General features: G+C 70.6%; 49 protein-coding genes (2 of these 49 cut by a window edge). 31 read left to right on the plus strand and 18 right to left on the minus strand.

Features of this window, described 5'->3' with window-relative positions:
* On the minus strand, positions 1–403 hold the 5' portion of the coding sequence (locus AB0K21_RS24125; RefSeq protein ID WP_343967360.1) for a LacI family DNA-binding transcriptional regulator. 644 nt of this gene lie to the left of the window's left edge; the window shows 403 of its 1,047 coding nt (coding positions 1–403); its start codon is at positions 401–403; the stop codon falls past the left edge of the window.
* A gap of 207 nt (positions 404–610) precedes the next feature.
* Here AB0K21_RS24125 and AB0K21_RS24130 point away from each other — a divergent pair, with 207 nt between their 5' ends.
* Genes AB0K21_RS24130 through AB0K21_RS24155 form a run of 6 tightly spaced genes read left to right on the plus strand, consistent with a single transcriptional unit; the run spans position 611 to position 6,135 of the window.
* Entirely contained in the window at positions 611–1,594 is a 984-nt protein-coding gene (locus AB0K21_RS24130; RefSeq protein WP_343967358.1) for a substrate-binding domain-containing protein, read from the plus strand.
* Between the two features lie 17 nt (positions 1,595–1,611).
* Complete coding sequence (locus AB0K21_RS24135; RefSeq protein WP_343967355.1) at positions 1,612–2,385, plus strand: ATP-binding cassette domain-containing protein; 774 nt, start codon at positions 1,612–1,614, stop codon at positions 2,383–2,385.
* A complete protein-coding gene (locus AB0K21_RS24140; RefSeq protein WP_343967352.1) occupies positions 2,382–3,383 on the plus strand; it encodes an ABC transporter permease in 1,002 nt (333 codons plus the stop codon). The genes AB0K21_RS24135 and AB0K21_RS24140 overlap by 4 nt, the downstream gene beginning before the upstream one ends.
* Entirely contained in the window at positions 3,380–4,435 is a 1,056-nt protein-coding gene (locus AB0K21_RS24145) for a phosphotriesterase-related protein (RefSeq protein WP_343967349.1), read from the plus strand. Before AB0K21_RS24140 ends, AB0K21_RS24145 begins: the two co-directional genes overlap by 4 nt.
* A 10-nt stretch (positions 4,436–4,445) precedes the next feature.
* Complete coding sequence (locus AB0K21_RS24150) at positions 4,446–5,195, plus strand: glutamine amidotransferase (RefSeq protein ID WP_343967346.1); 750 nt, start codon at positions 4,446–4,448, stop codon at positions 5,193–5,195.
* A 1-nt stretch (position 5,196) separates the two neighbouring features.
* The gene (locus AB0K21_RS24155) at positions 5,197–6,135 is read left to right on the plus strand and encodes a nucleoside hydrolase (protein WP_364153314.1); all 939 of its coding nucleotides are present in this window, start codon (positions 5,197–5,199) and stop codon (positions 6,133–6,135) included.
* Positions 6,136–6,241: 106 nt separating this feature from the next.
* Here AB0K21_RS24155 and AB0K21_RS24160 read toward each other — a convergent pair whose 3' ends face one another.
* From AB0K21_RS24160 to AB0K21_RS24175, 4 genes are read right to left on the minus strand one after another with little or no spacing between them, the layout of a single operon-like run.
* Complete coding sequence (locus tag AB0K21_RS24160; RefSeq protein ID WP_364153317.1) at positions 6,242–8,038, minus strand: beta-L-arabinofuranosidase domain-containing protein; 1,797 nt, start codon at positions 8,036–8,038, stop codon at positions 6,242–6,244.
* Positions 8,031–8,816, minus strand: coding sequence for a carbohydrate ABC transporter permease (locus AB0K21_RS24165; protein WP_343967340.1), 786 nt, complete (start codon positions 8,814–8,816; stop codon positions 8,031–8,033). The genes AB0K21_RS24160 and AB0K21_RS24165 overlap by 8 nt, the downstream gene beginning before the upstream one ends.
* Positions 8,813–9,745 (minus strand): sugar ABC transporter permease, encoded by a 933-nt coding sequence (locus tag AB0K21_RS24170; RefSeq protein WP_343967338.1) that lies wholly within the window; start codon positions 9,743–9,745, stop codon positions 8,813–8,815. The genes AB0K21_RS24165 and AB0K21_RS24170 overlap by 4 nt, the downstream gene beginning before the upstream one ends.
* Positions 9,742–11,004: a sugar ABC transporter substrate-binding protein gene (locus AB0K21_RS24175; protein WP_343967337.1), complete on the minus strand. Its 1,263-nt coding sequence runs from the start codon at positions 11,002–11,004 to the stop codon at positions 9,742–9,744. The genes AB0K21_RS24170 and AB0K21_RS24175 overlap by 4 nt, the downstream gene beginning before the upstream one ends.
* Before the next feature lie 207 nt (positions 11,005–11,211).
* On the opposite strand from AB0K21_RS24175, the gene AB0K21_RS24180 reads away from it, so the two are divergent.
* On the plus strand, positions 11,212–12,234 hold the full coding sequence (locus AB0K21_RS24180) for a LacI family DNA-binding transcriptional regulator (RefSeq protein ID WP_343967335.1): 1,023 nt from the start codon (positions 11,212–11,214) through the stop codon (positions 12,232–12,234).
* Positions 12,235–12,351: 117 nt separating this feature from the next.
* Here AB0K21_RS24180 and AB0K21_RS24185 read toward each other — a convergent pair whose 3' ends face one another.
* A complete protein-coding gene (locus AB0K21_RS24185; protein ID WP_343967333.1) occupies positions 12,352–13,335 on the minus strand; it encodes an MBL fold metallo-hydrolase in 984 nt (327 codons plus the stop codon).
* A 203-nt stretch (positions 13,336–13,538) separates the two neighbouring features.
* On the minus strand, positions 13,539–14,429 hold the full coding sequence (locus tag AB0K21_RS24190) for a serine hydrolase (RefSeq protein ID WP_364153323.1): 891 nt from the start codon (positions 14,427–14,429) through the stop codon (positions 13,539–13,541).
* Between the two features lie 118 nt (positions 14,430–14,547).
* Here AB0K21_RS24190 and AB0K21_RS24195 point away from each other — a divergent pair, with 118 nt between their 5' ends.
* The 3 genes from AB0K21_RS24195 (at position 14,548) to AB0K21_RS24205 (ending at position 17,229) form a co-directional block, all read left to right on the plus strand.
* The gene (locus tag AB0K21_RS24195; protein ID WP_364153326.1) at positions 14,548–15,588 is read left to right on the plus strand and encodes a LysR substrate-binding domain-containing protein; all 1,041 of its coding nucleotides are present in this window, start codon (positions 14,548–14,550) and stop codon (positions 15,586–15,588) included.
* A 415-nt stretch (positions 15,589–16,003) separates the two neighbouring features.
* Positions 16,004–16,216: a DUF5999 family protein gene (locus AB0K21_RS24200; RefSeq protein WP_343967327.1), complete on the plus strand. Its 213-nt coding sequence runs from the start codon at positions 16,004–16,006 to the stop codon at positions 16,214–16,216.
* A gap of 281 nt (positions 16,217–16,497) precedes the next feature.
* A complete protein-coding gene (locus AB0K21_RS24205; RefSeq protein WP_343967325.1) occupies positions 16,498–17,229 on the plus strand; it encodes a DsbA family oxidoreductase in 732 nt (243 codons plus the stop codon).
* 62 nt (positions 17,230–17,291) lie between these two features.
* Here AB0K21_RS24205 and AB0K21_RS24210 read toward each other — a convergent pair whose 3' ends face one another.
* Together AB0K21_RS24210 and AB0K21_RS24215 are read right to left on the minus strand one after the other, a co-directional pair.
* Positions 17,292–17,915: a thymidine kinase gene (locus AB0K21_RS24210; protein WP_343967323.1), complete on the minus strand. Its 624-nt coding sequence runs from the start codon at positions 17,913–17,915 to the stop codon at positions 17,292–17,294.
* A gap of 142 nt (positions 17,916–18,057) precedes the next feature.
* Positions 18,058–18,693, minus strand: coding sequence for an SRPBCC family protein (locus AB0K21_RS24215; protein ID WP_364153331.1), 636 nt, complete (start codon positions 18,691–18,693; stop codon positions 18,058–18,060).
* Positions 18,694–18,971: 278 nt separating this feature from the next.
* Between AB0K21_RS24215 and AB0K21_RS24220 the strand changes: the two genes are divergently transcribed.
* The 7 genes from AB0K21_RS24220 (at position 18,972) to AB0K21_RS24250 (ending at position 27,939) form a co-directional block, all read left to right on the plus strand.
* Positions 18,972–19,415, plus strand: a complete 444-nt coding sequence (locus tag AB0K21_RS24220) for a hypothetical protein (protein WP_343967319.1) — start codon at positions 18,972–18,974, stop codon at positions 19,413–19,415.
* A 213-nt stretch (positions 19,416–19,628) separates the two neighbouring features.
* Positions 19,629–21,710: a hydantoinase/oxoprolinase family protein gene (locus AB0K21_RS24225; protein ID WP_343967317.1), complete on the plus strand. Its 2,082-nt coding sequence runs from the start codon at positions 19,629–19,631 to the stop codon at positions 21,708–21,710.
* Positions 21,691–23,547 (plus strand): hydantoinase B/oxoprolinase family protein, encoded by a 1,857-nt coding sequence (locus AB0K21_RS24230; RefSeq protein ID WP_364153335.1) that lies wholly within the window; start codon positions 21,691–21,693, stop codon positions 23,545–23,547. Before AB0K21_RS24225 ends, AB0K21_RS24230 begins: the two co-directional genes overlap by 20 nt.
* Positions 23,548–23,958: 411 nt before the next feature.
* Complete coding sequence (locus AB0K21_RS24235; protein ID WP_343967313.1) at positions 23,959–24,162, plus strand: cold-shock protein; 204 nt, start codon at positions 23,959–23,961, stop codon at positions 24,160–24,162.
* Between the two features lie 251 nt (positions 24,163–24,413).
* Positions 24,414–25,073 (plus strand): histidine phosphatase family protein, encoded by a 660-nt coding sequence (locus AB0K21_RS24240; protein ID WP_343967310.1) that lies wholly within the window; start codon positions 24,414–24,416, stop codon positions 25,071–25,073.
* Between the two features lie 180 nt (positions 25,074–25,253).
* On the plus strand, positions 25,254–26,411 hold the full coding sequence (locus AB0K21_RS24245) for a CoA transferase (RefSeq protein WP_364153377.1): 1,158 nt from the start codon (positions 25,254–25,256) through the stop codon (positions 26,409–26,411).
* 31 nt (positions 26,412–26,442) lie between these two features.
* Positions 26,443–27,939: a carboxyl transferase domain-containing protein gene (locus tag AB0K21_RS24250; protein ID WP_343967306.1), complete on the plus strand. Its 1,497-nt coding sequence runs from the start codon at positions 26,443–26,445 to the stop codon at positions 27,937–27,939.
* Between the two features lie 73 nt (positions 27,940–28,012).
* Here the strand turns inward: AB0K21_RS24250 and AB0K21_RS24255 are convergent, their stop codons facing one another.
* The 5 genes from AB0K21_RS24255 to AB0K21_RS24275 form a co-directional block, all read right to left on the minus strand.
* The gene (locus AB0K21_RS24255) at positions 28,013–28,444 is read right to left on the minus strand and encodes a hypothetical protein (protein ID WP_343967304.1); all 432 of its coding nucleotides are present in this window, start codon (positions 28,442–28,444) and stop codon (positions 28,013–28,015) included.
* Positions 28,441–28,902, minus strand: coding sequence for a hypothetical protein (locus AB0K21_RS24260; RefSeq protein WP_245651881.1), 462 nt, complete (start codon positions 28,900–28,902; stop codon positions 28,441–28,443). The genes AB0K21_RS24255 and AB0K21_RS24260 overlap by 4 nt, the downstream gene beginning before the upstream one ends.
* A gap of 10 nt (positions 28,903–28,912) precedes the next feature.
* Complete coding sequence (locus AB0K21_RS24265) at positions 28,913–29,707, minus strand: carbon-nitrogen hydrolase family protein (RefSeq protein WP_364153342.1); 795 nt, start codon at positions 29,705–29,707, stop codon at positions 28,913–28,915.
* On the minus strand, positions 29,704–30,651 hold the full coding sequence (locus AB0K21_RS24270) for a DUF418 domain-containing protein (protein WP_343967298.1): 948 nt from the start codon (positions 30,649–30,651) through the stop codon (positions 29,704–29,706). The genes AB0K21_RS24265 and AB0K21_RS24270 overlap by 4 nt, the downstream gene beginning before the upstream one ends.
* Before the next feature lie 75 nt (positions 30,652–30,726).
* Complete coding sequence (locus tag AB0K21_RS24275; protein WP_364153345.1) at positions 30,727–31,740, minus strand: LacI family DNA-binding transcriptional regulator; 1,014 nt, start codon at positions 31,738–31,740, stop codon at positions 30,727–30,729.
* Between the two features lie 279 nt (positions 31,741–32,019).
* Here AB0K21_RS24275 and AB0K21_RS24280 point away from each other — a divergent pair, with 279 nt between their 5' ends.
* From AB0K21_RS24280 to AB0K21_RS24305, 6 genes are all read left to right on the plus strand, one after another.
* Positions 32,020–33,303, plus strand: coding sequence for an ABC transporter substrate-binding protein (locus tag AB0K21_RS24280; protein WP_343967294.1), 1,284 nt, complete (start codon positions 32,020–32,022; stop codon positions 33,301–33,303).
* A gap of 126 nt (positions 33,304–33,429) precedes the next feature.
* Positions 33,430–34,383, plus strand: coding sequence for a sugar ABC transporter permease (locus AB0K21_RS24285; protein WP_343967292.1), 954 nt, complete (start codon positions 33,430–33,432; stop codon positions 34,381–34,383).
* A 3-nt stretch (positions 34,384–34,386) separates the two neighbouring features.
* Positions 34,387–35,277 carry a carbohydrate ABC transporter permease gene (locus AB0K21_RS24290; protein WP_343967290.1) on the plus strand — a complete coding sequence of 297 codons (891 nt, stop codon included), beginning with the start codon at positions 34,387–34,389 and terminating at the stop codon, positions 35,275–35,277.
* Entirely contained in the window at positions 35,274–36,662 is a 1,389-nt protein-coding gene (locus AB0K21_RS24295; protein ID WP_343967288.1) for a GH1 family beta-glucosidase, read from the plus strand. Before AB0K21_RS24290 ends, AB0K21_RS24295 begins: the two co-directional genes overlap by 4 nt.
* A gap of 170 nt (positions 36,663–36,832) precedes the next feature.
* Positions 36,833–37,030, plus strand: a complete 198-nt coding sequence (locus tag AB0K21_RS24300; RefSeq protein WP_350952663.1) for a ribbon-helix-helix protein, CopG family — start codon at positions 36,833–36,835, stop codon at positions 37,028–37,030.
* A complete protein-coding gene (locus tag AB0K21_RS24305) occupies positions 37,027–37,407 on the plus strand; it encodes a type II toxin-antitoxin system death-on-curing family toxin (RefSeq protein ID WP_343967284.1) in 381 nt (126 codons plus the stop codon). The genes AB0K21_RS24300 and AB0K21_RS24305 overlap by 4 nt, the downstream gene beginning before the upstream one ends.
* Positions 37,408–37,540: 133 nt before the next feature.
* On the opposite strand, the gene AB0K21_RS24310 is transcribed toward AB0K21_RS24305, so the two are convergent.
* Both AB0K21_RS24310 and AB0K21_RS24315 read right to left on the minus strand, forming a co-directional pair.
* Positions 37,541–38,389, minus strand: coding sequence for an SWIM zinc finger family protein (locus AB0K21_RS24310; RefSeq protein ID WP_343967281.1), 849 nt, complete (start codon positions 38,387–38,389; stop codon positions 37,541–37,543).
* 43 nt (positions 38,390–38,432) lie between these two features.
* Complete coding sequence (locus AB0K21_RS24315; protein WP_364153380.1) at positions 38,433–41,561, minus strand: DEAD/DEAH box helicase; 3,129 nt, start codon at positions 41,559–41,561, stop codon at positions 38,433–38,435.
* A 209-nt stretch (positions 41,562–41,770) separates the two neighbouring features.
* Here AB0K21_RS24315 and AB0K21_RS24320 point away from each other — a divergent pair, with 209 nt between their 5' ends.
* From AB0K21_RS24320 to AB0K21_RS24330, 3 genes are all read left to right on the plus strand, one after another.
* Complete coding sequence (locus tag AB0K21_RS24320; protein WP_364153353.1) at positions 41,771–42,943, plus strand: pyridoxal phosphate-dependent aminotransferase; 1,173 nt, start codon at positions 41,771–41,773, stop codon at positions 42,941–42,943.
* Between the two features lie 141 nt (positions 42,944–43,084).
* Positions 43,085–43,999, plus strand: coding sequence for a tetrahydrofolate dehydrogenase/cyclohydrolase catalytic domain-containing protein (locus AB0K21_RS24325; RefSeq protein ID WP_364153383.1), 915 nt, complete (start codon positions 43,085–43,087; stop codon positions 43,997–43,999).
* 197 nt (positions 44,000–44,196) lie between these two features.
* A complete protein-coding gene (locus tag AB0K21_RS24330; RefSeq protein WP_343967273.1) occupies positions 44,197–44,700 on the plus strand; it encodes an RICIN domain-containing protein in 504 nt (167 codons plus the stop codon).
* Positions 44,701–44,805: 105 nt separating this feature from the next.
* Here AB0K21_RS24330 and AB0K21_RS24335 read toward each other — a convergent pair whose 3' ends face one another.
* On the minus strand, positions 44,806–46,392 hold the full coding sequence (locus tag AB0K21_RS24335) for an MDR family MFS transporter (RefSeq protein ID WP_364153357.1): 1,587 nt from the start codon (positions 46,390–46,392) through the stop codon (positions 44,806–44,808).
* A gap of 81 nt (positions 46,393–46,473) precedes the next feature.
* Here AB0K21_RS24335 and AB0K21_RS24340 point away from each other — a divergent pair, with 81 nt between their 5' ends.
* Complete coding sequence (locus AB0K21_RS24340; protein WP_343967269.1) at positions 46,474–47,034, plus strand: TetR family transcriptional regulator; 561 nt, start codon at positions 46,474–46,476, stop codon at positions 47,032–47,034.
* On the opposite strand, the gene AB0K21_RS24345 is transcribed toward AB0K21_RS24340, so the two are convergent.
* Positions 47,024–47,920 (minus strand): cation diffusion facilitator family transporter, encoded by an 897-nt coding sequence (locus AB0K21_RS24345; RefSeq protein ID WP_364153361.1) that lies wholly within the window; start codon positions 47,918–47,920, stop codon positions 47,024–47,026. The two genes, AB0K21_RS24340 and AB0K21_RS24345, sit on opposite strands and share 11 nt — an antisense overlap.
* A 251-nt stretch (positions 47,921–48,171) precedes the next feature.
* Between AB0K21_RS24345 and AB0K21_RS24350 the strand changes: the two genes are divergently transcribed.
* From AB0K21_RS24350 to AB0K21_RS24365, 4 genes are all read left to right on the plus strand, one after another.
* Positions 48,172–49,908, plus strand: coding sequence for a fatty acyl-AMP ligase (locus tag AB0K21_RS24350; RefSeq protein ID WP_343967265.1), 1,737 nt, complete (start codon positions 48,172–48,174; stop codon positions 49,906–49,908).
* A 2-nt stretch (positions 49,909–49,910) separates the two neighbouring features.
* The gene (locus AB0K21_RS24355) at positions 49,911–50,183 is read left to right on the plus strand and encodes an acyl carrier protein (protein ID WP_343967263.1); all 273 of its coding nucleotides are present in this window, start codon (positions 49,911–49,913) and stop codon (positions 50,181–50,183) included.
* Positions 50,180–52,558, plus strand: coding sequence for an MMPL family transporter (locus AB0K21_RS24360; protein WP_343967261.1), 2,379 nt, complete (start codon positions 50,180–50,182; stop codon positions 52,556–52,558). Before AB0K21_RS24355 ends, AB0K21_RS24360 begins: the two co-directional genes overlap by 4 nt.
* 182 nt (positions 52,559–52,740) lie before the next feature.
* The coding region annotated (locus AB0K21_RS24365) for an amino acid adenylation domain-containing protein (protein ID WP_364153366.1) crosses the window boundary (this coding region is incomplete at its 3' end): on the plus strand, positions 52,741–57,671 show 4,931 of its 7,243 nt. 2,312 nt of the annotated region lie beyond the right edge of the window.

Here is a 57,671-nt window from a genome sequence, read left to right on the forward strand (position 1 = left end):
GGACGGCCGGCGCACTGGCCTCGAAGTCGCACGGACTGATGATCAGGCCGTCCACCCGCCGGGCCAGCAACGTGTTCAGCCGCCGGGCCTCGATCTCGGGCGTGTACAGGGAGGCGCACAGCAGCAGGTCGCGCCCGGTCTCCTGGAGCTGATGCTCCACCGCTTCGACGATCGTGGTGAAGAACGGGTTGCCGATGCCGGGAACGATCATGCCGATCGTTCCGGTGGTCTGGTCGCGCAGTGCCTTGGCGACGGCGTTCGGCCGGTAGCCCAGCTCGGCGGCGGCCTGTTTCACCCGCTCGGCCACCTCGGGGGTGACCTTGCGGCGGCCGGACAGGGCACGCGAGGCCGAGGCCACGGAGACGCCGGCCGCTCTGGCCACGTCGTGGATTGTCACGCCCATGTTGTGTAATCGATTTCCCTGGTCGCGCTGAGGATAACCGGTCGCCTCCCCGCCACGTGAGGTCGCTCAGGTGCGGGTTGTTAGAACCATAGAGCGTCCACGGCCTTACGTCACCTTGACGAGGGTTTGCCCTGGTCGCTACCATCCCCGGACATTGGTAATCGATTACCAAGCCCCCCTGTATCAGCGTCTCGAAAGGCTGATTCGATGGCACGACCGACTCGCTTCACCCGCCTGACCGCCGTCACGGCGATCCTTGCAACCGGTCTGCTGGCCGCGGCATGTGGCGGCACGGATTCCGCCGACAGCGCGCCCTCGGCCGACGGCGGAGAAAAGCCGAAGATCGGCCTGGTGCAGATCAACCAGCAGGCGATCTTCTTCAACGAGATGAACGCCGGCGCCCAGCAGGCCGCGGAGGAGGCGGGCGTCGACCTCACGATCTTCAACGCCAACGACGACTCCGTGAAGCAGAACGAGGCCATTGACAACTTCGTTCAGCAGCAGTTCGACGGCGTCATCGTGGTGGCCATCGACGTCGAGGGCATCAAGCCCGCCGTCAAGATCGCCAAGGACGCGGGACTGAAGGTCGTGGCCGTCGACGCGATCGTGGACTCCCCGGCGGTCGACACCCAGGTGGGCGTGGACAACGCCGAGGCGGCCAAGCAGATGGGCACATTCGTCAACGAGTGGGCCAAGGAGCAGAACGTGGCCGTGCCGAACATCGGCGTGGTCGGCGCGCTCAACTCATTCATCCAGAACCTGCGCAAGGACGGTTTCAACTCGACCGTCGAGGCGGCCGGCGCCAAGATCGTCCAGACCGTGGACGGGCAGAACAAGCAGGAGGCCGCCCTGGCCGCCGCCGAGAACCTGCTCACCTCGCGCTCGGACCTCACCGCCGTGTACGCCACCGGAGAGCCCGCGCTGCTCGGCACGGTGGCCGCGGTGAAGTCGCAGAACGCGAACGACCGGGTCAAGGTCTTCGGCTGGGACCTCACCAAGGAGGCGATCGACGGCATCGACGCCGGCTTCGTCGCCGGAGTCGTGCAGCAGGACCCCAGGACCGAGGGCTACGAGGCGGTCAAGGAGATCAAGGCACTGGTCGGAGGCGCGCAGGCCAAGAAGACCATCGATGTGCCCGTCACGATCGTGACCAAGGAAAACGTCGACAAGTACCGCTCCACGTTCAAGTGAGCGGCGGAGAGACCCCTATGAGCGAATACGAGGCGACCGGCACGGACCGTGTGGTCATGCGCGACATCCGCAAACGCTACGGGATGGTCGACGCGCTGCGCGGGGCCAACCTGCGGGTCGGCGCGGGTGAGGTGGTGGGACTGGTCGGCGACAACGCCGCCGGCAAGTCCACCCTGATGAAGGTGCTCGCGGGCACCGTGGTGCCGGACTCCGGGCAGATCGTCTTCGACGGTCGCGAGGTGTCCTTCGCCACTCCCCGTGACGCCCGTGAGCTGGGGATCGAGATGGTCTACCAGGACCTCGCGCTCTGCGACGACATCGACGTGGCGGGCAACCTGTTCCTCGGCCGCGAACCGCGCCGGGCCGGTGGCCTGCTGCTGGACATCCAGCGGATGCACCGGGACGCGCGCCGTCAACTCGACGCGCTCAACATTCGGATCCCCCTCACCGACATCCCGGTGGGAGGGCTCTCCGGCGGCCAGCGGCAGGCGGTCGCCATCGCCCGCGCGGTCACCTTCGGCCCCAAACTGCTCATCCTCGACGAGCCCACGGCCGCGCTCGCCGTGGCCGAGGTCGAGACCGTGCTGGAACTGATCAAGACCGTCTCCTCCCAGGGGGTCTCGGTGATCCTGATCACCCATCGCCTCCAGGACCTGTTCCGAGTCTGCGACCGGCTCTGCGTGATGTACGAGGGGACGCTCCGCGCCGACCTCGACGCCCGCAGCACCAGCCTGGAGCGGCTCGTGTCGGAGATCGTCGCCCACGACCAGCCCGAGGGAGCGCGGTCATGACCGTCGTCAGTGAGAGGGTGGTCACCACCCGGTCGGCCCGCCTCACCGCTCACATCGGCAGCCACGCCCAGACCATCGCCATCGGGGCGGTGCTGGTCCTGCTGCTGATCTTCTTCTCGTTCTCCGCCGACCGCTTCGCCACCGTCGGCAACCTGCTCAACCTGATCCGGCAGATCTCCCCGACCCTGATCGTCGCGGTCGCGATGACCTTCGTGATCAGTACCTCCGGCATCGACCTGTCGGTCGGCTCGACGGTCGCGCTGTCCGGATCGTTGCTGGCCATCGTCCTGCAGCAGGGCTGGGACCCCAGCCTCGCGCTCATCGCGATCCTCGCGCTCGGCGCGGCGATCGGATTCGTCAACGGCTGGTTCTCCTCCTACCAGGGCGTCCCGGCCTTCATCGTCACCCTGGCCATGCTTTCGATCCTCCGGGGCACCGCCCTGCGCGCGACCGAGGGCTACTCGACCCCGATCGACGGCGAGTTGTGGATCGTCCAGCTCGGCCAGGGCCGCATCGCCGGAGTGCCGGTGCCGGCCATCATCGCCGTGGTGGTCGCACTGCTCGGCTGGCTGGTCCTCACCCGCACGCCGTTCGGCCGCTACGTGATCGGTCTCGGTTCCAACGGCGAGTCGCTGCGCCGTACCGGTGTGAACACCCGCAGGATCGGGCTCACCGTCTACGTGCTGGCCGGTCTGGCCGCCGCGCTCGCCGGAGTGCTGATCGCCACCCGGCTCAGCTCCGGGTCGTCGAACGCGGGCACCGGTTTCGAGCTGGAGGTCATCACGGCCGTCGTGCTCGGCGGGACCAGTCTGTTCGGTGGCAGGGCCAGCATGCTCGGCACCATCTTCGGCGCCCTCACCCTCGGCGTCATCGCCAATGGCCTGGTACTGCTGCACGTCTCGCCGTTCTACGTGCAGATCGTGCAGGGCGGCATCCTGCTGCTGGCCATCTTCGCGAACAACAAGGTGTGGGCGAAGTTCGGAGCGGTACGGAAATGACCGGTGTGCCCGAGGCGGTCACCGTCTCCACGGTGCTCGGTGAGGTGCCCGTCGCCGAACTCGGCATCACGCTCTGCCACGAGCACCTGCGTAACGACGGCGCCAGCGCCTGGCACCCCGCCCCCGAGGGCGACGCGGAAGGTGAGCTGATCGCCGGCTCGCCGGTGCGGATGGAGTTCCTCGGCCGGCTGCGGTCGGATCCCTACCTCTCCCGGGACAACGTGTCCCTCGACGACACCGGAGTGGCGATCGAGGAGGTGGCCCGGTTCGCGGCCCGTGGGGGCCGCACCGTGCTGGACGTCACCCCGGAGGGCATCGGCCGCGCGCCGGCGGAGCTGGCCCGCATCGCCCGCGCCACCGGTCTGAACATCGTGATGGGCTGCGGCTTCTACCTGGAACGCACCCACCCGGCCCGGGTTCGCGGCATGAGCGCCGCCGACGTCGCCGACGAGATCGAGCGAGATCTGGTCGACGGCACCGGGGGAGTGCGCGCCGGGGTGATCGGTGAGATCGGGATCTCCCCGGACTTCACCCCGGCCGAGGAGAAGGTGCTCCGCGGCGCCGCCCGGGCCCAGGCCCGCACCGGAGTGCCGCTTTCGGTGCACCTGCCAGGGTGGGTGCGGTACGGCCACCGGGTGCTCGACGTCGTCGCCGAGGAGGGCGGCCTCCTCGGCGCCACCGTGCTGTCACACATGAACCCCAGCCTGCACGAGCGCGACTACCAGGTGTCCCTCGCAGCCCGGGGGGCCTACCTCGGATACGACATGTGCGGCATGGACTACCTCTACCCCGGAGAGGGCCAGTCGCCGTGCGACGAGGAGAACGCGGCCGCCGTCGCCTGGCTGGTCCGGTCCGGCCTGGGCGGCAGGCTGCTGCTCTCCCAGGACGTGTTCCTCAAGACCATGCTGGTCAGGAACGGCGGAACCGGCTACGCGCACATCCTCACGCACTTCGTGCCGCGTCTGCACCGCCACGGGCTGACCTCCGAGGACACCACCCAGTTGCTCGTCGCCAACCCGTGCGAGCTCTTCACCACCGCGAAGAAACCCTGAAGGAGAAATCATGACCCGCGTGCTGGTCGCCGGTGAGACGTGGGTGAGCGAGTCGACCCACTACAAGGGTTTCGACTCGTTCACCACCACGACGTACCACACCGGCTTCGAGCCGCTGCGCGACGCACTGGTCGCGGACGGCATCGAGGTCGACCACCTGCCCGCGCACGACGTGCCCAAGCTGTTCCCCGGGACGCTCGACGAGCTGGCGGCCTACGACGTCGTCGTGCTCTCCGACATCGGCGCCAACAGCATCCTGCTGCACCCCGACACCTGGCTGCACAGCAGGAAGTCGGTGAACCGGCTCGACGTGCTGGAGAGCTGGGTGGAGCAGGGCGGCGGCCTGGCGATGGCCGGTGGCTACCTCAGTTTCCAGGGCATCGAGGCGAAGGCGGCCTTCCGCGGCACCCCCGTGGAGCGGGTGCTCCCCGCCCGGATCTCCCCCTACGACGACCGGGTGGAGGCCCCGCAGGGTCTTCCGGGCGTCGTCGTCGATCCGGCCCATCCCATCGTGGGCGGGCTGCCCGCCGACTGGCCCGACCTGCTCGGCTACAACCGCTTCGAGGTCCCTGAGGACGCCCGGCTGCTCGCCACCGTCGGGGCCGACCCGCTGCTCGCCGTACGGCAGGCGGGGGCGGGCCGCACCCTCGCCTGGGCCTCCGACATCGCCCCGCACTGGTGCCCCGAGGAGTTCGTCACCTGGGACGGTTACCGCACTCTCTTCACCCAGGCCGTGCGCTGGCTGGCGAAGGAGATCTGACATGCCGATCCCGGTGATCCTCGACTGCGATCCGGGTCACGACGACGCCCTGGCCATCCTGCTGGCGGTGGCCGACCCGGCGATCGACCTGCGCGCGGTCGCCACCGTCGCCGGCAACCAGACCGTGGCGAAGACCGCTCTCAACGCGCGGCGGATGCTCAGCCTGGCGGGGGCCGCCGGGGTGCCGGTCGCGGCCGGTTGCGACCGGCCGCTCGCCGGTCCGCTGGAGATCGGCGACTACGTGCACGGTGAGAGCGGGCTGGACGGCCCGGCCTTCGGCGAGCCCGACGTGCCCCTCGATCCGCGCCACGGTGTCGAGCTCATCCACGACACGCTCGCCGCCGCCGACGAGCCGGTGACGGTCGTGGCCATCGGGCCGTTGACCAACATCGCCACGCTGTTGCGCCGTCACCCCGGTGACCGCGATCGGATTCGCGAGATCGTGATCATGGGGGGCTCCACCGAACGCGGCAACCACACGCCCTACGCCGAGTTCAACATCTACGCCGACCCGGAGGCGGCGGCGGAGGTGCTCGGCAGCGGCGTCCCGACCACCTGGGTGGGTCTCAACGTCAGCCACCAGGCGCTCGTCACCGCGGACGTCCTCGACCGCATCGCCGCGCTCGACACCACGCTGGCCCGTGTCTGCGTGGAACTTCTCACCTTCTTCGGCTCCAGCTACCACCAGACCTGGGGATTCGAGGCGCCACCGCTGCACGATCCGATCACCCTCGCCTACCTGATCGACCCCGCGGTCCTCACGCGTGTCCGCGTGGGCCTGCGGGTCGAGCTGGACGGCGTGCACACCCGGGGCGCCACCGTGGCCGACCTGCACGGCCGGATGGACTGGGAGCCCAACGCGGACGTCGGAACCGTGCTCGACCGGGACCGCTTCTGGGACATCATGATCGGTGCGATCGACACCCTCGGCCGGAGCTGAGGCACCCGGTACGGAGTGCAGCTCACCGGCCGCCCGTCTCGAAGAGATCACGGCCGGGCCGGATGGCCACGACCCGCCCGCGCGTCCTGATGCGGAACGGCGCGGGTCAGGCCAGCGGCAACCACACGCGCATGCTGACCGGACCCCGGTTGCCCCAGCGGTGGTAGGGGATCAGCCGCAGCGGGATCTCCCGTCCGGTCGTCGCCCGCGGATCGCTCCGGTAAGGCCAGGCGTCGTCCTCCGGCGGCGTCAGCGCGGCCGGGACGTCCAGCTCGACGGCTCCGTCGACGTGCCGTTCGACCGGCGCGAGGGGTTCCGCCGTGACCCGCGCCAGCGGCGGCTCGTCGGCGGCGGACTCGGCGCAGTAGACGAGCGGACCGCGTTCGACGGCGGCGCACCCGCGAACCGCGTCCACCCGCCGGTCGGGGAAGGTCCAGCGGGGCCGCACCGGCAGGTCGAGCCGGATCCGGTCTCCCGGCCGCCAGTCGGCCTCGGCCGTGGCGTAGCCGGGTTCGGCCGGATGCGCCACGCCGCCGTAGGTCAGGGTCGCGCCCTCGGCCCAGGGCGGTACGCGCAGCGAGATCCGGCCGGCCCGGCCCTCGACGACGTGCGCGGTCACCGTGCCCGACCAGGGGTAGTCCGTCTCGATCCGGAGCGCGAGACCGTCGTGGCGGATCTCACCGGGCGTGTAGTGGTGGATGCGCAGGGCGTCGCCGTCCGCCGCGGCCAGGTAGGCGGGGAGCGAGGCGAGGGTGCGGGCGATGTTGTTGGGGCAGCACGACACGTCGAACCAGGGCGAGCGCAGGCCGCCCTCGGCGCCGTGGTTGATCCCCTCGCACGGCTCGGCCGGAACCCGTACCTGCAGCGGGTTGGCGTAGAAGAACGAGCGCCCGTCCAGCGCCACCGCCGTGGCGAGCACGTTGTACATGGTCCGCTCGGCCAGGTCGGCGTAGCGCGCGTCGCCGGTGGCCAGCAGCAGCCGGTGCGACAACATGATCGAGGCGATGCCCGCGCAGGTCTCGGAGTAGGCGCGGTCGGCCGGCAGCTCGAAGTCCTCGCCGAAGGCCTCGTCGGAGTGGTGTGAGCCCATCCCGCCGGTCAGGTGGACACGCCGGGCGACAGTGCGCTCCCACTGTGCCCGGACCGCCTGGAGCAGCTCCGTGTCACCGGTCTCGACGGCCACGTCCACCGCGCCGCAGGCGAGATAGAGGGCGCGCACGGCGTGCCCGCGGAACACCCGCGCCCGCCGTACGGGCAGATCGTCCTGGAAGTACGCGGGATGGAACTGGATCTCGCCGAGGGCGGGCCGGCCGCGCCGCTCGACGAACCGCCGGGCCATCTCCAGATAGCGCTCGGTCCCGGTGACGCGGTACAGCTCGACCAGTGCCGCCTCCACCACGGGATGACCGCAGGTCTCCTCGGTGTCCATGAAGCGGGCGCAGACGTGGTCGGCGGCCCGGCGGACCACCTCGGTCAGCGTGTCCTCGCCGTGCGCGCGGAGCCTGGCGACGCCCGCCTGGATCAGGTGGCCGTAGCAGTACAGCTCGTGGCCCCACTCGAAGTCGGTGTAGCGCCGCCCGCTCCAGCGGGTGTTGAGGTAGCCGTCCTCCTCCTGCGCCCGCGCCACGGTCGCGGCCAGCTCGTCCAGGGCGGGGTGGTCCGACCAGGCCATCGCCTCCAGCAGCTTGTAGATCTCCGAGTCGGAGAACTCCCGGCCCCGCCGGGGAGTCACGCCGCGGAAGTTGCCGATCCAGCCGACCCGTTCCATCCACTCCTGGCAGTGGGTGATGATGACCTCGCGGTTGAGCGCCACCCGGTCACCCCAGAAACCCGGGGAGAGCCGTACGGCCTCGAGACCGAGCGGGGACAGTACCCCCGCCGAGGGCATGACGGGACTAACCACGCAGGGCTCCTGACATGAATCCGCGCACGTAGTGGCGCTGGAGGAGGATGAAGAGGATCAGGCAGGGCACGGCCATGACCATGACGCCGGCCTGCAACATGCCGTAGTCGACGGCGCCGAACGTGCGCTGTGTCATGCTGACCACGGCCACCGGCAGGGTGAAGCTCGCACCGTCGTTGAGCAGGATGAGCGGGGCGAAGAAGTCGTTCCACGAGGCCAGGAAGGCGAACAGGCCGACCGTGACCAGGGCGGGCCGCACCGCGCGCAGCAGGATGCGGGCGAAGGCGCGGAACGTGCCGCAGCCGTCGACGAGGGCGGCCTCCTCCAGTTCGCGCGGGATCGCCTCGAAGGCGTTGCGCATCATGAACAGCGCGAACGGCAGCTGGAACATCACGAAGACGAGCGCGAGCCCGACCAGCGAGTTCTGCAGCCCGAGGTAGCCGAGCAGGACGTAGAGCGGGATCAGGATGGTCGCGTACGGCACCATCAGGATCGCCAGCGTGGCGAGGAAGAGCAGGTTCCTGCCGGGGAAGTCGAAACGGGCGAAGGCGTAGCCGCCCAGGGCGGAGACTCCCAGCGTGCCGGCGACGGTCATCGCCGAGACCAGCACGCTGTTGGTCAGGTAGGTGCCGACGCCCTCGCCGAAGCGGGCCATCTCCAGGTAGTTCCCGACCCCGCCGTCGAAGGAGGACCAGCCGCTCCACAGCAGGGGGAACAGGAAGAGCACCGCCAGGGCCGACATCGTGGTGTAGTAGGGCGTTCTCCCCGGTCTTCTCACTTCGACCTCCCGAGCACCCGCATCTGCAGGGCGTTGAGCGCGACCAGGGCGACCAGCAGCACGACGGACAGCGCCGCGGCGCCGCCCAGGTCGAAGCGGAAGAACGCGTCGCGGTAGACGACCATGACCATGGAGACCGTGCTGTTGTCCGGGCCGCCGTTGGTGAAGATGAAGAACTGGTCGAAGGCGAGCAGGGAGCCGGTGACGCTGAGGACGAGCATCAGCGCGAGCGTGGGACGGAGCAGCGGCAACGTGATCCTGGTGAAGATCTGCCGGCGGCTCGCGCCGTCGCTCCTGGCCGCCTCGTAGACCTCGACCGGGATCGACTGCAGCCCGGTGAGCAGGATGAGCATGTTGAATCCGGCGAACCGCCACAGCACCAGCGCGATCGTGGAGAACAGCGCCATGTTCGGGGTCCCGGTCCACTTCACCGGCTCGTCGGTGAGGCCCAGGGCCCGCAGGATCGGGTCGATCGGCCCGAAGTCGTTGTTGAGCATGCCGTAGAAGAGCAGCGCCGCCGCGGCGAAGCCGACCGCGCCCGGCAGGAAGAACGCGGTACGGAAGAAGCCGACACCGGGCCTGCGCTCCTGCACCAGCAGGGCCAGGCCGAGCGCCACGGCCGACAGCAGCACGGTCGTGATGGCCGTGTACTTCAGCGTGAAGCCCACCGCGTCGAGGAAGAGGGGATTGTCGGCGATCTTGAGGTAGTTGTCCGGCGCGTTGAACGTGGCCCGGCCGAGCAGCGGCCAGCGGTTCAGCGACATCCAGACGACCAGTGCCAGCGGTGCCAGGAACAGCACGCCGACGATCAGGGCGGTCGGGGCCGCGTAGACCCAGCCCTGCGCCCGCCGGGTCCGCCACCAGGGAGGCGGTGCCGGGACGGCCCCCCGCACCGCCTTCCCGTCGCGCCTGGTAAGTGTCACCGTCATTGCTGCAGCGACTTGGTGATCTCGGCGTTGAGCTGGGCGACCTTGCCCGCGTCACCGAACACGGCCTCCCTGGCCAGGCGCAGCCACGGCCCCTGCGGGTCGTTGAAGGTCTGCCCGAACCGCAGCGCGTACGGTGTCTGTCCCTTGGCGACCATGGAGTTCATCAGCACCACCCTCGGGTCCTGGGCGGAGTACTTGTTGTCGGCCAGGTCGGTGCGGGCTGGGATGTCCTTGTTCTTGGCCATGACCTCGACCTGTGCCTCGTCGGAGACCGTCCAGGACAGGAAGTCCCAGGCGGCGTCGGCGTTCTCGCTGGTCGAAGAGATGCCGACTGAGTCGCCGCCGACGAAGGTGGACTCCCCGCCGTCGGGGCCGGCGATGGGCGCCACGCCGATCCTCATCTCCTTCGGCATCGAGCCGAGCGTGGTCGAGGGCATCGGCATCACGCCGATCTCCCCCTTGGGGAAGAAACCGGTCCAGGTCGGTCCCTGCTCCTCCTTGGCGGTCGGGCCGGTGACGCCCTTGGCGTAGAGGTCGCGGTAGACCTTGAACACGTCCGTCATGGCGGCCTGGTCGTTGAGCGAGGTCGTGCCCTCGGCGTCCATGACCTGGGCGCCCGAGGCCCACACCGACGGCCAGAAGGTGAACACGTAGCAGCCGCCGCAGTTGCCGCCGAAGAAGGTGCCGTGCACCTTGCCGTCCTTGCCGAGCTTCTCGTCGACGGTCGTGGCCTGCTCGGCGAACTCCTTCAGGGTCGTGGGCCCCTTCTCGGGGTCCAGCCCGGCCTTCTCGTACAGGTCCTTGTTCCAGAACCAGACGGACAGGTCCAGGGTGTGCGGGAGCGTGTACGAGCGGCCGTCCAGCGTGCCCAGCCTGATGTGCGAGGGGGCGAGCTTGTCCTTGTAGGGCAGTGCGGCGATACGGTCGCTGATGTCCAGGTACAGGCCCTGCGAGGTGTAGTTGGGGACGAAGATCACATCCGCCGCGAACACGTCGGGCAGCTGCTTCGCCCCGGCCGCGGCCGCGATGCGCGGCTGGTAGTTGTCCGTCGGGATGACCGTCAGCTTCACCTGGTTCTTGTGGCTCGCGTTGTACGCCTTGACCAGTCGCTCGCTCTGCGCCTGCGTCGCGGCGCGCGTCCACATGGTGATCGTGGTGGCCTCATCGGCGGGAGCGGCGGTCCTCTCGCTCCCGCCGCAGGCCGCCACTGTTGTTAGCGCTAACAATGCGATGGCGGCCATCCCGGCGCGTGGCTGCATGCTCTTCTCCTCTTCCGGCATCCCCCGCGACGCGCGAAATAGAACTAAAAGGTTTTCGGAAACGTAAAAGAAACATCTGGCCCTGTCAATCCCCTGCTGATAGGAGGCTGACCTTGCCATTGGGTGAGACCGAGGGCTACCCTCTGGGTGGCCACCATCGTGATGGCCGATCCCACTGACAGGGCATAGAGAAAAGGATTTCGTCAGATGGCTGGCAGGCGGTCACGTGCGGTGACCATCAGTGACGTGGCCTCGCTGGCCGGCGTGTCGATCGCCACCGTGTCCAAGGCGCTCAACGGGAAGGACAACGTCAGGGCCGACACCCGGCAGCGCGTGCTCGAGGCGGCCGAACAGCTCGCCTTCCGGCCGAACGCGCTCGCCAAGAACCTGCTGACCGGGCAGAGCCGTACGGTCGGCCTGTTGACCAGCGACAGCGCCGGGAGATTCGGGATCCCCGTCCTCCTCGGCGCGGAGAACGCCTTCGGCGCGGGGGAGATGGCGGTGATGCTCTGCGACGCCCGTGGCGACGTCATCCGCGAGCAGCACCACGTCCGCATGCTCCTGTCCCGGCGGGTCGACGGCCTGATCGTGGTGGGGGAGAGCACCAACCCGCGCCCCTCCATCAGCCGTGACCTGCCGGTTCCCGTGGTGTACGCCTACGGTCCCTCCGACGACGCCGACGATGTCTCCTTCGTGCCCGACGACGTGGGCGGCGCGATGCTCGCCGTCCGGCACCTGCTGGCCACCGGACGGCGCAGGATCGCCCATGTCACCGGTCCCACGGACTACAAGGCCGCGATCGACAGGGCCGAGGGGGTGCGGCGGGGGCTCGCCGAGGCCGGTCTCGAACAGGCGGGCGAGACCCTCTTCGGTGCCTGGTCCCAGCGGTGGGGGCGGCAGGCGGCCGAGATGCTGCTGATGGCGCAGCCCGATCTCGACGCGGTGTTCTGCGGTAGTGACCAGATCGCCGCGGGCTTCATGGAAACGGCCAGGGAGCGCGGCCGGCGCCTGCCCGCGGACATCGCGGTGATCGGCTACGACAACTGGGAGGTGCTGTCGGCCGAGACCCGCCCGCTGCTCACCAGCGTCGACCCGAACCTGGAACGGCTGGGGCACACGGCCGCGCAACACCTGTTCGCCGCCATCGACGGGAAGGTCGCCCCCGGCATCCACACCATGCCCTGCCGGCTCGTGATCCGCGACTCCACCGCACCACCAGGCCCTTCCTGAGAGGAGCCGGGAGCCGGGGCCGCCCGGACCTCGGCTCGAACGGCGGGCAGAGGACCCTCCGGCGGCCCGCGCGGTGGCCCCCGTGGCTCCACGCGGTGTTCCGGCCCGGCGCGGACCTCAGCCGAACGTGTACGGCGTCAGGTACTCCGGGGTCACCACCCTTGTCCCGGGGCTGACCCTGCGCACCGTCGCGACGAACTCCGCGAGGCTCTTCTTCGACTTCTCGTCGGCCTGCGGCGGGTTCTTCAGCGCCACTTCGAAGTTGTCCCAGTGCACCGGGACGACCACGCGGGGGTTGCTCAGCGCCCGCAGCAGACGCGGCACGTAGTCGTAGGTGGAGGACGACGAGGTGATGGGAATCATCGCGACATCCGGGGCGAGACCGGCGAGGTTGCGCTCGACGAAGTCGCTGCCGCCCATGAAGAACACGGACGGGCCGCCCTTGACGGTCACCTGGAAGGCCAGGGTGTCACCCTCGGGCAACTCGGAGATGTTCTTCGGCCTCCTCTTCGGCCTGCTCGCCAGCTCTCCGGGGAAGAGCATGGAGTAGTTGGCGTTGCGGCTGTGCAGCGACTCCACCACCTCGACGACGTGGTCGCCGAAGTCCAGCACCTCCCCGCCCTTCACCGGGCTGAGCAGGCCGTCCTTCACGCCGAACGCCAGCGCCAGGTTGCAGGTCGTGGTGGTGCCGACCACCCGGGCCTCGGTCGATGTGGCGATGTACGGGACGTCGTTGAAGTGGTCCCAGTGCGAGTGCGTCACCAGGATCGTCTTCGGGGTGCCCACGTGCCTGCGGATCGTCTTGGTGTCGACGGTCAGCGGGGTGACGGGATTGAAGGCCCCCGAGGACAGACCGGTGTCGAACCGCGTCACGTACGGGTCGACGAGGAACGTCGAGGAGCCCACGTCCACCCGCCAGCCCGAGTTGCCGAGCCAGCGGAACGTCGCCGCGGCCTTCGCCCCGCCCTTCGCGCTGCCCGGCAAAGGCGTCGCGGGGGCGGCCTCGGCGCCGGCCGAGGACAGCAGGAGCCCGGCCATCGGTGCCAGCACCGCACCCGCCGTCGCGGTCCGCAGGAAATCTCTTCTGTCGAATCTGGACACGTCTCTCCCTGGGGTGTGAACCGGAGACCGCCGTCCGGGCGGTTCGATGGGACCCAACCATCGCCCGGCCGCCCGCGTCCAAGATTCAGGGGCGTCGCCTTCCATAGGTGAACACGTATCAGAGCAGTTCACCGGGGTCGGCGGCGCCGGAGAGACGTCGCGGACCGGAGGCCGCGGGGGCTCTCATGCCCAGGGAGCGGGACTCATCCGGGGCCGGCGCGCAGCGCGTCGACGGCGACCCGGGCGGCCTGGCCGATCGCCAGGTCGACATCGATGCGCCGGGTCGCGTGCAGTTGCTCGGTCCTGGCGAACACCGCCACCGCGTACCTCCCGCCACGGGGATACTCGGCGACCCCCGCCTCCATGTGCAGGCCGGGCAGCGTCCCTGTCTTGGCGGCCACCCGCACCTCCGGAGGGAACCCCGAGGCGATCCGCGTCCAGGAGATCTGCCGCGCCATGTAGTCACGCACCGCCGCGCACGCCTGCGGCGGTCCCGCCTCGTCACGCCAGATCAGCCCGAGCAGCCGGGTCATCTCACGTGCGGTGCTCGAGGTCGTGTGACCGGGGTCGAAGACCCGCAGCGCCCAGACCCGCTCGGCGGGCAGGGTCGGGAAGATCCGCGCGAACTCGGCGTCGTCCCGCGCGCCCACATCCGCGAGCATCGACTCCAGCACCTGCCTGGGCCCGCCGATCACCCGCGTGCGCCCCAGTCCCAGCTCCGCGGCCAGCATCTGGACGGTGTCCAGGCCCACCCGGCGCATCAGCACGTCGGCGGCGGTGTTGTCGCTGACGGACATGGCGAAGTAGGCCAGGTCGCGGAGTGACATCTCCACGTCGTCCGCGCATCCGGCGGTCCCCCAGCCGCCGAGCCTGTCCCCGGCCGTCACCAGCACGCGCTCGGCCGGGTCGAGCTGGCCGGCCGCGGCCTGGCGGGCGAACTCCAGGACCAGCAGCACCTTGAAGATCGAGGCGATCACCACCTGCTCGTCGGCGCGTATCCCGACCTCACGCCCCCCGGTGATGTCCAGCGCGTGCAGATGACCATCCAGGCCGGCCGCCGCGAAGATCTCCGCTATCCGTTCCTCTGTCGACACACCCGCAACGCTATCCAGACCTGACAGCGGCCCGTGACGTGCGGCGGCCGGACGCCTCACCGCCCCCGGAAGGTCTCGGGGGGTGAGGCGCGTGTGCAGGATCGCCTATCGTGGCGCCGTGGACCTTTCCCGGCATCTGCGACATTTCCTCGTCGTCGCCGAAGAGCTGCACTTCGGCCATGCCGCGGAGGTGCTCGGCATTGCCCAGCCGCCGCTCAGCCAGTCGATCCAGCGGCTGGAGCGCGAGCTCGGCGCCGAGTTGTTCGACCGTTCGCGCCGCCAGATCGAGCTCACGGCGGCAGGCCGGCTTCTCGTCGGCGAGGCCAGGCGGTTCCTCGCGGGCGAGGAGCGCCTGCGGACGATGATGCGCCAGGCCGGTGAGGGCGAGCTGGGAACCCTCCGAGTCGGGGTACCCCCGGAGATCCCGGCCGTGACGCTCCAGGCCCTGCTGCGGCGCGTCACCGAGGACACTCCGGGGCTACACCTGGAGCTCCATGAGCTCACGGTCCCGGAACAGCTCCGCCGCCTGGCCTCCGCCCAGCTCGACGCGGGCCTCGTGCACCACCCCGTCGACACCCCCGGTCTGCTGTACGGCCCGGTCGTGAGGATCCCGCTGGGCGTGGTGCTGCCACGTACCTCCCCCCTGGCCTCCCCCTCGGAGCCGGCACGGTCGGAACCACAACCGGAACCACAACCGGAGCCACGGCGGCGGCCAGGGGCGCGGCCGTGGGAGATCGAGCTGGCCGACCTCGCCGGGCACGACCTCGTCGTCTTCCCCCGCGAGACCTCCCCGGCCTGGTACGACCACCTGCTCGACGTCTGCCGTACGAAGGGTTTCTCCCCGGTGAGGCTCAGGCACGCGCGCAACCCGGAGTTCCTGCTGGGGCTGGTGCTGGCGGGCCACGGGGTGGCGTTCGAGCAGGAGGCGATGGCGCGCAGGGAGCCGCGGGTGATCTGGCGCCCCCTGGCCGGAGACCCTCTCCAGCGGGGCGTCTGCGTCGCCTGGCCGGAACGGTCGGCCCACCCGGCGGCCGCCCGCTTCGCCGTGCTGACCGCCGAGATCCTCGCCCAGCACGGCACCACCGGAACGCCGCCGCCGGCCCTCGGGGGGGCACCGTCGCCCGAGCCTCGCCCCTGGTCCGTCGTCTACGCCCCCTGACGTCCTCCCGGCGCCGGTCGCGTCCGGTCACCGCCTCGCGATCACGGTCACGGTCGGCCGGTTCCGCCTGCCGCCAGGGGAACCCGGCATCGCAAAGAATGCTCTACCAGGACAGGGCCTTGTCTCTATCGACGGCCGACGAGCCCGGGTGTAGACAAAGATTAATTAACACCAAAAAGATGACAAATTAACACCTTGTTTGCTCAGGGAACGCCGGTAGGAGATCCCGCGTCATGGGCGGGTCATCGGACAGATGGACGCGGCGACGCCGGTGGGGCCACCCACCGGAACCTGGTCGCGTTGGAACGCACGAAATTCCGTGAAGCCGGTGCGCGGCCGGCCGGGAAGGTCGTCCGCGCCGTCTCCCTCCGAGCGGGGAGTCCTTCCCTCAGCCAATCAAGATCGGAGCAAGATCGTGTGCCAGCACATACCCCCCTGTCCGTCCGCGGACGCTTTTGACCATGAGGCGGCGCGTCTCGTGGTCTCTCACCCGGAGCAGGGGTGGGGGCTGCTCTGCAACGGCGTGGTGGTCTTCGAGGACACCGGGGAGCTTATGCCCGACGGACGTAGCATTCCCGCCCATCGCGGCATTCCCGCCCACCACAGCCACTGCGTTGGGGCGGCATGAGAGCGTTCGCCGCTCCAGCCTCCCCCGTGGCCGCCGAGGAGTCCCCTCGCCGGGGGACGGCGCCCCGGCGGCTCTTTTCCGTCCCGGTCCCGGCGCCCATGGCGTGGCGGCCGACCGGCGACCGGCGGCCCGAGAAGGTCGGGTGACGACGCGCCGGATCCACCTCCGCAAGCGGTCGCGTTCCGCTGCTCGGCTCACCCTGGACCTGCGGACTCCGGCGGGCAGGCGGCTGCCGTACTGACCGGTTCCGCCTCACCGGGCGCCGCGGGCGACATCGCGGAATGAGCGGCCCTCCGCACCGGTTGCAGCGGTACGTGAAGGTTGAAATCTACTCAGACATCGTCTGTCCCTGGTGCTACATCGGCCATGCCCGCTTCGCCCGCGCCGTCGAGCGCTACCGGGCCAAGGGCGGGGAGGTGGAGGTCGAGTTCAGGCCGTTCCAGCTCATGCCGGACGCGAAGTCCAACGGCGAGCTCACGCTCACCTGGGCCGCGAAGAAGTTCGGCGGGGCCGAGCGGGCCGCGCAGATGTTCGGGAGAGTGGGCGGGGTCGCCGCGGAGGACGGGCTGGTGCTGGACTTCGACCACGCGATCCAGGCCAACACCTTCGACGCGCACCGCCTCATCCGGCTCGCCGGAGAGCAGGGCAAGGGAGAGGAGGCGCTGTACGCGCTCTTCCGGGCCCACTTCACCGACGGTCTCGACGTCGGCTCGCGCGAGGTGCTCGCCAGGCTGGCCGGCGAGCTCGGCGTACGGGCCGACCTCGACGGTGCGGACGGCGTGGCGGCGGTGCGGGAGGAACTGGCCCGGGCCCGTGCCATCGGCGTCAGTTCGGTGCCGCTCTTCCTGTTCGAGGGCCAGTTCGCCGTCTCCGGCGCCCAGCCCGAGGACACCCTGCTCGCCGCCCTGGAAGAGGTCGCCGAGCGCACCGGGCGGTCACCGGCCGCCAGGGCGGTCAAGGCCGCCCAGTCCGGCGGGGACGCCTGCGACGACGAGGGTTACTGCGCCGTCTGACCGCGCCGTCCGACGGTGCCGTCTGACGGTGCCGTCTGACGGTGCCGGGCCCGCGCGGGAGGTCAGCCGAGCTCGCCGGAGCGGTGGTGGCGGCGGCACAGGACCTGGTAGCGGATCGGAGCGGCGCCGGTGTCGCCGATGACCACCTGCTCGCCGGTACGGGTCATGTTGCCGCCGACCACCCGGGCGTTCAGGCGCCCGGGGCGCCCGCACCAGCACAGCACCTCGACCTGGAGGCGGTTGATCTCGTCGGCCAGCTCGAAGAGTCGCTGGGCGGCGGGGAACATCCGCGAGCGGAAGTCCGATGCCAGGCCGAAGGCGTAGACGTCGATGCCGTAGTCGTCGGTCAGGTCGGCGAGCTGCTCGATCTGGGCGACCGTGTAGAAGCACGCCTCGTCGCAGATGACGTAGTCGATGGGCTGGTGCGCGCGGACCAGGGCCACCAGATCCAGGTCGTCGTCGACCTCGACGGCCTCGCTGCCCAGGCCGATCCGGCTGGTGACCTGCGCGCTGCCCGAGCGGTCGTGTTTGGTGAGCACCAGGCCGCGCCTGCCCTGGCGGCCGTGGTTATAGTTCATCTGCAGGGCCAGTGTGGACTTGCCGCAGTCCATCGGGCCGAAGTAGAAGCGCAGCACTCCGTCCCGGGAGACGGTGGGAACGGCGGAGAGGGCAGACGTTTCGGTCACGGGGCGCCAGCCTAGTACTTCTGACGTGGTCGGCGATCTCCACCCCTGGTGACCGGTTTGTCGCTTTCGTTGGCCGTGCGACCCCCGCGGTACCGGGGGGCGACGGGGCTCGCCCGGCGGGAGAGCCCCGTCGGGCGGCGGGTCAGAGCAGGCCGCTCTCGATCGCCGCCTTCAGGCCCGCCTGCGTCGCCTGGTGGGAGGAGACGCCGTTGGTCACGGTGAAGTCGATGAGCAGGATGCTCGCCTCGAAGGTGAGGTGTTCGGTGACCCGCGTCCGCCCGTCGCCCAGGTCGGTGAAGACGATCTTCTGATGTGTGACGACGTTCGGCAGCGTCCAGGTGTCGGTCTCGTAGTAGAGGTCGTCGCGGTGGACGCGCTGCTGCGCGTGCGTGTCGCTGGTGACCGGCAGCCCGGCGACCGGGATCTCCTCGACCGCGGTGAAGTTGACGTAGCGCGTTCCTGGTTCGTGCCAATCCGCGTGCGTGACGACCCGCTTCAGGAACGAGTGCATGCCCAGATGGTTGTCGATATCGGAGTAGGCGTCGAACACGTGCTCCACCGGGGCGTTGATCTCGATGGAGACGTCACGCCTGACCTGCTTCCTTCCCGTTGTCGGCAGGGGGGCGGCCAGGCACTCGTAGAACCTGTGGGTGTCCCAGGCGATCTGCCACTGGGCGGCGAGCAGAGGGTCGGTGTCGGCGCGGGCAGGGGTCGAGAAGGCGGTGAGGAGGAGGGCGGCGAACAGCGGGGCCACGAGAAGCCGGAAGAGCTTTGTCACGGATACCTCGGGAGAGAGGGGGAGGTGATGAAAGTCTTCTACCGCATCCGATCATGGTTTCCGCGTTCCGAACGCAGATCGTGATTTTCATGTTTTGTAACGGTCCATCCTTGGGTGTCCGCCTGAGAGGTGGCGGTCTGCGAGCGAGGGGTTTGGAGGGAAGATGTGCTGGTAGAAGTGGGTGGTCCCTGGCTGACATAGCCTGACTGGGCTTGACTTGGCTTGACCGTGAAAAGCGTGGGAGATTCCCTTTGGCATATCGGAAAGTGGGAGAACCAGTGACGACCACCAACAAGACCGCTCCACCCCTCGGCAAGACCCCGGCCACCCTGACCTCCGGCCCCTCCGCGGAGACCGCGGAGATACCGGTGGCGCTCGCGGCGATGATGAGCGAGGACGAGGCCGTCGCCGCCCAGGCCGAGGCGGCTCGCTGGCGGTACGGGTTCTACGTCGTCATCGTGGGGCTCGTGGTCATCCTGATCGGCTTCGCGGTGATCACGCTTCGCGGGGGCGACACGACCGCGCCGTTCGCCGGGCTCGTCGGCGTCTCGGGCGCGATCATCGGCGCCTACTTCGGCGTGCAGATCGGCCAGTCCGGCAAGGACAGGGTCGAGGCAGAGCTGCGCCGTACGAACGAGATCGCCATCCGCCTCGCCGCCAAGGTCCACGCGCATGACGCCGACTCGGTGATCAACACCACCATGGGTCCCCGGCGCCGCTAGGACGGGCACCGCGGATCCGCGGCGGGCCGGCCTTCGGACACCCTCCGGCAGGGCCGGCCTTTCGCGTCTCCGCGGCCGGGTCCGGCCCCTGCGGCCACGGCCGTCCGCCGGTACCCGCCCCTCCGCTCCCGCCAACACTGCCCAAGGATCGGCCGTAGCTTCGGCAGGGTCCGCCGATTTGCGGATTCGCCGGGACTGGGTAGACACGGGGGCATGCGCAGCGTCCGTATCGGGGTCGACACCGGGGGCACGTTCACAGACGTGGTCGCGGTGGACGAGCAGACCGGTGAGATCACCACGACCAAGACTCCCTCCACCCCCGCCAACCCCGCCGACGGGTTCATGGAGGGGGTACGGAAGGTCCTCAGAAAGGCGGCCGGGGCCGAGGAGGTGACCCTGGAAGCCGTGTCGGCGGTGGTGCACGGCACCACGGTCGCCACCAACCAGCTCCTTGAGGACCGGATCGCCGACCTGGGTTTCGTCACCACCGAGGGCTTCGAGTTCATCCTGGAGATCGCCCGTCAGAGCGTGCCCGACGGCTACGGCAACTCCTACTTCTGGGTGAAGCCGCCCCGCATCGTCCCGGTGCACCGGGTCAGGACCGTCGGCGGGCGCCTGGACCACACCGGGGCCGAGGTGCGGCCGTTCGACGAGGAGCAGGCCGTCGAGGTGGCCCGGTGGTTCCGTGATCGCGGCATCACCGCGATCGGCGTCTGCTTCCTGCACTCGTACGCCAATCCCGCCCACGAGGTGCGCATGCGGGAGGTCCTGGAACGGGAGCACCCGGATGCCGTCGTCTCGATCTCGTGCGACGTGCTGCGCGAGTACCGCGAGTACGAGCGCTCGGTCACCACGCTGGTCGACGCCGCGGTCAAACCGACGATGCGCCGCTATATCGCCAACCTGGCCCAGCGTCTGGAGACGAGCGCCGCGGGTACGGGCGAGGGACTGCCGTTCTCCGTCATGAAGAGCAACGGCGGCGTACTCTCCGCGGCCGAGGTGGTGCACCAGCCGATCACCACGGTGCTCTCCGGACCGGCCGCGGGCGCGCTCGGCGCCGCACTGATCGCCGCCACCGCCGGGCACCCCTCGGTGATCACCCTGGACGGCGGCGGCACCTCGACCGACGTCGCGGTGGTCGTCGACGGGGAGCCGTCGCTGACCACCGAGGGCAGCATCGGCCGCTACCCCTGCAAGATCCCGATGATCGACATCGTGACCGTCGGCGCGGGCGGCGGCTCCGTCGCGTGGATCTCGCCGGAGGGCACGCTGAAGGTCGGGCCCAAGTCCGCGGGGGCCGACCCGGGACCGCTCTGCTACGGCCGGGGCGGCACCGAGGTCACCGTCACCGACGCGCACGTCTTCCTCGGCCGGGTTCCGGCACACCTGCTCGGCGGGGAGATCCCGCTCGACGCCGACGCCGCCCGGCAGGGGATCGAGGCGCTCGCGGGCAAGATCGGACTGACTCCCGAACGGACCGCGGCGGGCATCCTGGAGATCAGCGCCTTCAACCAGTCGAACGCCATCCGCCAGATCACCGTCAAGCGTGGCCTGGACGTGCGCGACTTCCCCATGGTCGCCTTCGGCGGCTCAGGACCGCTGCTGGTCTGCCGGCTCATCGACATCCTCGGCCTGCCCTCGGTGATCGTCCCGCCCGACCCGGGCAACGTCTCGGCGTTCGGGCTGCTCACCGTGGACGTCAAGAACGACTACGTGCGCACCTTCGTCACCCGCGACCTCTCGCTCGCGGCCGCCTCGGAGATCTTCGGTGAGCTGGAGGGACAGGCGGCCTCCGCCCTGGACCGCGAGGGCTTCGCGGCAGAGGCGCACGTCTACGCGCGCAGCGCCGACCTGCGCTACTTCGGCCAGGCCTACGAGGTCAGGGTGACGGCCCCGGCCGGACCGCTGGACGAGGCGTGGCAGGCCGAGGTGCTGGACCGCTTCCACACCGAGCACCACAAGCTCTACGGGTACGGCTACCGCGACGACCCCCGGCACGGCGTCGAGTGGGTCAACCTCCGGGTCTCCGGCATCGGCCCGATCACCCGCCCCGCCATCGGACGCCGGCCGCACGGTACGAGCCGGCCCGAGCCGGTCACCTTCCGCGAGGTCTGTTACGACGATTGGGGCAGTACCCCGATCCACCGCCGCGCCGACCTGGCGGCCGGAGCGGAGATCAGCGGTCCCGCGGTCATCGAGGAGTACGGCTCCACGTTGCCGGTCCACCCCGGCTTCACCGCGACCATGGACGAGTTCGGAAACCTGGAGGTGCGCCGTGCGGCGGACAACGGCTGAATCGACGAGCGCCGCCGACCCGGTGCTGGTGGAGATCGTCGAGGGGACGCTCGCGTCCGTGGAGATGGAGGTCGAGACGGCCATCGCGCGCACCGCCCGCTCGCCCATGATCCGCGACGCGCACGACTTCCGCGCGGGCATCCACGACGTACGGCTGCGCAAGCTGACCGGCAGGTCCTACTCGGCGCTGGTCCAGCCGATCGTCAGGGACTTCCCGATCGCCGAGATGAAGCCCGGCGACGTGTTCTTCCACAACGACGTCTACCTGTCCGAGGGGGGCATCGGGCACCTGCCCGACCTGTGCGTGACGGTCCCGGTCTTCCACGGCGGGGAGGTCGTCGCCTTCGTGCAGGCGTTCGGCCACCACGACGACATCGGCGGGGGCGTGCCCGGCTCGATGCCGAGCAACGCGCGCAGCGTGTTCGAGGAGGGGCTGATGGTCCCGCCGATCAAGCTCTGGGACGAGGGCGTGCCCAACCGGGCGGCACTCACCATCATGACCCGCAACTCGCGGATGCCCGACTCGCTGGCCGGAGACCTGGACGCCGAGTGCTCGGCCTGCCTGATGGGCGCGCGGCGGCTGGGCGAGCTGTTCGACCGGTACGGGCGCGAGGCGGTCGAGGCGTGCTTCGACGCGATCATCTCCAACACCACCGAGACGTTCCGCAGGGAACTGCTGGCCAAGATTCCCGAGGGCACCCATGTGTGGGAGGACTACGCCGAGCACGACGGTGTGGACTCCCCCCGCCTGCACACCCAGCGGATGACCCTCACCGTCGACCACTCCGCGCCGGTGCCGCTGGTGATCGACTTCACCGGCACCTCACCGCAGGCCAAGGGGCCGATCAACCACGCGGGCGACTACGCCGACGGGGTCTTCCTGAAGAAGTGGCTGGCGCCGATCCTGCGCAACCTGGCCGACACCCCCGAGCGGATGGCCGAACTGGACGTCAACGAGGGCGTCGTGCCCCTCATCGAGATGCGATTCCCCCAGAAGGGCACCCTGCTCACCCCCATCTTCCCGGCCCCCACCAACGCCCGTACCTTCGTGATCCTGCGTCTGCTGGGGGTGCTGGCCGGGGTGCTGGCCAAGGCGACCGGCGGCCGGATGCCCGCCGACCAGGAGACCATCCGCTACACCGGCGTCTACGGCGACGGCCTGGACGGCACCCCGTACCTGATGCGCGAGGTCCTCGGCGGCGGCTCGGGCGGCCGGTGGTACGCGGACGGGGAGGACACCATCCACGTGGTGCCCGACTCGCGCAACATCCCGGTCGAGTTCGCCGAGTCCCGCTGGCCCTTCCGGGTCGAGCGGCTCGGCCTGGCCCGCGACTCCGGTGGCCCCGGCCTCTACCGGGGCGGTCTCGGCTACGACAAGCACCTGCGGATGCTCCGCGACGCCTCGTTCATGTCCATCGCCGACCGCTCGATCCTGTCGTGCTGGGGGGTGAACGGCGGCCGGGCCGGGAAACCCTTCGTCGTGGAGATCGACGGGAGGGAGATGGAGGGCCTGGTGGACGACTCGCCGGTCCGCGCCGGCGAGATCATCCGGGTCCGCACCACCGGTGGTGGCGGCTGGGGTTCTCCGCTGGACCGCGACCCCGCCCTGGTGGCCGCCGACGTCCGCGACGGCAAGGTCTCGCCGGACGGCGCCCGCGACGACTACGGGGTCATCCTGTCCGGCTCGCAGGACGACCCTCAGGTGGACACCGAGGCCACCGGGATCCGCCGCGCGGAACTCCGCGCCCTGGTCGCCGACGCGCCCTTCTTCGACCGGGGCCCCGGCTTCCCGTCCCTGTCCGGTGGCCTGACGTACGCGGAGGTGGATCTCGTGTAGCCGAGCGGGTGTCCTCCTCGGGTACCGCCCGCATCGGGAGCCCCGGCAGAGGCGAGGCCGGGCTGTCACCTCCGGCGGTCACCCCTCGGCCTCGCCTCACGGTCCGTATCGGGTCGACCGGGAGCCGCTACGGCGGCCTGAGGATCATGGCCGGCCCGTACCGGTGATCGCCTTCCCCCTGCTCCGGCGGCCCGCCGGAGCAGAGGGGGTGAGGAGTGGGTGTGCCGGGCCGTGGAGGTGCTAATCTGGAAGCAGTTGCGGTTGTGGTACCCATGAAACTCTGTGTGCACCTGACGGATGACCTTCAGGTGCATTTTTGTTTTCCCGGTCATCTCCGGATGGGCTCATCGCGGCGACGCGGGATCCGCGCGGTGCGGATTCCGGCTCTGCCCCCTATCAAAGGAGAAAGTCATGGCTACGGGAACCGTGAAGTGGTTCAACTCGGAAAAGGGCTTCGGCTTCATCGAGCAGGACGGCGGCGGCGCCGACGTCTTCGCTCACTACTCCAACATCGCCACCCAGGGCTACCGTGAGCTGCAGGAGGGCCAGAAGGTCTCCTTCGACGTCACGCAGGGCCAGAAGGGCCCGCAGGCCGAGAACATCGTTCCGGTCTGACGTAGCACCAGCACGGCGAGGGCCGGGGCCCGCACCTTTCGGGGTGCGGGCCCCGGCTCGTCTCATGTCCGCTCGTTCGCCGCCGGGCATCGCGGGGTTCTTCGGAGCCGACCTTCGCCCGGGGACGGGGCGCGGTGGGTTCTCGAATGTTCCGGCTCCGGCGGGCCGTCGCCGCGGCCTGTGGGCCGGGCGGCCGGTTCGCCGGATCAGCCGGTCTTGCGCAGGGGAGGAGAAGGCGTTTTCCTGTAGGCATGACCTTGGTGATCACTGCGGTGCGGCATGGTCAGAGCGAGTCCAACGTGGCCTTCGAGGAGGCTCTCCGCACCGAGAGGGCGGTCGTCCTGGAAGGCCGGGACCGGGACGTCTCGTTGACCCCGCTGGGCAGGGAGCAGGCCACCGGGCTGGGGCGGCGTCTGGCGGTCGGGGATCCGCCCGACCTCGTCCTGTGCTCGCCGTACCGTAGGGCGGTGCAGACCTGGGAGCTGGCCGCGGCCGAGCTGGGCGCCGCCCCCGAGGTCCGGTTGGAGCCGAGACTCGGGGACTGTGACATGGGGCGTTGGTCGGGGATGAACCCGATCGCGCTCAGGGAGAGGTTTCCCGGTGAATCGGAGAACCTGGTGGCTCGTCTGTACGGCGGTTTCCGGCCGCCGGAGGGGGAAAGCTTCCAGGATGTCGCCGACCGGGTACGTGAGGTGCATGAGGAACTGCGTGCCGGGCATGCCGGGCGCCGGGTTCTCATCGTCGCGCACGACTCCGTCGTGCTGATGCTCAAGCACGTGATCGAGGGCATCCCGATCGCCTCCGTCGAGGCGTTCGCACCGGTCGGCAACGCCTCGGTCTCGGTGTGGCGCGGGTCCAGGTCCGAGATCTTCAACGAGGTGGGCCACCTGCGGGGGACGCGGACACGGTAGCGCTCCGTTCCGGCCCGGCGTTTTCCTCATAACCTCACCCCGATCGTCTCGCCGGACGGCGGTATGGGAGATCATGGGATTCCCTCGTCCGGGTATCGTGCCAGTCTCACGGCAAGCGGGCCGGGAACGGGGGAAGCGCTCCTCCGGCCGGGTCCGGCCGCCACGCATCGGAGGTTGATCTTGCAGGGAGCACTCGGCGACATCGTCGTTCTCGATCTCTCTCGTGCGCTCGCGGGTCCGCACGCCACGCAGATGCTCGGCGATCTGGGTGCCCGGGTGATCAAGGTGGAGCATCCCGGGGGAGGTGACGAGTCCCGGGGCTGGGGCCCGCCCTTCGTGGGTCCTGAAGGTGATATTTCAACGTATTTCCTGGCGGCCAACCGGAACAAGCAGTCGATCGCCCTCGATCTCAAGTCCGCCGAGGGCAAGGCGCTGATCGAGCGCCTGGTGCGGCAGAGCGACGTGCTGGTGGAGAACTTCCGCACCGGCGTGCTGGACCGGCTGGGCTTCCCCGTCGAGCGGCTGCACGAGCTCAACCCCCGCCTGGTCATCCTGTCGATCACCGGCTTCGGCCATGACGGCCCGGAGGGCGGCAGGCCGGGGTACGACCAGATCGCGCAGGGCGAGGCCGGGCTGATGAGCCTGACCGGCCCGTCGGCCGACGAGCCGTACCGGGTGGGCGCCTCGATCGCGGACCTGCTCGGCGGCATCCACGGCGCCTACGGCGTGCTGGCCGCGCTGTACGAGCGGGAGCGGACCGGGCGGGGCAAGGTCGTGCGGACCTCGCTGCTGGCCGCGGTGACCGGGGTGCACTCCTACCACGGCACGGCCTGGACCGTCGGCGGCCAGGTGCCCGTCGCCAACGGTAACCACCACGCCTCCATCGCCCCGTACGGGGCCTTCCACTGCGCCGACGGGATGATCCAGATCGCGGTGGCGAACGACGCGCAGTGGCACAAGGTCGCCGCCCTGCTGGAGATAGATCCAGATATCGCGAAATATGCCACGAACAGGGAAAGATTTGCGCATCGGGATGAGCTGATCGCGGACATGGAGCGGAGGCTCACCAAGCACGACAGGGCGCACTGGCTGACCGCGCTCGGCGAGGCCGGGGTGCCCGCCGGGGCGATCAGGTCCATCGACGAGGTCTACGCCTGGGAGCAGACCCGTTCCCAGGGGCTGGTCGTCGAGGTCGACCACCCCGTGCTCGGCACCATCGAGCTGCCGGGGCCGCCGCTCCGCTTCGACGGCGACCTTCCCATGCGCCATACCGCCCCGCCCGCCCTCGGCGAGCACAACGACGAGGTCCTCGCCTGGCTGAGGGAGCGTGAGCGTTGACAGGCAGGCGGATCCCTCACGGAGCGCGGATATGAGCCAGGCGCGACCCGACGCGCGGACCCTGATCGACACCTTCTTGGACCCCGGGACCTGGCTCTCGTGGGACGAGCCGCCCGCCGATCCCTCCCTGCCCGGCTCGGGGTACGCCGAGGAACTGGCCGCGATCCGGGCCAGGACGGGATACGACGAGGCGGTGGTCTCCGGGGAGGGCCTGCTCGACGGGCGCCGGGTGGCGATCGTCGCGTGCGAGTTCTCCTTCCTGGCCGGCTCGATCGGGGTGGCCGCCGCCGAACGGCTCACCGCCGCGATCGAGCGGGCCACCGCCGAGCGGCTCCCGCTGCTGGCGGCCCCCGCCTCGGGCGGCACCCGGATGCAGGAGGGCGCGGTGGCCTTCGTCCAGATGGTGAAGGTCACCGCCGCCGTGGCCGCGCACCGCGCCGCGGGCCTGCCGTACGTCGTCTACCTGCGCCATCCCACCACCGGTGGGGTCTTCGCCTCCTGGGGCTCGCTGGGGCACGTCACCGCGGCCGAGCCGGGCGCGCTGATCGGGTTTCTGGGGCCGAGGGTGTTCGAGGCGCTGCACGGCTACCCGTTTCCCGAGGGTGTCCAGGTCGCCGAGAACCTCTTCGCCCACGGTCTGGTCGACGCCGTGGTGTCGGCCGAGGACGCCCGGCGGGTCGCCACGCGGGTGCTCGCCGTGCTGTGCGCCCCCCGTGAGGGGTTGGATCCGGGCCCCGAGCCGGACGAGTGGATCCCGGTGGTCCAGGCGTGGGACGCGATCAGCCGCTCCCGCCGCGACGACCGCCCCGGTGTGCGGGCGCTGCTCAAACTCGGAGCCGCCGAGGCCACCCCGCTCAACGGCACCGGTGTGGGCGAGCACGACCCCGGGCTGATCCTCGCCCTGGCCAGGTTCGGCGAGGTCCCCGCGGTCGTGCTCGGCCAGGACCGGCGGGGCCAGCGGATCGACGCCCCGCTCGGCCCGGCCGGGCTCCGGGTCGCCAGGAGGGGGATGCGCCTGGCCTCCGAGCTGGGGTTGCCGCTGGTCACCGTGATCGACACCGCCGGGGCCGCGCTCTCCAGGGCGGCGGAGGAGGGCGGCCTGGCAGCCGAGATCGCCCACTCCGTGGCCGACCTGGTGATGCTCGACGCCCCGACCGTCTGCCTGCTGCTGGGGGAGGGCGCGGGCGGCGCCGCCCTCGCGCTGCTCCCCGCCGACCGGGTGCTCTGCGCCCAGCACGGCTGGCTGTCGCCGCTCTCCCCGGAGGGGGCATCGGCGCTGCTGTACCGGAGTGTCGACTTCGCCCCGGAGATCGCCGAGGCCCAGGGGGTGAGATCCACGGACCTGCGCCGGGACGGCCTCGTCGACCGGATCATCCCGGAGTTCCCCGACGCCGCCTACGAGCCGGAGGCGTTCTGCCGCCGGGTCTCGCGGGCACTGGAGTACGAGATCGCGACCCTGCTGGGGCAGCCTCCCGCGGACCGCCTCGCAGCCAGGCTCTCCCGCTACCGCCGGCTCGGCGTGGGCTGAGCGGGCGGCGGCGGGTCTCCGGGCCTGACAGTCACCTGGGAGCCCTCAGGCGGGCGTCAGGCACGCGGGGAGGTCACGGCTCCGAGATCGCCGGGGTGAGCGAGACCGGCAGGCGCTCGATCCGTACGGAGAAGACCTCGTCGCGGGGGACGACCACCTCGTACGCCCCGTGGTCGACCATCCAGTAGCCCAGGGCCTCGGCCTTCACCCCGCTGTGCCCGGTGTAGGCGATGTGCAGGCTCTCCTCGCCGTTCTCCTCGGAGACGTCGAGGACCAGGCAGGGCTCGCCGCCGAACGCCCCGACGGTGCGGACCAGTACCAGCCAGTCGAGGTCCTCGCGCGCGACGACCAGCCGCCAGTAGCCGGAGGCCGCCTCGAAGCCCTTCTGGGCCTGCTCGTTGAACAGCACCACCTCGGTGGCACCCGGGCCGAGGGCGGCGGCGTACGTCCGGCCGGAGTAGTGGGCGGCGAACCCCGAGGCGACCGGCTCGATCTCGGCGCTCATGAGGCGGGCCGCCAGCTCAGGCCGTCGTAGCGGCCGAAGAGGCGCTCCTCGCCGTCGGTCACGTGGATGATCTCGGCCCCGGCGGGGATCGGCATGGGCGTGGTGTGGAACTGCGGCACGACGTGATCCCGCGAGGTGGTGAAGCCGTTCCCGGCGAAGGGCGGTGAATCGTTCCAGTCACCACCCATGTGCGGGCCGTATGGCACGACGTAGGCGTCCATGTCGCGGGCGTACCAGCGCATCAGATAGATCTCCGGGACGGTGGCGGTCAGTTCCGAGCCGTCGAACCCCAGGTCGAGACCGGCGAAGAGCTGAGCGGGGGTGGTCAGCCGCGCGCAGTCCTGAACCCGGTACACGTACCCGGAGATCACGGTGCGTCTGCCGGCCAGATAGGGCACGAGCAGCCGAGGCGGTATGACCTTCTGCATCTGCGTTCTACGCCCAGGTGGATCACTCACGGTCGGCATTTTACGATCCACCGGCCCGGAGTCGCCGGTGTTCCAGGCACGGCAGGGCATTCCGGGTGGCAATCGTGATCTGGGAGTCGAATTCGCATATCTGTACGCCGGGTCCGGGGCCCATATCGGTACGTACCACCCCCATTGGATCGACCAGCATGCTCCGTCCGATCCCGAAGTCGTCGCGGGCCTCCGGATTCGGCGCCTGGCCCACGGCCGCGACCCAGGTGGTGTTCTCGATCGCCCGGGCCCTGACGAGGGTGGTCCAGTGCTCCTCCTTCATCGGCCCGGAACCCCACGCGGCGATCACCGCGAACACCTCGGCCCCGGCGTCCACCAGGGCCCGGGTCAGTTCGGGGAAACGGATGTCGTAGCAGGTGACCAGGCCCACCCGGAGCCCGGCCAGCTCCACCACGACCGGCGTGTCGCCCGGCGCGACCAGCTCGGACTCGCGGGCGCCGAAGGAGTCGAAGAGGTGGATCTTCCGGTAGGCCGCCTCGATCGAGCCGGTGGGGCCGATGGCGACCGCGGTGTTGTGGACCCGGTGATCACCGGGCTCGAACACCCCCGCGATCACCGAAAGACCGTGCTCCCGTGCGGCTTCGGCCAGCCCGGTGACGAACGGTCCGTCCAGCGGCTGGGCGAGGTCGGTGATTCTCCTGCCGTACCGGGTGAGCGTGGCCTCCGGAAGGATCGCCAGCTCGGCGCCGCCCGCGGCGGCCTCGCCGAGGGCCGTGCGGGCACGGTCGAGGTTGGCGGCGGGGTCTTCCGAGACCGGGATCTGGCAGAGGGCGATGCGCGTCACGGGTGTGACCCTATCCGTCGGTTCGGCACTCGTTCCATCCACGTGAGGCTCCGCCACGCCCATTCCAGCGGTCCGTACCTGAATCTGGCCAGCCACGCCCGGCTGAACAGCACCTGAAGCGTCAGGACGGCGACCGAGAGCGCCACACCGGCCAGCCGGGTCGCATCGGAGGTGAGCAGTGGCAGGAAGAGCAGGATGACCGGTGTGCTCATCAGGTAGTTGGTCAGCGCCATCCGGCCGAGCGGCGCCAGGGCCGCCAGCAGCGGGTCACGCAGCCGGGTCCGCAGCAGAAGCAGCAGCCCGGTGCAGTAGGCCGTGGCGGCGGCGAGCCCGGCGGCCGGGTAGACGGCCCGGTTGAAGAGGACGGGATCGCCCGCGATGCGTACCCAGAGCCAGGTGAGCGCCACGCCCAGCACCACGCTCGCCGCGAACGCGAACGGCAGCAGCCACTCGGGCGGCGGTCGCTCCATCATGGCCATGCCCAGTACGAACAGCCCGGGGATGAGGATCACCCCGCCGCCCTGGTGTACCGCCCAGGCGGTGAGGGCGACGCCCAGCAGCACCACCGCGGGCTGCGGGAAGAACGAGGCGGGCAGCAGGACCAGCGCCCCGAAGATCGCGTACGGCAGGAGCACCTCGCCGGGGTTGACGATCTGGTGGAGCGCGCCCAGGGCCGCGAGCACCGCCAGCCTGCGCAGCAGCACGGCCCGGGGGCTCTCGGTCCGCTCGGCCGCCGAGCGGAGGAAGAGGACGAAGCTCAGCCCGAACAGGAAGGAGAAGATCGGGTAGAACCTGCTCTGCAGCAGGTTGTCGATCACCCAGTCGACCGCGTTCTGGCCCGGGTTCCTCAGGTGGTCGCGGGTGTGCTGCCAGGTGTTGACCAGCATGATCCCGCACACCGCGAAGCCGCGGAGCGCGTCGAGCTCGTGGAATCGTCGGGTCACAGGAAATAGACGTATCACCCCATAATCAACTATGCATAGATGACCCCATTCGTAACCCCACCCGGGTGCCCGGAGTCACGGGCGCGGGGCCGTCGTGCCCCGGACGACCAGGGTGGTGGGCAGCACACTGGGGGCGGGCGATACGGCGGCGGGGGCGTTGATCATGGAGATCAGCGCGGTGGCGGCGGCCACGCCGAACCCGGCCTTGTCCTGGGCGACGGTGGTCAGACCGGGCTGGAGCAGCGCCGCTGGTTCGATGTCGTCGAAGCCGACCACCGCGATGTCCTCGGGGACTTTGAGCCCGGCCTCGGTGATGGCGCGGATGGCGCCGATCGCCATCTCGTCGCCGGCGGCGAAGACGGCGTCGGGGCGCTCGTCGAGCGCGAGCAGGCGCCGCATCGCCGAGTGCCCTCCCGTCAGGTAGAAGTCGCCCTCGACGACGTACTCCTCGCGCGCGGGCAGGCCGAGTGCGGCGAGCGCGTCACGGTATCCGGTGAGCCGCTCGGCGCCGGGCCGGGTGCGGCCGGGGCCGGTGATCGTCGCGATGGCCCGCCTGCCCTGCTCGTGCAGGTGGTTCACCGCGAGGCGCGCGCCCCCCGCGTTGTCGGAGATGACGTACGTCGTCCGGGGGCCGGCGGCCGGGCGGTCCAGTGAGATACAGGGCACGTCGGACTCCGCGAGCCGGATGAGGGCGGGGTCTCGGGTGCCGTTGTCGATGAACACCACGCCGTCGAGATTGTGTCTTCTCGCGGCACGGAGATGGCCGTCCTCCTCGTCGCTCGTGGCGAGCATCAGAAGGTGATATCCCCGCGCGCTCAGCGCGGTTTTCAGGCCGATGAGGATTTCCTGGAAAAAGGGATGGCGCCAGCCGGGGCGCCGGTGGTCGGTGTCCCAGATGAGGCCGACCATGTACGACTTCTTCGTGGCGAGGGTCCGCGCGGACTCGTTCGGCAGGTAGCCGATGCGCGCGGCGACGCGCAGCACGTTGTCACGGGTTTCCTGGGTCACCACCTCGGGGTTGTTGAACACGCGGGAGACTGTCGCCACCGACACGCCGCACTGGCGGGCCAGGTCTCTGATCGTTGCCACGATCGTACGGTATCGCACCTCTGTAACCGGTTTCATGTAACCGGTTACAGGGGAAGGTAGCCCTCGATCCCGATCTCGTCAACCCCTTCTCGGGGGTGTGATTCCCGGATCGTTTCCGATGTCCAGGTCGTCGCCGGAAATCATTTCGAGTTATGTTTCCGTGACTTGACATAGAGGTTCCACATTATGTGAAATCTGGTCACCGCTCGTTGCCCGCGGTCACGCACGCCTCGTATCTCTGGGACCTTCCCCCGCTTCTGTCAGGAAGAAGGATTCCCTGTGTTATCGGAAAAGTCGCGCGTCATCGCGGCGATCGCGGTCGCCGGAGTGCTCGCCGCCGGCTGCGCTTCCCAGCAAGGTGACCCCTCCACCGCCGCCTCGGGCGACGAGAAGATCACACTGACCCTCAACCTCTTCGGCAACATGGGCTTCAAGGAGCTCTACACCGAATACGAGGCCGCCCACCCGAACATCAAGATCGTTGAGCGTACCTCCGCCTACAACGACCACCATCGCAACCTCGCCGCGCACCTGGCCACCGGGCAGGGCGCCGCCGACGTCGAGGGGATCGACACCGGCTTCATCGCCCGGTTCCGCGGGCAACCCCAGCACTTCGTCGACCTCAACCGGCACGGCGCCGAGCAGCTCAAAGCCCGCTGGCTGCCCTGGAAGTGGGAGGCGTCCGTCGCCAAGACCGGTGCGCAGATCGGCTACGGCACCGACGTCGGCGGCCTGGCCATGTGCTATCGCCGCGATCTGTTCGAGAAGGCCGGCCTGCCCACCGACCGCGACGAGGTCTCCAGGCTCTGGCCCGACTGGGCCTCGTACTTCGAGGCGGGCAAGAAGTACACCGCGACCAAACCGGAGGGCGCCGCGTTCTTCGACGGGGCCGCGCAGGTCTTCAACGCGATCGTCGGCCAGGCCGCCGTCGGCTACTACGACACCTCCGACAACGTCGTGGTCGCGAGCAATCCCGAGGTGCGCAAAGCCTACGACCAGGTGCTGCGGGCCGTGGCCGACGGCGAGTCGGCCAAGCTGGTCGGCAGCTCCCCGGCGTGGAACACCGGATTCGCCAAGAGCCAGTTCGCCACGGTCGGCTGCCCCGCCTGGATGCTCGCCAAGATCCAGGACCAGGCCAAGGAGTTCGCCGGCAAGTGGGACGTGGCCGCGATTCCCGGCGGCGGCGGGAACTGGGGCGGCTCCTACCTGACCGTCCCGGCCCAGGGCAAGCACGTCAAGGAGGCCGTCGAGCTGATCGCCTGGCTCACCGCGCCCGAGCAGCAGATCAAGGTGTTCGGCAAGCACGGCATCCTGCCGTCCACGGTGGAGACCTACCAGAAGCCCGAGGTCACCGGGCTGAAGCACGAGTTCTTCAACGACGCCCCGATCGGCAAGATCTTCACTACCGCGGCGCTCAACCTCAAGCCGCAGTACCAGGGCCCGCGCGCCGGTGACATCCAGACCGCCATCCGGGACGCGATCAACCGCGTCGAGGAGGGCAAGCAGAACGGCGACCAGGCCTGGCAGCAGATGCTCACCGACGTCGAGCGCATCAGCAAATGAGCCGGGACGCCGGTGGGCGGTCAGGGCTCGCCGGCGTCCCCCTCCCGGGGTGCACGCCTTCCCCCACAGCGGCTCTCCCCGCCCGTGACGAGACCCCCGAGTCCCCGAGACTGGAACGAGACCCCGATGACCTCCGCCGCCCCGCGGCCACGACCTTCCCCCGTCGCCGGGCGGCCATGGCGCCGCTTCGCCCACACGCTCGATGTCAAGAGCTCGCCGTACCTCTACATCGCGCCGTTCTTCCTGCTGTTCGGCGTGTTCGGTGCCTTCCCGCTGCTCTACACCGCCTACGTCTCGATGACGGACTGGAACCTGCTGGAGTCGACCAGGCAGTGGGTGGGGGCGGAGAACTACGTCGCGCTGATCCAGGACGGGTATTTCTGGAACGCGCTGTTCAACACGGTCAGCATCTGGCTGCTGTCGACGATCCCGCAGTTGCTGGTGGCCCTGGTCGTCGCGCACATGCTCAACCGCAGCCTGCGCGCCAGGACGTTCTTCCGGATGGGCGTGCTGTTGCCCAACGTCACCTCGATCGTCGCGGTCACCATCATCTTCGCCCAGCTCTTCGGCCGTGACTTCGGCGCGGTCAACTGGGCGCTGGGCCTGTTCGGGTTCGGCCCCGTCGACTGGCAGGCCGGGACGCTCAGCTCGCACATCGCGATCTCGCTGATCGTCATCTGGCGATGGACCGGTTACAACGCCCTCATCTACCTGGCGGCCATGCAGGCGGTTCCCAGCCACCTCTACGAGGCCGCCACCATCGACGGGGCCGGCCAGTGGACCCAGTTCTGGCGGATCACCATCCCGATGCTCCGGCCGACGATCATCTTCACCGGCGTCGTCTCCACCATCGGCGGTTTCCAGATCATCGCTGAGCCGCTGCTCTTCCAGGCAGGGACCGGCAACCCGACGGGCGGTTCCGACCGGCAGTTCCAGACGGTCGGGCTCTACCTCTACGAGCAGGGCTTCGGCCTCTACGAGTTCGGCTACGCCTCGGCGGTCGCCTGGACGCTCTGCCTGATCATCGTGGTCATGGCGCTCGTCAACTTCTCCATCACCCGACGGATCAAGAGCGGCTGACCCATGGCGACCATCACCTCTCCCTCCCCGCCCCGGGCGGACGTCCCGCGCCCGCCCGGACCGCGCCGTGCCAGGCCGCCGCGCTCGGCGGGGTTCTGGACCTACGCGGCGCTCGTCGCGTTCCTGCTCGGCTCACTGTTCCCGGTCTACTGGTCGCTCGTCGTGGCCTCGCAGAGCAACGACGCGATCGCCAAGGTGCCCCCCGTGCTGGTGCCGGGTGGCCACCTGTTCGACAACATCGCCAGGGTCTTCGACACCACGGCCTTCGGGCAGGCCCTGTTCAACTCCTTCCTGGTGTCGGGCACCGTCACCGTCTCGGTGGTCCTCTTCTCCACTCTGGCGGGGTTCGCCTTCGCCAAGCTCCGCTTCCGGGGACGCGGCGGCCTACTGGTGGCGGCGATCGCCACCACGACGGTCCCGCACCAGCTCGGTATCATCCCGCTCTACATCCTCATGGGCGAGCTGGGCTGGACCGGGCGAATCGAGGCGGTGATCGTCCCCGGCCTGGTGACGGCGTTCGGCGTGTTCTTCATGACGCAGTACCTCTCCGGCGCGGTGCCCGACGAGCTGCTGGAGGCCGGTCGGATGGACGGCTGCACCACGATCCGGCTGTTCTGGCACGTGGTGCTGCCCGCCGCCCGGCCCGCCGCGGCGGTACTGGGGCTGTTCACCTTCATGCAGGCCTGGAACGACTTCTTCTGGCCACTGGTGGTGCTGACCCCGGAGAACCCGACGGTCCAGGTCGCGCTCTCCAGCCTGGCCAGCGGCTACACGACCGACTTCGCACTAGTGCTGACCGGTGCCGTGATCGCGACCATCCCCATGGTGGTCGTGTTCGCGCTCCTCGGCCGGCAGATCATCGGAGGCATCATGTCAGGGGCGATCAAGGGATGACGACGACCGAAGAGTGCGTCCCCGGAGCCGGGGCCTTCCCGGCCGGTTTCGTCTGGGGAGTGGCCACCTCCGCGTACCAGATCGAGGGGGCCGTCGACGCCGACGGCCGGGGCCCGTCGATCTGGGACGTCTTCTCCCGTGTCCCGGGGGCGGTGGCGGCGGGGGAGTCGGGCGACCCCGCCTGCGACCACTACCGTCGCTGGCCCGAGGACGTGGAGCTCCTCGCCGGCCTCGGCGTCGGCGCCTACCGGCTCTCGGTGGCCTGGCCGAGGGTGTTCCCCGACGGGGGCGGCCGCGTCGAGCGGCGCGGCCTCGACTTCTACCGCCGCCTGATCGACGGGCTTCGTGAGCGGGACATCATGCCGTTCGTCACGCTCTACCACTGGGACCTGCCCCAGGCGCTGGAGGATCGTGGCGGGTGGCGGGTGCGCGACACCGCCGAGCGTTTCGCCGACTACGCCGCCACGGTGCACGAGGCCCTGGACGGGGTGCCGTACTGGACCACGCTGAACGAGCCATACTGCTCCTCGATCACCGGGTACGCCGAGGGCCGCCACGCGCCCGGTGCCCGTGAGGGGCATGGAGCCCTGGCCTCGGCGCACCACCTGCTCGTCGGGCACGGCCTGGCATGCGCCCGACTGCGGGAGAACGCCAGGCAGGGCGAGCAGGTCGGCGTCACGCTCAACATGTCGCCCGGCGTGCCCGCGAGCCCGTCGGCCGAGGACGCCGCAGCGGCCCGCCGGATGGACCTGATGGTCAACCGGCAGTTCACCGAGCCGTTGCTGGGCGGCGCCTACCCGGCGGACATGGCCGAGGTCTACGGGGAGATCAGCGACTTCTCCTTCCGCCGTGACGGCGATCTGGAGCTCATCTCGGCGCCGCTGGACTTCCTCGGGGTGAACTACTACTACCCGATTCACGCGGCCGCGGCCCCGTACGTCCAGCCCGATCCAGCGCTCCGCTCCGCCTACGACATCGGCGTGCGCACGGTCATGCCGGACGGGCCGGGGACCAGCGGGCTCGGCTGGCGGATCGAGCCGCGTGGCCTGTGGGACACCCTCACCGGGCTCGCCGCCCGCTTCAGCGGACTGCCGCCGGTCTTCGTCACCGAGAACGGCTACGGCGACTACGGCGACCTCGACGACACCGGTCGCATCGCCTACCTGCGCGAGCACCTGGCCGCCACCGGGGCCGCCATCGCCGAGGGGGTGGAGGTGCGCGGCTACTTCTGCTGGTCGCTGCTCGACAACTTCGAATGGGCCAGGGGCTACGCCGCCCGCTTCGGCCTGGTGCACGTCGACTACGCCACCCAGGCCCGCACCCCCAAGGCCAGCTACCACTGGTACCGCGACGTCATCACGGGGTCCTCCGGCGGCTCGGCTTAACCCTGGTCAGGCGGTGATCACCCACCCCGCCGACCGGCCGGACCGGGGAGGTGAGGTCCTTGCCGGACGTCGTCCGGTAAAACGAATTGCCACTCTGGGTAATGACTCCTATCCTCTCGGTTATGGTATCGCCGTGATACCGGATTCGCCGTACGGTGGGAGGCATGGCTATGACATTGCGACTCTCCGACGAGCAGACCGAAGCCCTCCGGCGACGCGCGGAGCGAGAGGGGCGGAGCATGCAGCAGGTGGTGCTGGCGGCCGTGGAGGAATACCTGGTGCGCCATTCCGATGACGAGGAGGTTCATCGGCTCGGCGTGGAAGCGGTGCGCCGATGGAAACCCGTTCTTGATCGGCTCGCCGAATGACCCGCTGTCTCACGGTGGAGCAGGTTCTCGATCTCGCGGAGTTGGCCATCGGAGCCACGCCGGAACTGCGCGACCTGGGTCTGCTCGATTCCGCCGTGCACAGACCCCAGGCGTCCATGTTCGGGCAGAGGGCATATCCGGACCTGTTCGCCAAAGCCGCGGCCCTGCTTCATTCACTGGCCGCCAATCATCCGTTCGTGGATGGAAACAAGCGGGTGGCGTGGGTGGCGACGGTCGTCTTCCTGGCATGGAACGGGAGGGCGATCGACACCGGCGATGACGAGGCCTATGACCTCGTCATCGCCGTCGCCTCGGGCAAGCTCACCGAGGTCGATGAGATCGCCGACGTGCTCCGGAGCTTCGCGGTAACCGGTTGAGGCGGGTTCACCGCCGTCGCCGATCGGCGACGCCCCACCGGCCGGGCGCGCCCGGCCTCCGTCCCCGCCTCGGGAAAGTGCCGCAGGATCCTCCCACCCGTCAGCGGCGGGGCGACCGGTGACCGGCGCCGGGTCAGCTGTCGTCGCTGTCGGCGAAGGTCCGGTAGGCGGGGCGGAGGAGGTCCAGGATCGGGATGTGCCGGGCCTTGACCTGTGGCGGGTCGAGGGTGCGCAGCAGCAGGTCGGGCGGAGGAGCGGGGAGACCGGTACGGTCGCGGAGCCGGGCCGCGGAGACGCTCGGCTCGTAGAAGGAGGCCAGCCGGTCGGCGAACGGCGCGTCGTCCACGTCGAACAGCCCGGGGCCGCGCTCGCCGGAGCCGGAGCCGGTCGCGGTGCCGCCCGCCTCGCGGAGGGCGTCGAGCAGGGCGTCCCTGGCGATGCCCCGCCAGGCCAGCACCAGGAACGGGTCGTCGTCGAACCTCTCGGCCAGCACGTACAGCACGGCGGACAGGTGTTTGCAGGGGGAACCCCGGTCGGGACACGAGCAGGTCATGTCCAGGTCGCCGGTGCCGGGGAAGAGCGGCAGGCGGCAGGCGCGGAAGGCGTCCTCGATCTCCGGCGGCATCTCACCGGCGAGCAGCCTGGCCCGGTAGAGGGCCTGGGCGGCCAGCGCGTCGGTGAGCTCACGCCACTGGTCCGCCCGGTAGGAGGTGATCCGGATCTCGACCAGGTACGGGGTGCGCCGAGACCCCTGGACCCGGGCCGTGACCAGCCCCGGCCCGAGTTCCGTGTCGAGGACCTGGCCGGAGCGGGCGTACGAGCGGCCCCGGCCGAGCCTGCCCGGGTCGCAGACGCCTTCGAGGATGTCGATGAACCGGCGCGACCACCACCGCTCGCCGATCGAGCCCCGCTTGCTGCGGACCCGGATGCCGCCCTCGACCCGGATCGGCACGGACGGTTCGAACCAGCCGCTCCTGCTCATGACGCCTCCTTGCGGACCCGTACCGAAGACGCGCCGCGCCCACTCATGAGACGGCCTCCGGCCCGAGGCGGAACAGCTCGTGCAGCCGGTCGGTGGACAGGCCGGTGATCCAGTCCTCGCCGGTGCCGACGACGCTCTCGGCGAGCGCCTGCTTGCGCTCGATCATCTCGTCGATCCTCTCCTCCAGGGTGCCGACGCAGATGAACTTCCTGACCTGCACGTTCCTGGTCTGGCCGATTCGGAACGCCCGGTCGGTCGCCTGGTTCTCCACGGCGGGATTCCACCACCGGTCCACATGGATGACATGGTTGGCCGCGGTCAGGTTGAGCCCGGTGCCCGCCGCCTTGAGCGAGAGCAGGAAGAGCATCGGCTCGTCGTCGTCCTGGAACCGCTCCACCAGCGCGTCCCGCTGTCTCTTCGGCAGCCCGCCGTGCAGCCAGAGCACCGGGCGGTCCAGATGCGCCGAGAGGTACGGCTGGAGCAGCGTGCCGAACTCGGCGTACTGGGTGAAGACCAGAGCCTTGTCGCCCTCGCCGACGATCTCCTCCGCCAACTCCTCCAGCCGGGCCAGCTTCCCCGACCGGCCGGACAGCCGCGAGTTGTCCTTGAGCAGGTGCGCCGGGTGGTTGCAGACCTGCTTGAGCTTCAGCATGGTCGCGAGCACGTTGCCGCGCCGCTCGATGCCCTCGCTGCCGGCGATCCTGTCCATCATGTCGGTGACCACCGCCTGGTAGAGGGTGGCCTGCTCGGGGGTGAGGGTGCACCAGACCTTCATCTCCATCTTGTCCGGCAGGTCGGAGATGATGGTCTTGTCGGTCTTGAGGCGCCGGAGTACGAACGGCCCGGTGGCACGCCGGAGCGCGGCGGTCGCGGTGGCGTCGCCGTTCCGCTCGATCGGCTCCTGGTAGCGTTCCCGGAACGCCCTGGCCGAACCGAGCAGGCCGGGGTTGCAGAACTCCATCAGGGACCAGAGCTCGGCCAGATGGTTCTCGACCGGCGTGCCGGTCAGCGCGAACCTGCTCCTGGCCGGCAGCGCCCGTACGGCCTGTGCCTGCCTGGCGGCGCTGTTCTTGATGGCCTGCGCCTCGTCGCAGACGACCCTGGCCCAGGAGAGGCCGGCCAGCGTCTCACGGTCCCGCAGGGCGGTGCCGTACGTGGTGAGGACCAGGTCCGCCCGCTCCAGCCGCAGGGCGAGTTCCGCCCCGCGCAGCCGGGCGGTGCCGTGGTGCAGGTAGACCTCCAGCGAGGGGGCGAACCTGGCGGCCTCCTTCTGCCAGTTGCTGAGCAGGGACATCGGGCAGACCAGCAGGGTCGGCCCCGGCCGCACACCCGTCGCGCGCTCGTTGAGCAGCAGGGAGAGAGTCTGCGCGGTCTTTCCCAGGCCCATGTCGTCGGCGAGGATGCCGCCGAGCCCGATCTCGGACATGAAGCTGAGCCAGGACAGCCCGCGCTCCTGGTACGGCCTGAGCACCCCCTGGAAGTCGGCCGGAGTCGTGATCGGCACGAGGCGGCGGTCGGCCTCGCCGGACAGCAGGTCGCCGAGGAGGCCGTCGGCGTCCACCGTGACGACCGGCAACTCGTCGTCGCCGCCGTGGATGACCTCCTGGATCACCTCGCCGACGGTCATCTCACCCGACCGGCGCCGCTCGACGGCTCTGAGCGCGGCGGTGAGCTGCCGGTCGTCCAGCTCGACCCAGCGGCCCCGCACCCGGACCAGCGGCACCTTGAGCCTGGCCAGCTCGGCCAGCTCCTCCTCGCTGATCGTCTCGTCGCCGATCGCCAGGTCCATCCGGAAGTCCACCAGCTGCCGCAGCCCGAAACCCTGGTCGGCCGCCGCGCCGGGACCGGTCGGCTGCGAGCGGGCGGTGAGCTTGAGGCCGAGCCTCGTGGTGCCGGCCCAGGCGGGCAGTTGCACGCCGAACCCGGCGGCCTGCAGGAGCGGGGCGGCCTGGCGGAGGAACGCGAACGCGCCCGCCGTGTCGAGGACCAGCTCGGCGGGGCGGCGGTCGCGCAGCGCGTCTCCCACCCTGGGGTAAAGACGTGCCGCCCGGCCGAGCCCGGCGAGCAGCGCCTCGTCGGGGCGTCCCGGCAGGCCGGGGGCGGTCTCGCCGGCCCAGATGAGCGGTGCGGGGAGGTAGAGGCTCGGGTCGTCCGACGATTGGAGGGCGAACTCCAGCCGCCAGCGGGAGCCGTCGGGCGGCGGCGCCGGACGGCCGCCGTACTCCGCGACGAGGTCGCGGGCGGGCTCGGGCTCGGGACCGCTCTCGGGCTCGGTCAGCCGGAAGCACACCCTGACCGGGCCGTCGAGCCGGTGCGCGGAGTCGAACCATTCCCGGAGCGGCTCGGCCAGCTTCTCCGCCGAGGCCCGGGTCAGCCCGGGAAGCGCGGCGTCCGCACCGGTGAGGGCGACCATCCAGCGGTCCGGGAGAGGAGCGCGCGGTCCCGGCCGGTGCCCGCCGAGCAGGCGGTCGGGGAGCGCCCGCCGTACCGCGGCGTCGGTCAGGCAGGCCACGGCCTCGATCAGCACGTGGGTCGAGGGGCGCTCCTCGGCGACGGCACGGCAGACGGGCGGCATCGCGGCGGCCAGCTCACCGAAGCGGGTCGCGTAGGGGCCGGTCAGCACGGGACGCCACCGGGCCGCGTGGCCCGCGTCCTCGGCGACGAGCTGTGGCAGCACCCGGCCCCGGCGGATCAGGTCGCGGGCGTACGCCGCGACGACGGCGAGGTAGCGCAGGGACGCGCCCGGGATCGGCGCCCGGTCCTCTCCGTCGGGGAACTCGTCGGGTTCGTACGCTCCCGCCGGAAGACGGGTCATCTCGTCCACGGCGTCGAGCAGGCTCAGTGCCGCGCCGGGCTCGATCAGCAGGGCGGGCACCCGCCAGGAGCCGATCCTCGGCTGCCGCGCGCCGATCTCGATCCCGGACTCGGCGGAGGGCAGCGGGCTCCGTGCGGAGCCGGGCAGCAGCAGGACGAGCTCGTCGGCGACGGCCTTGCCCACGGACGCCGCCGGGATCTCTCCCCAGAGCGACACCCCGTCCGCCATGCCCTTCGCCGGGGCCGCGAACGGATGCGGCCGGACCTTCGCCCGAGAGGCGCTCCCAGCGGAACCGCCCGCATCCTCCCCCCACAGCGCCAGCCTGTCACCGACCCAGGCCCCATGGACGACCAGCACCGCCAAGCCCCCTCCTCACGCCACGAAAGACCGTAACAGCTGTGGCGCGGCGGATGGTCCTCGTCCGCGGAGCGCCAGGTGGCCGGTGCCGGTCTCGCGCACCGACGACTCCGGCGGTATGCGAGGTGGAGTGATCGGTTGATCCGCGCCGGCGCCGTACCCGCACGGTCGCGGACGAGTGATCCGGGGCGCCGATTACGCTGGGGCGCGTGGACGATCCTCTGGTGACACGGATGCGCGGGTTCGGCACGACCATCTTCGCCGAGATGTCGGCGCTGGCCCTGCGGACGGGTTCGATCAATCTGGGGCAGGGCTTTCCCGACACCGACGGGCCCGCGGCGATGCTGGAGCGTGCGGTGTCGGCGATCCGCGAGGGCGCCAACCAGTACCCGCCGGGGCCGGGTGTGCCCGAGCTGCGCCAGGCCGTCTGCGAGCACCGCAAGGACCACTACGGCCTCTCCTATGATCCCGACGGCGAGATCCTCGTCACCGTCGGCGCCACCGAGGCCGTCGCGGCGGCGATCCTGGCGCTCTGCGAGCCGGGGGACGAGGTGATCGCGTTCGAACCGTACTACGACTCCTACGCGGCCTCCGTCGCCCTCGCCGGAGCGGTGCTCCGCCCGGTCACCCTGCGCCCCGTCGAGGGCCGCTTCACCTTCGACCCCGCCGAGCTGCGCGCCGCGGCCGGACCGCGCACCCGCGTCATCCTGGTCAACTCCCCGCACAATCCCACCGGCACGGTCCTCACCCGGGCCGAGCTGGAGGAGATCGCCCTGCTCTGCCAGGAGCGCGATCTGGTCGCCGTCACCGACGAGGTCTACGAGCACCTGACCTTCGACGGCGTCGAGCACGTCCCGCTGGCCACCCTGCCCGGCATGCGCGAGCGGACCGTGATGATCTCCTCGGCGGGCAAGACCTTCTCGGTCACCGGCTGGAAGACCGGCTGGATCTGCGGGTCGGCCGAGCTGGTCAGGGCCGTGCAGACCGTCAAGCAGTTCCTCACCTTCACCGCCGCCGCGCCCTGGCAGCTCGCCGTCGCCCACGGCCTCCGCCACGAGCTGGACTGGGTCTCCCGGCTCCGGGCCGACCTGGAGTCCAAGCGCGACCGGCTGGCGGTGGGGCTGGCCGCGGCGGGCTTCGAGGTCTACCGCCCCGCGGGCACCTACTTCGTGCAGACCGACATCCGCCCCCTCGGCTTCACCGACGGTCTCGCCCTGGCCCGGGAGCTGCCGTCCCTGGCGGGCGTGGTCGCCGTCCCCACCCAGGTCTTCTACGCCCGCCCCGAGCGTGGCAGCCACTTCGTCCGCTTCGCCTTCTGCAAGCGGGACGAGGTCATCGACGAGGCGGTGAGCCGCCTGGCCCGGCTCGGCACCCCCTCCTGACGGGTGGGGGCGGTTCGACCTTCAGGATGCCGATCGGGCATCCTGGGGGATGACGCGACTGGCGGCAAGGGGATGGCATCAACCATCGGGGAGCTCGTCGTGGGAGTCGACCGCCTGGGCGCCCACGCCGAGAGGACACGTATGTCCCAGCCCGTTCGAAACGGCTCAGACGGCTCGGAGCCCGGGAGCGCGCCGTCCGCCCGGCTGCTTCCCGGCGGCCCGGTCGCGCAGAGCATCCTCGACGACGTGGCCGCGCGGGCGGCCGCGCTGACCCGCGTGGGCGTCACCCCGAGCCTGGCGACGGTCCTCGTCGGAGACGACGACGCCAGCGCCGGATACATCCGGATCAAGCAGCGGCAGGCCGCCGAGCTCGGTTTCGCCTCGCCGCACGAGCACCTGCCCGCGAGCGCCACCCAGGCGGACCTGCACGCGGTCATCACCGCGTTCAACGACGACCCGGCGGTGCACGGGCTGCTCGTGCAGCATCCCGTCCCCAGGCACCTCGACTACGACCGGGCCCTGCAGGTCATGGATCCCGACAAGGACGTCGACGGCATGCACCCGCTCAACATCGGGCGGCTGGCGCTGGAGCTCCCCGGCCCGCTGCCGTGCACGCCCGCGGGGATCGAGGCGCTGCTGGCCTACTACGACATCCCGGTCGCCGGTCGTGAGGTGGTGATCCTCGGGCGCGGGGCCACGCTCGGGCGGCCCCTGTCGATCCTTCTCGCGCAGAAGCGCCCGACGGCGAACGCCGCCGTCACCGTCGTGCACACCGGGGTGAGCGACTGGCCCCGCTACACGCGCCGCGCCGACGTCCTCGTCGCCGCCGCGGGTGTGCCGGGCATCATCCAGCCCGAGCACGTCAAGCCCGGTGCCGTGGTCATCGGCGGCGGCGTGCGCTACGAGGGCAGGCGCCTGCTGCCCGACGTCGACGAGTCCTGCGCCCAGGTGGCCGGGGCCATCACCCCCAGGGTCGGCGGGGTCGGGCCCACCACCGTCGCGATGCTGTTCCGCAACGCGATCACCGCGGCCGAGCGCGCGACGGCCTCCAGGTGAGTCCCCCGGTGGCCTCCCTCCGGGGGAGGCCACCGGGTGGCCGCGTCCCGCGAAACGCCGACCGTCGTGTCGCCACCCTGAAACCGATCGCCCTGCGTGTACGTTCTGCTGCGGAGAGTGGTCATCGGGGGCGGGGGTCTTCCGATGGTGCACGTCGCTCTCCATTCCCGTGACCCGCAGGAAGGAGAGCATCGACGATGCGACGGAGATTCAGGGTGCTGGCGTCGGCGGCGGCGGTCGCGCTCGGCTGCGCGGGGTTCGTCCCCGGTGCGGTGACCGCCTCGAGTTCGGTGTCCGCCGCCTGGGGGCCCATCCGCAGCCACCAGAACTGGCGCTGCCTGGACGCCGACCTGGGCACCATCGGCCCGAACGGCACCAAGGTGCAGCTGTGGGGGTGCAACGGCTGGGACAACCAGTCGTGGAGCTATGACGTGTCCAGCCACACGATCCACAGCAGGGAGAACGGGCGCTGCCTGGACGCGGACCTGGGCACCATCAACGCGAACGGCACCAAGGTGCAGCTCTGGGACTGCAACGGCTGGGCCAACCAGAAGTGGATCTACGACGCGACGAGCCACACGATCTACAGCATGTACAACGGGCGTTGCCTGGACGCGGACCTGGGCACCATCGGCTCGAACGGCACCAAGGTGCAGTTGTGGAACTGCAACGGCTGGGCCAACCAGAAGTGGACGCTCTGACCGCCGTCACTCCCGGGCGGCGGGATCGCACCCTGCCCTCCCGTGCACCGGAGCCCGGGGCCGGCGGAGAGTGGGCCGGCCCCGGGCGGTGTGCGGGGAGGTTCGCTACCTGCCGACGGTGACCGGCGGGGCGGCCGGATCGGCGGCGGTGGCCGGGGCGGCGGACCGGGCCGAGCGCAGCGGGATCTCCTTGATCATCAGGGCGGTCACCGCGGCGAGGACGGCGATCGGGACGCCGACCAGGAAGACCGCGCTCATCGCCCGGGTGAAGGCCTCCAGGATGATCTCCAGGACCGGTGCGGGGAGCTGGTGGATGACCTCGGGGGAGCCGAGGTTGGGGGTCGCGCCACCGCTCAGCGGCAATTTCGCGGCCTTCGCCAGGGAGATCAGCTCCGCGGTGAGGCGGTTGGCCAGGATCGCGCCGAAGGCGGCGACACCCACCGCGCTGCCCAGGGAGCGGAAGAACGACACGCCGGAGGTCGTCGAGGCGAGGTCCGCCCTGGACACCGCGTTCTGCGCGGCCAGGATCAGGATCTGCATGGTGGCGCCGAGCCCGACGCCGAGCACCGCGTTGTCGACGCCGACAAGCAGCAGCGAGCTGTCGACGTGCAGGCGCGACAGGAGGAACAGGCCGAGTCCGACCAGCAGCATGCCCACCACGGGGAAGATCTTCCACCGGCCGGTCCTGCTGACGAACCTGCCGACCGCGATCGAGGAGACGAGCAGGGCGAGCACCAGGGGAAGGGTCATCAGGCCGGAGCCGGTGGGGCTCATGCCCTTGACGATCTGCAGGTACTGGGGCAGGAACATCAGCGCGCCGAACATCGCCGCGCCGACCAGTAGGGAGGCGACGGAGGTGAGCACGAAGGTGCGGTTGCGGAACAGGTGCGGGGGCAGGATCGGGTCTGCCGCCCTGCGCTCGGCGACGACGGCCAGGCCGAACATCACCAGGCTGAGCGCGCCCAGGCCGTAGGTCCACCCGGAGTTCCAGCCGAACTCCTTGCCGCCGAGGGAGAGCAGCAGCATCAGCGCGGTGGTGCCGCCGGTGATGAAGGTCGCGCCCCACCAGTCGACCTTGGTGTCGCGGCGGGTGAAGGGCAGCTTCAGCACCTTCTGGATGACGACGAACGCGACCACGGCCAGCGGCACGCAGATCCAGAACGTCCAGCGCCAGGACATGTTGTCCACGATGAACCCGCCGAGCAGCGGGCCGGCCACCGTCGAGACGCCGAAGACCGCGCCGATGTAGCCGGAGTAGCGGCCGCGCTCGCGGGGCTCCACCACGTCGCCGAGGATGATCTGCGGGAGCGCGGCGAGCCCGCCGGCGCCGATGCCCTGCACCGCTCTGGCGGCGATGAGCTGGCCCATGTCCTGGGAGAACCCGGCGGCTACGGAGGACACCGCGAAGACGACCAGGGCGACCTGGAACATGAGCTTGCGGCCGTAGAGGTCGGATACCTTGCCCCAGATCGGGGTGGAGGCGGTCATGGTCAGCAGGGTCGCGCTGGCCACCCATGCGAGCTGGTCCTGGCCGCCGAGCGTGCCGACGATCGTCGGCAACGCGGTTCCCACCACGGACGTCGAGATCATCGACGTCAGCATGGCGAGCATCAGTCCGGCCAGGATCTCCAGCACCTGTTTGTGGGTGAAACCCGGTGCGGCCTCGGCCCGGATCTGTTGTTCGGTCGGCATGAACCGTCCCCCAATGCATGTAGAGTACATATTAAGTTAGTAGACGCTTGTTTACTCGTCAAATCTGGAAGGATCGCGTAGGTGGATGAGACACGGCAGCGCGACAGGGAGGGCACCAGGCGGCGCATCCTCGACGCCGCCCGCCGGCTGTTCGCCGACCTTGGCTACGACCAGGTGACGATGCGGCTGATCGCCGCCGAGGCGGATGCCAACATAGCGCTGATCAACCGTTACTTCGGCAGCAAACGAGAGCTGTTCGCCGAGGTGCTCGCGATGCAGGGACGCTTCCCCGGCGTCCTGGACTTCCCCGAGGAGGAGCTCCCCCGGCGCCTGGCAGAGTACATCGCCGAGCGGCTCCGCTCGGACCAGGCGAGTCCGGTGATGGCCGCGCTCATCCGGTCGTCCAACTGCCCGGAGATCCACGATCTCATCCGGGACCGGGTCAGCTCGGCGATCCTGGAGCCCCTGTCGGCAAGGCTCTCCGGTCCCGACGCGGCCTTCCGGGCGAGAATCGCCACCGCGCTCATCACCGGGAACGGCACGATGCGCCAGCTCTACGGCCCCGAGTCGAGCGACGTCCCCGACCGTGAGGCGGTGATCGCCCGGCTCACCGCGGTCTTCGAGGCCTGCCTCAGCCGGTGATCATGTGGCATGCCGTGCCGGGGACGTGGTCGACCTGCAGTGTGGTGTGGTCGATGTGGAAGCGCTGGTGCAGCAGTTCGGCCAGCTCGCGGCGGACCCGGTGGCAGTCGCCGCCGGGCATGACGGTCACGTGCGCGGAGAGTGCGGGGAAGCCGCTGGTCACCGTCCACACGTGCAGGTCCTCGACACCCGTCACGCTCGCGTGGGCGATGATCGCGGCGCTCACCTCGGTCGGGTTCACCCCGTCGGGCGCGGCCTCGAACAGGATGCGTCCGGCGTCGCGCAGCAGGCCGTAGGCCGCCTTGGCCATCAGGGCCGCGACGACCAGGGCGGCGATCGCGTCGGCCCGGCCCCAGCCGGTGAGCCAGACGACCGCGCCGGCGATCGCGGTGGCCACGAACGCGTACAGGTCGTTGAGGATGTGCTGGAACGCGCCCTCCACGTTGAGGCTGCTCCGGTCGGCCCTGGCGATGAGCCACGCGGCGACGGCGTTGACCGCGATCCCGGCCAGGGCGGTGCCGAAAACCAGGGCTCCGGCGACCTCGGGCGGCTCGATGAGCCGCCGCACGCTCTCGTAGACGAAGTAGGCGACGAGCGCCACGAACGTCAGCCCGTTGACTGCCGCGGAGAGGATCTCGGCCCGCTTCCAGCCGAAGGTGTAGGCGCCGCGGGCCGGGCGGGCCGCCATCCTCATCGCCACCAGTGCGAGCGCGATGGCGCCGGCGTCGGTGAGCATGTGCCCGGCGTCGGAGATCAGCGCGATGGAGTTGGCGGCGATGCCGATGACGACCTCGGCCGCCATGAAGGCGAGCAGCAGGGCGAGCGCCGCCGCGAGGTAGCGGCGGTCGGCGTCGGCGCGGTGCCCATGGCCATGCCCGTGACCCATCGTAAGATCCATTCTGTCAACACCTGAACATCTGCTCATATGTTAAGCAAGGTGCGCCTGACTCGGCAAGATTCAGCTCCGTCCATGCCCCCGCGCGTGCCCCCGTACACGGGCTCGTGGGGCGGAAACGGGGAGAGGGAAAGTACTAACTTTCGGCGTAAAACCGGGTGAGAGCTTGTGCGGCCCAGGCCTGGGACCGGCTGATCTTTCCTCCTATGTTGGGGTCTCTTGCCATCATGGGAGATGACCAGATGTCCTTTGTGCAGTGGGTGCGCGCGCAGGTGGACCGGCACGGGCACGAACGGTCCTACACCTTCGTGGAGGACCGCAGGGGCGAGCTCGTCGAGCAGGACCGTCTGACCTTCGCCGAGCTCGACGCACGGGCCAGGTCGATCGGCGCCTGGCTGACGGGGCGGCGGATGACGGACCAGACGGTGCTGCTGCTTCACCCGGCCGGTCTGGAGTTCCTGGCGGCGTTCCTGGGGTGCCTGTACTCCCGGGTGGTCGCGGTGCCCTCGCCGCTGCCGCAGACCGATCCCCGTGCGCTGGAACGCGCCGAGGGGATCATCAAGGACGCCGACGTGCGGCTGGTGCTCACCGACTCGGCCAATCTGGACATGCTCGACGCCTGGCTGCGCGATGTCGGCCTGGACGGCACCGTCGAGTGCGTGGCCACCGACGCTCTCGACCTCCCCGACCCCGGGGACTGGACGATGCCCCGGATGGGGCCCGACACCCTCGCCTACATGCAGTACACCTCCGGTTCCACCAGCGAGCCCAGAGGCGTCATGATCACCCACGCCAACCTGCTCCACAACGAGGGGGAGATCTGGCGGGCGATCGGCTCGCCCAAGGTGGGCGTCGGGGTGGGCTGGCTGCCGCACTACCACGACATGGGCCTGGTCGGCATGCTGCTCCAGCCGATCTACGCGGGCGGCGACCTCTACTTCGCCTCGCCGATCGCCTTCGTCATGCGCCCCGCGCTCTGGCTGGAGATGATCAGCCGATACCGGGCCGGATACACCGTCGCGCCGAACTTCGCCTACGAGTGGTGCGCGGCCCGGGTCACCGACGCCCAGGTGGCCGGGCTCGACCTGTCCAGCCTGCGCTTCGCGCTCAACGGGGCCGAGCCGGTGCGTACCGGCACGCTGCGCGCGATGGTGCGCCGCTTCGGAGCCGCGGGCTTCAGTGAGAAGGCGTGGGCCCCGGCGTACGGCATGGCCGAGGCGACCCTGGTGATCACCGCCACCCCGCTGGGGCACGGGCCGACGGTCCGCGGGTTCGACGTCGCGGCGCTGGAGCGGCACGAGGCGGTTCCGGTGGACAACCCGGGAGAAGGCGTGGAACTGGTCGGCTGCGGGCGGCCGATCAGCATGTCCGTGCACGTCGTCGATCCCGGCACCGGAACCGAGCTGCCGCACGGGCGGGTCGGAGAGCTCTGGGTACGGGGGGAGAGCGTCGCGCGGGGGTACTGGCAGCGCGAGGAGGCGACCCGCGACGCCTTCCGCGGGCGCACCGCCGCGGGTGAGGGGCCGTTCCTGCGGACCGGGGACCTGGGCTTCCTGCTGGACGGCGAGCTGTACGTCACCGGCCGCATCAAGGACGTCGTCATCGTCAACGGGCGCAACCTCTATCCCCAGGACCTGGAGGAGGCCGCCCGGCAGGCGCACCCGTCGCTGGGGGCCGGGGCGGCCTTCGGCGTACGTGCCGGGGGCGAGCACGTGGTGCTCGTCCAGGAGATTCGCGAACGGGGCCTCGACGCCCCCGCGGAAGAGCTGGCCCGTGGCGTGCAGGGTGAGCTCGCCAGGTCCTTCGGGCTGCCGTCGATGAGCGTCGTGCTGGTCAGGCGCGGCGGAGTGGGCAAGACCACCAGCGGCAAGATCCAGCGCTCGCGCACCCGTGACCTGCTGCTGAACGGATCGCTGCCCGTCGTCCACGCCGAGCTCACGGCGGCCGTCGCCGCACGCGTCCGATCAGAAGGAGTGTGAGCATGTCCGCCGACGCTGGGATCGCCGCAGACCTGGACATCATCCGCGGCTGGCTGAGGGCGCGGGTGGCCTCCTACGTCATGCGCCCGCCGGAGGAGATCGACCCGCTGGTGCCGGTCGCCCAGTACGGCATGGACTCCGTCTACTCGCTCAGCCTCTGCGGGGACATCGAGGCCGAGTACGGGCTGGAGATCGAGCCGACCATGGCCTGGGAACACCCGACGGTCGCGGCCATGGCCGACCACCTGCTGGGACGGCTGAGCACGGGCCGATGAACGGGGCGTCGCTGGCCGGGCTGCTGTGCGGGCGGCGCACGAAGTGGGTGGTGCTGCTCGTCTGGCTCGGCGTCGTCGTCGTGGCCGCCTCCCTCGCCGGGCGGCTGGAGTCGGTGCAGCAGGACGACGTCGCCGGATACCTCCCCGCCAGCGCGGACTCCGCGCAGGCGGTCAGGCGCATCCTCGGCATGCAGGGGGAGAACCTCTCCCCGGCGACGATCGTCTACGAGCGGCCTGGCGGTCTCGGCGAGGCCGATGACGCCGAGATCGCCAGGGACGTCAAGGCACTGGCCGGGGTCCCCGGGGTGGTGGCCGAGATGCCCACCCCCACCGGCGGCAGGACCTTCGGGCGTGCGGAGTTCGACAGGGAACTCGCGCCGTACCGGGACGCCCGAGGACGGCTGCCCGAGCAACTGCGGAGGGTCGAGCAGAAGTTCCGGGCGCCCAGGCTGACCAAGACGATCAAGTTGATCGCCACGCAGCGGTCCGGGGACGGCGAGGCGGTCCAGGTCGTGGTGATCGTCAGGGACCAGGGCGGCAGGGAGACCGCCGAGATCGTCGACCGGATCCGCCGGGTGGTGGACGAGGGCCGCCCCGCGGGACTGGCCGCGTACATCACCGGCATGGTCGGATTCCAGGCCGACGCGCTGGCCGTGTTCTCGACGGTGGACAGCGACCTGCTGCTGGCCGCGATGGGCGTGGCCGTGGTGGTGCTCCTGATCACCTACCGCAGCGCGGTCCTCTGGCTCTTCCCGCTGGGAACGGTGCTGGTCGGGCTGGCCGTCGCGATGGGGGTGAACTACCTGCTCGCCGCCGCGGGCGCGATCACGGTCAGCAGCGTGGCGGTCTCGCTGCTCATGGTCCTGGTGATCGGCGCGGGCACCGACTACGCGCTGCTGGTCATCGCCCGCTACCGCGAGGAGTTGCGCAGGCACGCCGACCGGCACGAGGCGATGGCGGTCGCGCTGCGCAGGGCCGGGCCAGCGGTGGTGGCGAGCGCGGCGACGGTGGTCGCCGCGCTGCTCTGCCTGGTGGTGGCCGAGCTCAACTCCACCAGGGGCCTCGGGCCGGTCTCCGCGGTCGGGGTGACCAGCGCGATGCTCGCCATGATGACCCTGCTTCCCGCGGTCATGGTCGTCTTCGGGCGCTGGGTCTTCTGGCCGCTCGTCCCGCACCACGACCCGGACGCCGAGGAGCACCCCGCCGACCATGGCAGATGGGGCGCCCTGGGCAGGAGGATCCACGCGAACCCCCGTCTGGTGTGGGTCGTCACGGTCCTCGGGCTCTGCCTGTGCGCGTCCGGGCTGGCCTCCTACCGGGCGGGCGGGCTGGGCAACGCCGACGTCTTCCTCTCCAGGCCGGACTCGGTGGTCGGGCAGGAGGCCGCCGAGCGGCACTTCCCCTCGGGCGAGGCCGACCCGGTCCAGGTGGTCACCACCGAGCAGTACGTCAGGGACGTGATCGTGGACACCGCGCAGCGACCGGAGGTCACCGCGATCTCGCTGGGCGCCGCGGGCAACGGCGACATCCTGCTCAACGTGACGGTACGCGGGGGCGACGGAGAGGAGGCCGAGCAGCACGAGGTGCTCGCCCTGCGCGACCGGCTGCGGGCGGTCGCCGCCCCGGACGTCAACGTGGGCGGCAACGTGGCGCTCATCGCCGACCTGGAGCGCGGCGCGCAGCGGGATCGGGTGGTGATCATCCCGCTGGTGCTGCTCGTGGTCTTCGCGGTGCTCGCGGTACTGCTGCGCTCGCTCATCGCGCCCATGCTGCTGCTGGCCACCGTGGTGCTGTCGTTCCTGGCCACACTGGGAATCAGCTCGCTGGCGTTCGCGCACCTCTTCGGTTTCGCCGGGGTGGACCAGGGGTTCGTCCTGCTGGTCTTCGTCCTGCTGGTGGCGCTGGGTGTCGACTACAACATCTTCCTCATGCACCGGGTCCGGGAGGAGGCGCACCGCTACAGCACGGCGCACAGCGCGATCCTCGGCCTGGGCGCGACCGGCGGTGTGATCACCTCGGCGGGGGTCGTGCTCGCCGGCACCTTCGCGGTGCTGGTGGTGCTTCCGCTGACGCAGACGGTCCAGATCGCCTTCGCGGTGGCCGTGGGGGTGCTGCTCGACACGATGATCGTCCGTTCCGTACTGGTGACCGCGCTCACCCTGGACGTCGGCGACGCCGTCTGGTGGCCGAGTCGCCTGTCCAGGGGCACCCGCTGGTGGCGGCGCGGGCCGCGCCCATACCGGCTGCCGGTGGCGGTCAGGCCGCGGGTCATGCTCAGGCCCCGGCGGCTCGTGCGCCCCCGCGTGGTGCTCGGATCCGGCAAGGTCGCCTTGAGAAAGAGCGAAAAAGTAGGAGGCGAGTTTAGCGGTAAATGATAAAAGGCGTTATTGCGAGGCAGATCACACCTGTGATTTACTTGCCGGTAATAAACGTGGGGGTGGATCGGCGCACACAATGCGTTTCTGCCCCTTCGAGGTGCTAATAAGCGCCCGTCAGGCATTTTCCGGCCCAGATGGAAAGCGTGGCGACGGTGTTCAGCAAGAATTCCCTCCTGCCATTGTCTGCAGCGCAGAGTGGAATATGGGACGCCCAGCGGATTATCCCTGGCGAACCGCTCTACATTGCCCAGTACATAGAGATCTCCGGCCCGGTCGATCCGGAGGTCTTCGCCACGGCCGTGCGACTCGCGGCCGGGGAGGTCGACGCCGTTCACGTACGGATCATCGGCGGCGAGACCGAGGAGGCGGGCCGGGCCGGCCGGGTCGGTCAGATCGTCGAGGAGCGCGAGGTGCCGTGCCCGTTCCTCGACCTCGCCGGGGGAGAACCGGGCGACGGGGGACTCGGTGCGGAGCGGGCCGCTCTGCAGTGGATGCGGGAGGACCTGCGCTCGCCGTTCCGCGAGGACGCGCTCGTGGCAACCGCCCTGATCCGGATCGCGCCCGACCGCCACCTGTGGTATCTGCGCTGCCACCACGTGGTCATGGACGGCTACAGCGGGCCGATGATCGCCCAGCGTCTCGCCGAGGTCTACACCGCACTGGCCGACGGCCGCGACCCCGGCCCCGGTGGTTTCCAGTCGCTGGCCACCTTGCTGGAGGAGGACGCCGCCTACCGCGCCTCCGACCACTTCCAGGCCGACCGCCGCCACTGGCACGGCAGACTCGCCGATCTGAGCGCGGTCCCCGCTCTCTCTCCCGGCACCACCGCCACCTCGCGGTTCAACCGGCGGAGCGCCACGCTCGGTGAGCACGACGCCGCCGCGCTCACCGAGGCCGCGCTCTCCCACGGCACGGCCGTCTCCGGATTCATGATCGCGGCGATCGCGGCCTTCGTGGGGCGCCTCACCGGAGCCCGCGAGGTGGTCCTCGGGCTGGCCGTCACCGCCAGGACCACGCCCGCCGCCCGGCGAACGCCGGGGATGCTCTCCAACGTGCTCCCGCTCCGCCTGACGGTCTCCCCGCAGACGACCTTCGGCGAGCTGTCCGCCCAGGTCACCCGGGAGGTCGGACGGCTGCTGGTGCACCAGCGCTACCGGTACGAGGACCTGCGCCGCGAACTTCGCGGCACGGTGGGCGACCGGCTGTTCGGCCCGGTGGTCAACATCATGCGCTTCGACTACGACCTGAAGTTCGCCGGTCACACCGCCGTCGCGCACCCGCTCTGCACCGGGCCGGTCGAGGATCTGTCGATCAACCTCTACGACGGCTCCGACGGGCGCGGGGTCCGCATCGACTTCGACGGCCACCCCGACCTGTACGGCGAGGCCCTGCTGGCCGACCACCACGGCCGTTTCCTGCGCTTCCTCACCCGCGTCGCCCAGGCGGGCCCCGGCATTCGCGTCGGCGCCGTGGAACTCCTCGACGAGGCCGAGCACATGCTCCTGGCCGACTGGGGCGCCGCGCCGCGCGAGGTGCCGCCGGGTACGGCCGTCTCCCTGTTCGAGGACCGGGTGCGGCGCGCCCCCGGTGCCGTCGCCGTCGTCGCGGGGGACACCGAGATCACCTATGCCGAGCTGAACGCGCGGGCCAACCGGCTGGCCCACCACCTCATCGCCCTCGGTGCCGGACCCGACCGCTATGTGGGCCTGTCGGTGCCCCGCTCCCTCGACATGACCGTCGCGTTCCTCGGCATCCTCAAGTCCGGCGCCGCCTACCTCCCCCTCGATCCCGGCCATCCGCCGGAGCGCCTGGCGACGATGCTCGCCGACGCCGCCCCTTCGGCCGTGGTGACCCGCGCCGACGCCGGGTTCCAAACGCCGCCCGGCATCGAGGTCGTCCAGATGGACACCTGGACCGGCGACGGCCTGCCCGCCACCGACCCGGTGACCGGGCTGCTGCCGGAACACCCGGCCTACGTCGTCTACACCTCCGGATCCACCGGGCGTCCCAAGGGGGTGGTGGTCACCCACGCGGGCCTGCCCGCGTACGCGCGCACCGAGATCGACAGGTACGCGGTGACCGAGGACAGCCGGGTCCTGCAGTTCGCCTCGATCGGGTTCGACGGGGCGGTGCTCGAATGGCTGATGGCCCTGTCGGCGGGTGCGGCGCTCGTGCCGGTGCCCGCCGGGGTGTACGGCGGTGAGCCGCTCGGCCGGTTCCTCGCCGAGGCACGTGTCACGCACGCGTTCATCACCCCCGCCGCGCTGGCGACGGTCCCGGTCAGACCGCTCCCCGGGCTGCGGACCCTGCTGGTGGGCGGCGAGGCGTGCCGCCCCGAGCTGGTCCGCCGCTGGTCCGCCGGGCGCCGGATGATCAACGTTTACGGGCCGACGGAGACCACGGTCGTCGTCACCTGCAGCGACCCGCTGACCCTCCCCGGCGAGACCCCGATCGGCCGCCCGGTCTACGACGCCCGCCTGCACGTGCTGGACGCCGGACTGCGCCCGGTCCCGCCGGGATCCACCGGGGAGCTGTACGTCTCGGGACCCAGCCTGGCACGCGGATACCTGGACCGGCCGGGGCTGACCGCCGAGCGGTTCGTCGCCGACCCCTTTGTGCCCGGCGGGCGGATGTACCGCACCGGCGACCTGGTCCGCTGGGGGGCCGACGGGCAACTCCACTACGTCGACCGCGCCGACCAGCAGGTGAAGGTGCGGGGTTTCCGGATCGAGCTGGGCGAGATCGAGGCGGTACTGGCCGCGCATTCCGGCGTCGAGCAGGCGGCCGTGCTGGCCCGCCGGGACCGGGGGCCCGAGCCGGGAGGAGACCTGCGGCTGGTCGGGTACGTGGTCGGCGGCGCGAGCGCGGAGGAACTGCGCAGGCACCTGCGGCGCTCCCTGCCCGAGTACATGGTGCCCGCCGCGATCGTGACGCTGGACGAGATGCCGCTGACCACCAACGGCAAGCTCGACCGGCGTGCCCTGCCGGAACCCGCGGGGGAGACCTCGGGCCGGGAGCCGGCGACCGACCGCGAACGCCTGCTGGCCGGGTTGTTCGCCGAGGTCCTCGGCCTGCCCAGGGCCGGGGCCGACGACGGGTTCTTCGACCTGGGTGGCGACAGCATCCTCGCCATCCGGTTCGTCTCCCGAGCACGGGAGGTCGGGCTCGCGCTCACCCCGAAGCAGGTCTTCCAGCACCAGACCCCCGAGGCCCTCGCCCTCGTCGCCCACGTCGCGGAGGAGCCCGCGGACGGCACGGATCCGAACGGCCCGGCGGATGACGGCACGGGAGCCGTCGACCTCACCCCGATCGTCGCCTGGCTCGCCGAGGGCGAGGGGCCGATCGAAGGATTCAGCCAGAGCGTGGTGCTCCGGGTACCCCCGGATCTCGGCCTCGACGACCTGACGGCCGCCGTCCAGATCGTGCTGGACCACCACGACGCGCTGAGGCTCCGGACGTCCACGCCTTCGGCGGGTGCCGGGGCGTGGGAGCTGGAGATCGCCCCGGCTGGAGCGGTCCTGGCAGCGGACTGCGTGCGCCGGGTGGAGGTCTCGAACGTTCCGGACGAGGTGGACGAGACGGTGGCCGGGTATGCCGAGCGGGTCCGGGGTGAGCTCGATCCCGGCACCGGACGGATGGTACGGGTCGTGTGGTTCGACGCGGGCCGCGAGCGGTCCGGACGGCTTCTGCTGGTCATCCACCACCTGGCCGTCGACGGGGTGTCCTGGCGGATCCTGCTGCCCGACCTCCTCGCGGCCTGGAGCGCCGGGAGAGCGGGTACCGAGGTACGCCTGCCCGAGCCCACCACCTCCTTCCGCGCCTGGGCGCGCCTGCTCCAGGCCGAGGCCGTGAACCCGGCCTGGGTGGCCGACCTCCCCGCCTGGACCGCGCTCCTCACGCCCTCCCCGCCGACCTCACCGGCGCGGGCCCTGCCCCGGGAGGCTCTCCCTCCCGCCGCGCCGGTACGCGAGCGGGGGACCTGGGGGGAGCGGCGGGAGACGGTCGTGGAGCTCCCCGCCGACGTGGCGGGGCCGCTGCTGGGCAGCGTGCCGGGTGCCTTCCACGGGAACGCCGACGACGTGCTGCTCGCCGGGCTCGCGGCGGCGGTCGCGAGGTGGAGCGGGCGGCGTTCCGTGCTCGTCGACCTGGAAGGGCACGGCAGGCAGCAGATCCTCCCCGGCGTGGACCTGTCCGCGACCGTGGGCTGGTTCACCGCCGTGCATCCCGTCAGGATCGACGCGGGCCCCGTCGACTGGGCCGATCTCAAGAACGGCGGCCAGGCCGCGGGCCAGGCGGTCAAGCGGGTGAAGGAGCAGCTCCGCGCTCTTCCCGACCCGCTGGGTTATGGCCTGCTGCGCCACCTCAACCCCGACACCGCACCCGCACTCGCCGCACTGCCCCAGCCGGAGATCGGTTTCAACTATCTAGGCCGGATCACCTCCTCCGGGCTGGACTGGGAGCCCGTGGCCGGCGGGCTGTCCGGCGGCCAGGACGCCGCCGCCCCGCTCAGGCACGGCATCCAGATCGACGCGATCGCCCTCGGCGACGTCCTCCGCGTCACCTGGACCTGGGATCCCACCCGCCACGCCGACAACCGGATCGCCGAGCTGGCCACCGCCTGGTCGGAGGCTCTGACCGGTATCTCCCGGCATGTCGGAGGCGGCCTCACCCCCTCCGACGTCGCGGTACCCCTCACCCAGGACGACCTCGACGAGCTCGGCCCCGGCCTCCAGGACGTCTGGCCGCTCGCCCCGCTCCAGCACGGCCTGTTCTTCCACTCCCTGCTGGAGGTGGACGTCTACACCGCCCAGCTGACCCTGGACCTGAGCGGCCCCCTCGACGCGCCACGGCTCAGGGCCGCCGCGGAACGCCTGGTCCGCGGACACCCCAACCTCCGTGTCTCCTTCGAGCTGCGCGGCGACCCGGTGCAGCTGGTGCACCGGAGGGTGGAGGTGCCGTGGCGGGAGGTGGCGGGAATCGACGCCGAGACGGTGGCCGCCGAGGAGCGGGCCCGGCGGTTCGACCTGTCCCGGCCGCCGCTGCTCCGTTTCGCGCTGGTACGGCTCGGACCCGGCAGGCACCGGTTGATCCTCACCAACCATCACATCCT

The organism is Streptosporangium sp. NPDC049248 (genome assembly GCF_040678965.1).
Taxonomy (GTDB): Bacteria; Actinomycetota; Actinomycetes; order Streptosporangiales; family Streptosporangiaceae; genus Streptosporangium; species Streptosporangium fukuiense.

What these genes read in the sequence shown, in the direction of transcription:
- AB0K21_RS24335 (WP_364153357.1), bottom strand. Translation starts at nt 46,392, where the DNA reads ATGCCGACCGAACAACAGATCCGGGCCGAGGCCGCACCGGGTTTCACC.
- AB0K21_RS24145 (WP_343967349.1), top strand. Translation starts at nt 3,380, where the DNA reads ATGACCGGTGTGCCCGAGGCGGTCACCGTCTCCACGGTGCTCGGTGAG.
- AB0K21_RS24330 (WP_343967273.1), top strand. Translation starts at nt 44,197, where the DNA reads ATGCGACGGAGATTCAGGGTGCTGGCGTCGGCGGCGGCGGTCGCGCTC.
- AB0K21_RS24140 (WP_343967352.1), top strand. Translation starts at nt 2,382, where the DNA reads ATGACCGTCGTCAGTGAGAGGGTGGTCACCACCCGGTCGGCCCGCCTC.
- AB0K21_RS24225 (WP_343967317.1), top strand. Translation starts at nt 19,629, where the DNA reads ATGCGCAGCGTCCGTATCGGGGTCGACACCGGGGGCACGTTCACAGAC.
- AB0K21_RS24325 (WP_364153383.1), top strand. Translation starts at nt 43,085, where the DNA reads ATGTCCCAGCCCGTTCGAAACGGCTCAGACGGCTCGGAGCCCGGGAGC.
- AB0K21_RS24300 (WP_350952663.1), top strand. Translation starts at nt 36,833, where the DNA reads ATGACATTGCGACTCTCCGACGAGCAGACCGAAGCCCTCCGGCGACGC.
- AB0K21_RS24180 (WP_343967335.1), top strand. Translation starts at nt 11,212, where the DNA reads ATGGCTGGCAGGCGGTCACGTGCGGTGACCATCAGTGACGTGGCCTCG.
- AB0K21_RS24205 (WP_343967325.1), top strand. Translation starts at nt 16,498, where the DNA reads ATGAGCGGCCCTCCGCACCGGTTGCAGCGGTACGTGAAGGTTGAAATC.
- AB0K21_RS24295 (WP_343967288.1), top strand. Translation starts at nt 35,274, where the DNA reads ATGACGACGACCGAAGAGTGCGTCCCCGGAGCCGGGGCCTTCCCGGCC.
- AB0K21_RS24170 (WP_343967338.1), bottom strand. Translation starts at nt 9,745, where the DNA reads ATGACGGTGACACTTACCAGGCGCGACGGGAAGGCGGTGCGGGGGGCC.
- AB0K21_RS24360 (WP_343967261.1), top strand. Translation starts at nt 50,180, where the DNA reads ATGAACGGGGCGTCGCTGGCCGGGCTGCTGTGCGGGCGGCGCACGAAG.
- AB0K21_RS24175 (WP_343967337.1), bottom strand. Translation starts at nt 11,004, where the DNA reads ATGCAGCCACGCGCCGGGATGGCCGCCATCGCATTGTTAGCGCTAACA.
- AB0K21_RS24150 (WP_343967346.1), top strand. Translation starts at nt 4,446, where the DNA reads ATGACCCGCGTGCTGGTCGCCGGTGAGACGTGGGTGAGCGAGTCGACC.
- AB0K21_RS24135 (WP_343967355.1), top strand. Translation starts at nt 1,612, where the DNA reads ATGAGCGAATACGAGGCGACCGGCACGGACCGTGTGGTCATGCGCGAC.
- AB0K21_RS24285 (WP_343967292.1), top strand. Translation starts at nt 33,430, where the DNA reads ATGACCTCCGCCGCCCCGCGGCCACGACCTTCCCCCGTCGCCGGGCGG.
- AB0K21_RS24240 (WP_343967310.1), top strand. Translation starts at nt 24,414, where the DNA reads ATGACCTTGGTGATCACTGCGGTGCGGCATGGTCAGAGCGAGTCCAAC.
- AB0K21_RS24350 (WP_343967265.1), top strand. Translation starts at nt 48,172, where the DNA reads ATGTCCTTTGTGCAGTGGGTGCGCGCGCAGGTGGACCGGCACGGGCAC.
- AB0K21_RS24235 (WP_343967313.1), top strand. Translation starts at nt 23,959, where the DNA reads ATGGCTACGGGAACCGTGAAGTGGTTCAACTCGGAAAAGGGCTTCGGC.
- AB0K21_RS24305 (WP_343967284.1), top strand. Translation starts at nt 37,027, where the DNA reads ATGACCCGCTGTCTCACGGTGGAGCAGGTTCTCGATCTCGCGGAGTTG.
- AB0K21_RS24255 (WP_343967304.1), bottom strand. Translation starts at nt 28,444, where the DNA reads ATGAGCGCCGAGATCGAGCCGGTCGCCTCGGGGTTCGCCGCCCACTAC.
- AB0K21_RS24130 (WP_343967358.1), top strand. Translation starts at nt 611, where the DNA reads ATGGCACGACCGACTCGCTTCACCCGCCTGACCGCCGTCACGGCGATC.
- AB0K21_RS24250 (WP_343967306.1), top strand. Translation starts at nt 26,443, where the DNA reads ATGAGCCAGGCGCGACCCGACGCGCGGACCCTGATCGACACCTTCTTG.
- AB0K21_RS24345 (WP_364153361.1), bottom strand. Translation starts at nt 47,920, where the DNA reads ATGGGTCACGGGCATGGCCATGGGCACCGCGCCGACGCCGACCGCCGC.
- AB0K21_RS24155 (WP_364153314.1), top strand. Translation starts at nt 5,197, where the DNA reads ATGCCGATCCCGGTGATCCTCGACTGCGATCCGGGTCACGACGACGCC.
- AB0K21_RS24355 (WP_343967263.1), top strand. Translation starts at nt 49,911, where the DNA reads ATGTCCGCCGACGCTGGGATCGCCGCAGACCTGGACATCATCCGCGGC.
- AB0K21_RS24290 (WP_343967290.1), top strand. Translation starts at nt 34,387, where the DNA reads ATGGCGACCATCACCTCTCCCTCCCCGCCCCGGGCGGACGTCCCGCGC.
- AB0K21_RS24310 (WP_343967281.1), bottom strand. Translation starts at nt 38,389, where the DNA reads ATGAGCAGGAGCGGCTGGTTCGAACCGTCCGTGCCGATCCGGGTCGAG.